Below are 56,994 nucleotides of genomic sequence, written 5' to 3' on the forward strand. Positions count from 1 at the left end.
TACATGCATTATTACAACCATGATCGAATTAAATTAAAACTGGCTGGTCATAGTCCGGTCCAATACCGAACTTTAACCAGCCAATCCGCTTCATAATAAAAACTTTAACTTTTGGGGGTCACTACCTGACCGCCGATGTTGAACTTGTGCTCTGGAGTATAAAGAAAACACGGTGGACGTCTTTTGGCCACCGATGTTGCCCTTATAGTCTGGACTGCAAGCATCCGCCTAAAGTGGAAAGCAACAACAAACTGCGCAATTGGGAAAATGTTACGTTCATCCTATATAGATCGTTTATATAATTCTAAAGAGGGTATGGCGTAGTGCAAAGCTTGGCCCCGTCGCTCGAGAAGCGCATTCATTTAGCCGGCTTCTGTGTCTGCAATTGAAATTGATACTCCAGCGTTTTTCATTGGGGCCAAGTGGTCGTCAAGGGTATCGCTGTCTGTGATTACCTCATGAATACGTGCGAGCGGACAAATGGAAGAAAACATCGTCGTGTCGAATTTATGATGCTCCACAAGAGCAATCACTTTTGCGGATGCCGCATAGATGTGTTCATGAAAAACAGCGACTTCTGGAGTGGCGGTGCTTAACCCTTTTGCTGATATACCTCCAGCAGAAGCAAAGCAAAGGTCGACAGAGAATCGCCGACTGTTCTCAAGCGCTAAACTGTCGGTCATATTCCCTGAGGATTTAACTTCTCCTCCAATTAAATAGGTGGTCACGTGCGTATAATCACGCAAGTGATAGGCAATCTCAACAGAGTTTGTCACGACTGTATACGCAAAGTCTACAGGCAAATACTGAAGAAGAGCGTAATGAATGGATGCACCACCGATAAAAACGGTTTGCTCAGGTTCAATGCGTGCTACCGCTTCCTTTGCGATTTGTTGTTGTTGGGTGTTAGCTTTGCCATATCTTTCTTGATTTGACCTTGGGCTTTGCCTGCTCATTGGCATTGGAATAGCCCCGCCGTGGGTCCGCTTGAGAAGGTTTAGTTCCTCCATCATTGACAAATCACGACGTAATGAATCGATCGAAATTCCGAATTTTTCTTATAGTTATTTTGTTGATACGCGGCCTTTTGCTTTTAACATTTGCACGATCGTGTCTCTTCGTTCCTCCAAATACATGTGATCACCCTTTCGGTTTAGTTAATGGTAGTACACAGCATTAATTCTGTTTTGTTTATTTTATTTCATTTTATTTCATTTCATGTTGACTCTAACGCTACGTGACAGTTTAACGTATTTATTGTGGGAGGTGACGGATTGCTTAAAGTTAAACAAGTAAGCCAGATTGTAGGGATTAGTGTGCGGACGTTGCACCATTATGATGAGATTGGGTTACTCGTTCCCGATACAACGACAGAGGCGGGGTATCGATTGTATTCGGAAGAAAACCTAAAAGATTTGCAACAAATTCTGTTTTTCAAAGAACTTGGGCTCTCATTAAAGTCAATAAAGGAAATTATAACTAATCCTGGATTTGACCATCGAGATGCATTAATGCTTCATCGCAAAAGTTTGGAAGAAAAAAAGCGAGCGATTGTGCAAATGATTGAAACGATCGATCGAACATTAGACGCTAAAGAAGGAGAGATTGATATGACAGATAAAAAACATTTTGCAGGGTTTGATTTTTCAGAAGGCGAGCAATATGAGAAGGAAGCGAGAGACAAATGGGGGGATAAAGCTGTGGACGAAGCAAAAGGTCACGTGCACAAGCAGGAGACGAAGATGGCTGAGCGTATGAACGACATTTATCGAGATCTTGCTACAATGCGTGATACTGAACCAACTTCACAAGAAGCTCAGCAAGCAATCGCAACGTGGTATGTGTATTTAAATGAGCTGGGTACGTACTCACTGGATGCATTCGCGGGCTTAGGGAAGATGTACGTTGCAGATGAGCGGTTCAAGAACAACATCGATCAGTTTGGTGAAGGATTGGCTGCTTGGATGCAACAAGCGATGCGAGCATATGCTGAACAAAACAAATGATTGGCGAACCTCGACGAGGGGATCGGGATCGATTAGAATGAAAGAAATTAAAAATTGGAGAGGGAGAAATGAATCGATCTCACGTACACCTTTGCATTGGTCTCGTATTCATCTTCATTTCAGCGCTTTTATACGGAGCAAGAGTCATTTCTGTTGCGATTTTTGCGATTCCCTTTGCCGACGTTTTAGACAGTTTAAGTACGAATCTTGCGAACTACGCTAGCAGTCAATTGCCTGTAATGTTTCTTCCATTCACGATCTTGTCGTTTGTTATCGGACTCGCATCTTTCGTTTTATCGTTCAGATCAAAGTAGATGATGGAGCGTTTGAGCAGCTCCAATCCATTACAATTGCCCGCCTGTGCATCGGCACTGGGCGGGCTTTGTGTGTCGGAAGGCGCTATTGTTAAGCAGAAGTCTTAGACCAAGAAAATACACGAATGGCGATCGTAAATAAAATGACGATGGTGATCATAATCACGGTTAGGCTTAGCCATAACGGGTACTCTGCAGAATAATTTACGATTAAAAGGTCACGTTTTACATCACCCAAATAGGTGAATGGGAAAAATAAAGCGATCGTGTCCATTACTTGACTGGAATAAATACTTAACGGCATAAGTACGCCACTAAGCATAAGCACGGGTGCAGATAATCCACCGAGCAATGCACCAGCCGTTTCTGCAGATTGTAAAATTGAACCAAAAATGAATCCGAGTGTAACCATCATGGCGAGCGTGAGCATCGAGATGGCTATTCCAGGGAGAAACTGGCTGATTGATATGATTCCAAGTAACACGCCAAGTAGCAAAAATAATACCATTTGAAACACGCCAATGAGGAAACGGACAGAAATTTGTGACAGGACATACGTGCTTTTTTTTAGGGGTGAGATTTCTAACAGTCGAAGAACACCACTCTTTCGTTGCTCAATGAGAGGGATGGCTGTTCCAAGAAGACCAGATGATAACAAGGCGAACACGATCAGTCCAGGGAATAGATACTCCATGAACGAGAGGCCATCGGCCTGGGCTGGAGTGAGCATATCAATCCCCCAAAACATAAGCAAAAATAATAAAGGGAATATCATGATTAAAAAGAATGTTCTTGGAACTCTTTTTATTTCTAACCATTGAACTTTGGACAGTTCAACTAGCGTTTGTTTTTGCATATCAATCTACTCCTGTCCGCATTGTAGAACCTGTGAGACTCTTGAACGCTTCATTAAGTGTTTGTTTGTTTTTATTTGCGTATTTTCGAATGAGTTGCTCCGATGTATCGATGTCGAGAATAGCTCCTTCGTGCAAGACAGCAACTTGATCACTAAATTGTTCGGCTTCTTCCATATAGTGGGTCGTAAACACGATCGTTTTTCCTTTAGCTTTCATATCGGCGAGTACTTCCCAAATCAATTCTCTCACTTGGACGTCTAAGCCGGCAGTCGGTTCATCAAGCAAAATCACTTTTGGGTCGCCAATGAGGGCTAACCCAATCGCTGTTCGTTGTTTTTGACCTGTGGAAAGCTTGTGGATGCGCTTATGCTTCAAAGCATCCAAGTGTAAAAGATCTAGTAAGTGATCAGGAGATATCGGTTTTGAATAAAAGCTAGCAAACAATGAGTATAATTCTTGAACCGTGGTGCGTTCGAACATCGCGTGGTTTTGCAATTGGACGCCGACAGAATTTCGTATTGAAGAAACCTGCTTGCCATTAATGGACAGAGACCCGGAGTCGTAAGATGTGAGTCCGATGAGGCATTCCATGAGCGTCGTTTTCCCTGCACCATTCCTTCCTAAAATCGCAAAGGTCTGATTTTCTAGAATTGTGAGGGTCACGTCGTTTAGGGCGCGCCGGTCGTCGTATATTTTGACAAGGTCTTGAATATGGATATTCATCATTTCTCTTTATCCTTTCTGTTCGTTGTGACGGTGGACTAGATAAAGAACAATACCAAAGAAGACGGTCCATCCACTTAATACGATGAGGGGCAGATAATAATCGGATACATTCCCTCCAGCGATGCTTAAGCCTAGTCCTTCGTAAGCGTATTTGATCGGGAAGAGTGCATTGATGGATGACACCCACCTTTGATCGATGAGTGGTTCGAATGTAGCCAAAAAGAAAAGGCCTAGTGCAACCGGCAAATGAATGCTCGTTGATTGAACTTGAGATGTTGACCACAGTCCGATTGACGTTGAAAGTAGCAGATAAAAAGTACAAGACAGCAGGAAGAACAGAGCGAAAGGAAGGGGCTGAACGCTGAGCCCTTGAATAAATAAGCAGATGGCACAAATGATTACGGTGAGACTAAAAAACAAGATGCTTTTTGCCATGAGCACCTCCTTTACATTCGTTGGAGATGCGAGAAGCATTTGAAATGTCCCTTTTTCTTTTTCTTCGGCAATCGACGTGGCCGGCATCATACCGCAAAGAAACAATACCGCCATTAATATCGGCATCGATACGAGTTCAAAGCTCTCACTCGGTTGACTCGGGTCAGACATTAACGTATACAGCACCGCAACAAAAACAGGCATGATTAACAACATGACGATGAGTGGATGTTTAAGGTGATCCTTCACATCTTTTAAAAATAAATATCGTATTCTTTTAATGGATAAGTCCATGTTCGAATTCTCTCCGATCAATGTGGGAGTGTACACGCCGGCAAATGAACGAAGAGCGGATCCCCCTTCCATGTTTCAAGTGTATGGAATGTCAGAGCCGATCGCATCATTTGAGCGATGAGTGGTGACGTTGATCTTGCCAGTGATGCAAATAGACAGGTGAATGGTTCACGTTTGGATGCCCAGCTTCTCATACAAAGGAAGGACATTTGCTCGTGATAACGGCACGCTCGTATTTTCGACAGAAAGAATCAAGCTGTAACTGTTTCTCGTCCACTTCATCACTTCCCGTACCCGCTGCAAATTCACGAGATACGACCGATGTGTTCGGAAAAAGCCAAAGGGGAGTAGTTGCAGCTCCAATTCTTGCAGCGTTAACGTCGAGCGAAATGTTTCAGTTTGGACGTGCAACATTGATGTCCCGTCAATACTTTCTATGTAATCAATTTCCTCAGGATCAAACAAAATGAGCTTCTCCTCAGATCGAGCAGGGATCTTTTTGAATGAAGGAGGAGTAACATGACTTCGTTCAGGGATTTCTGATGGCGTATATTCACCGTCGGTTTCAAGAAACGTAAGCGCACGGTGTGTGAGCCGGTACACGGCCGCGCCCATTGACAGTGCATCCTCTAAAAATGTACTCGTCACGAGCGTTGTGATCCCTTTTTGCTGCCAGCTTTCGAGGTTTGCTCGCAAAATTAGTTTCGTTTCGTCATCAACACCAGATTCAGGATCTTCAAGAATAATCGTCTTTGGCTCATGAATTATTGCCCGGGCAATGAGCACCCGCCGTTTTATAGAATGTGGCAATTTTCGGTAAGGTTCATTCACATAATCAGATAGTCCCCAATCTCCGACAACTGCTTTTATATCTATAGAAGAGTTGTGCATTTGCGCGAATATCATGAGGTTGTCGCGAACGGAAAGTCGTTCATAAAGTGTATCGTTTTGTGTGAACACACCGATTGGGAAATCACCTACGGATATAGAACCATCCGAAGGTTGGTCTTGTTTTGTGACGAGTGTAATGAGATGCTTCCCTTGCTTTTGGCTACAATGAATGACCGTTGCCGATCCTTCTGGAAGCTCAAGGCTTATTGAAGGAATAATCGAGCGACCGTTTTCAATTTTTGTCAAATTTGTAAATGTAATCATAGTATTCTCCTTACGATATGTTCATCTCTTTAGTATACAAAAAATACAGACAATGAAGGAGAGAGATTTCTCTGATTAACGAGTGAATTGCTTCTGTAATTTACGGGTTTAAACGAAAAACGCTCATCATACGTGAACGTATGATGAGCGTTTGGTGATCCCTATTGAAGAATGGCAAGGTAGCCGAAGTAACCAGCAGCAACGCCTAGCACGCCCCATACAACGATGCTTACCGTGTGCCAAAGAATAACTTTTCCACGGCTTGCACCTGCAGCAAGTGAAATGAATGCGGCGATGTGCCCAGAGGCGATGAGTGGTGCGATGAGTGCCAATCCAGGCACACCGTACTTGTCGTAGTATCCTTGCGCTTTTTTCGCGCGTTTCCCGAAAAAGCCTTCTTTTCCTTTCGCTTCACGTCGTTCTCTGAGCATACGGAACAATGCATTAAACGGAAGGATGATCGCCATAACGGACAACCAGTTGCCAATCATACTGCTAATGGCGGCGGTAACGATCGGTACGCCGATAAAGGCACCGACGAAGCTTCCAAAGAATGTCTCTAAAAATGGAATCATAGCAAGAACAAGTATACCGAGGTGTTGAACGAGTGGATTCACTTCAAGTAAATAGACTAAGAAATCGTTTATCATGGTCATGCACTCCTTGTTTTGTTGGTACGTTAACCATACACTGGATTTTGCAAATTGACGGTAGTTCAGATTGGAGACGTTCGTTTCATGTCATGAAACAGACGGTGATGTGCTGAAACGACGTTAAAATGACGCCAACCGTACGGGAGGTTACGAAACGTCCAAACGGTGTCGCGAAACGGGCAATTTGACAATAACTTTCATGTGTAATAAATTATTTACATATGAAAAAAATAAATAATCAGGAGGGATCAAACGATGGAATCTTTTAATATTTTCGGTATAGTCGTACAGGTTCTTTTCGTATTGCCAATTATTGGCTTGTTCGTTTACCTCATCGTTGTGCTTAGACGAATGAGAAAGCAAACAAACAATGAAGGCAACGACCAAAGTGCAGTAGCTCGGTCGATCGAAGAACTAGACGAACGAGAGATTGTATTGAAGACAGAAATTGGCGAAGAGAGAAAGAAACTACAGCAAGCGATCGGAGATTTGGATCATCTTCTGCATGAGGTGCGAGAATGAGCGAAGAGAGAACCGGGTATGAACTGCTCGCTTTCTTTGAGGCATTAGCGAACCGTCACCGATTACGAATGGTCGCCATGCTCTATGAAGACCGCAAGTACGTAAGCCAATTGGCAAGGGAATTAGGAATGAGCCGTCCCCTCGTCTACATGCACCTCAATCGTCTTGAGGAAGCGAAGATTGTAACAAGTGAACGGGAAATATCCGAAAGTGGCAAAGCGATGAATTATTACGCGCTCGAACCATTTTATGAAGAGATAACAGCAGCTTACATTGCTCGCGCAACAAAGACGCTATCGAACGAAAAAAAGAAAGGATGACGAGCGTTGGAAATTATGGAAGAAGGAATTATTTGGGGAACCGTCATTTATTCTATTGCGGCATTACTCATGATGTTTATCATACTCGCGATTGTTGTCATGCTCGTCGTGTTGTTTGTGCAGTTGGTAAAGAGAAGGAATATGCCAGATCGTTATGCGGCGTATGAAAAGATGGCGACAAACGAAGTAGAGAAGCAAAAGCAACGAATTCAAGATCAAGAAGCGCTTCTTGATGACTTGAAAAAGGCAAACGAAAAAGTTCATGCAGTCAATCGTCGCTTAAGAGATGTATAATAGAAACAACTCTACAAAGTAGAAAGCGGTGTTCGGATGGACGCATCGATTGATAAACTAGTCATTCCAGTCGTGAGAGTAAAAGATAAACGTATTAATTCGTGGAATGATGCTGCCGAGGAGCTAATGGCACATCGTGACCGTTTGGAGGAAGTGCTCAGTCGAAAGGAAGAACGAGCGATTTTTGAAGGCTGGGAAATGGTTAAGGTAAACGAAACGGAAGCCGACGGTCACAACGGCCAACTGTATTTCTTTTTCCCGATTACGTATTCTGATGTTCACGCATTGCGACGTGAAATGGACAGTGTATTAGAAAGCGCATATGATGGCATTTATATTACCGATACAAACGGTTTAACATTGTCGGTGAACAGTGCTGTTGAACGGATCACGAAGATTCCGAAACATTATTTTATCGGAAAAAATGTAACAGAACTCAAAGATAGAGGCATTCTTTCGAGGCCGGTTACATTTCGTGTCGTTGAGGAGAAACGTCCAGTGACGGTTCATGAACGTGGCAGAGGGAATCGAGAAATTATGATGACGGGTAGTCCGGTCATGAACCAAAACGGTGAAGTGGAGAAGGTTATTACGATCATTCGAGATATGAGTGATTTGCGGAGAATTAGTGATGAAATGCGGGAAGTAAGAGAATTGAATACGCTTTACCGGGCTGAATTGGAGCGTGTTAGGCAAGGAGAAAAGAAAGGTATGGTTTGTAAGAACGAAGCGATGCAAAGCATTTATGAAACCGGAGCGCGCTTGGCGAGGGTTGATGCATCCATACTCATTCTCGGTGAAACAGGGGTTGGCAAAGATGTATTTGCAAGTTTCGTTCATCAAGAGAGCCCGAGGAATGATACAGGATCGTTTATTAAAGTGAATTGTGGCGCCATACCGGAAACGCTATTAGAATCGGAACTGTTTGGGTACGAAGCGGGGGCGTTCTCAGGGGCGAATAAAAATGGCAAAGCAGGTATGTTTGAACTTGCGGACGGGGGGACGTTGTTCCTTGATGAAATAGGAGAAATGCCACTCGACCTTCAAGTGAAACTTTTACAAGTTTTGCAAGACAAACAACTAAGAAGGGTCGGCAGTGAGCAAACAAAAGCGATTGATGTCCGCGTCATTTGTGCGACGAATCAAGATTTGCAAGCGCTCGTCAGAGAAGGGCGGTTTCGAGAGGATCTATACTACCGAATCCATGTCATTCCCATTCGAATTCCACCAATCCGCGAAAGAAAAGACGAAATCTTTGCTCTAGCTCAACTCTTTCTTGATCGATTTAATGAAAAATATGACGTCGCAAAACAACTTTCAAGTGAAGTTTTGGATTTCTTTTATAAGCATGACTGGAGGGGAAATGTGCGTGAACTTTCCAACGTCGTCGAGCGGCTTGTCGTAACGACCCACGATTCGTTCGTTACGATTGACGATTTGCCAGATGATTTAATTGCAGGGATGAAAAAACGACATTTGCCTGCAACGTTAGAAGAAGCGAGAGACGGTGCAGAGCGAGAATTACTCGTAGCAGCTTCGATGGAAACCCAGAATACGTATCGATTGGCAGAGCGCCTCGGCACGAGCCAAGCGACAGTCGTTCGCAAGTTGCAGAAATACAACATTCAATTCAAAAACGAATCAATAATGCAAGAGTGAATCGGTTCATTGTTCCAAACGAGCGTGTTCCTCGCGTTTCATTGGCACAATGTTTGCATTTAATTACTCGAGAGAGGAGTGTTGTTACATGAAAAGCGAAAACGATGTGGTGATTGTAAGCGCAGTCAGAACAGCCGTTGGACGAGCGGGCGGAAGTCTTAAACATATGAACAGCGGTGTATTAGCGTCAAAAGTTATTGAAAGCGTCATCAAACGTTCAGGTATTGAACAGTCGAGTGTAGATGAAGTCATATTAGGAGAAGTTCGCTCCACAACAGAATCTTCAAACGTGGCTCGTGTTGCATCGCTGCGCGCAGGGTTACCTGAAGAAACCTCTGCATTTACGGTCAATCGTCTCTGTGCGTCAGGCATTCAAGCGATTACGTCAGGTGTTCAACAGATCCAATCCGAAACAGCACAAGTCGTCATTGCCGGTGGGACTGAAAACTTAAGCCAAGCGCCGATCTACCTGCGGAATTCGCGTTACGGTGAAGGGAACCCGAAACTCGTCGATTCCAACCTAGAAGCCGGGCAGCAGCCTCAAGAAATCTACGGGGAGAACTTAGGAATGGGAATGACAGCAGAAAACGTCGCTGAACGATATGCAATTTCTCGTGAAGATCAAGATGCGTTTGCGCTAGAAAGTCAACGACGTGCACGAGCGGCAATTGACGCTGGAAATTTTAAGGATGAGATTGTGCCGGTGGAAGTGAAAGAACGTAAGAAAACATTCATGTTTGCTGTAGATGAGCATCCTCGAGACACAACGTTGGAGAAGCTGTCGAGCCTCTCACCTGCGTTTAAAAAAGGTGGGTCTGTCACCGCTGGCAATGCTTGCGGACGTAATGACGGGGCAGCGGTTGTCATGCTCATGAAACGAAGTAAAGCCGCACAACTCGGTCTGCAGCCACTTGCGACAATTAGACGTTGGTCAACCGCTGGCGTCTCCCCTGAAGTGATGGGCATAGGTCCTGTTCCTGCTGTGCAGAAACTATTAGCGAGCACGCAAATGAGCGTAGAGGACATTGGTGTATGGGAATTAAATGAAGCTTTTGCATCGCAAGCACTTGCGGTCATTCGTGAGCTGAACTTGCCTATGGATCGCGTGAATCCAAACGGCGGGGCAATCGCCCTCGGTCACCCGCTCGGGGCAACAGGTGCACGTATTACCATCTCATTGCTCTTTGAAATGATGAGAAAGAAACAACAGTACGGGGTAGCAACGCTCTGTGTAGGTGGTGGTCAAGGCATGGCGCTCTTGCTCGAGAGGGAGGAAGCGTAATGAACCAGATTGCTGTCATCGGTGCGGGCACGATGGGAAGAAGCATTGGCTATACTGCAGCGATTCACGGGTTTTCTGTGCGTATTTATGATGTGCATGAAGTTGCCCTAACTCGTGCAAAAACAGCAAATATTGAGCTTGCTGAAAAGAGCGCTACTCGTGAATTTATAACAGACGAACAAAAAGTATACGTCGAGCAGAATATCGTCTATGAACCGAACTTAGAGCGAGCAGTAAAAGGGGCTGATATCGTTATTGAAGCGGTGTTGGAAGAGATGGAGCTAAAAGTCAACGTATTCAAGCAGCTTGACGAGTTGACCGATGAGCAAACCATCCTTGCCACGAACACGTCCACGCTCAGCCCGACAGAAATTGGTGCGGCCACAACTCGTTCAGATCGTGTCGTAGCGATGCATTTCTTTAATCCAGTCCATCGTATGAAACTAATCGAAATTGTACGTGGCCTAGATACATCGGATGAGACCGTCGAACGGGTACAAAAGCTGGGACGACAACTCGGCAAAGAGACGGTTGAGGTACGTGAATTTCCTGGTTTTGTCACTAGCCGAATGAACTGCCTCATCGGAAATGAAGCGATGAACATGTATATGGAAGGCGTCGCCTCTGCCGAGGATATCGATAAAGCAATAAAACTCGGCTTAAATCATCCGATGGGCCCATTGGAGCTTGCTGATCTTGTCGGTCTGGATAGCCGTCTTCGCAACATGAATTATTTGTATGAGACACTCGGAGAAAAGTACCGACCGTGCCCGATCTTAGCCCAATACGTTAAAGCTGGCCGGCTAGGCCGGAAATCAGGTAAAGGGTTTTATGAATATTCATAGCCCAATCTGCACTAGGCTACCGTTTATAAAGTTGTGTATCTATATTTCATAAAAACCTTCCAAAATGTTATTGGGAGGTTTTTTAATTAACGTGCCATGAATCACACCCGTGAAGACCTGGACATGATTGTCCTTCCCTTCGCACTTTCCGCTAGAAACGCACACTGGAAATCTATGATAAGATGAAATTATTCAGAGTAGATTTGAGTGGATGTTATGTGGGAATTTGTTGTGGTTTTCGCCATTTTCCTATTAGGGGCGATTGTTCAAGGGGTTAGTGGTTTTGGATTAGGGCTTGTCGCAATGGGCGTTTTACCCTTATTTTTAACAATTAAGGAAAGCACGTTGCTCGTCATATCTTTATTAGTCGTTGCTGCGGCGACGGTTGTTATTAAAAACGCGAAGCATATTGAGTGGAAAAAAGTACGATCGATTTTAATTTTCGCACTTTTAGGCCGGATTGCTGCGTTCTTCATTCTGTCGAGATACGGTGATTTAAATATTTTGAAGACGTGGCTGGGAATTTTCCTCATTCTCATGGTCGGCTATCTTTTGTTTCAATCTGTCATGAAGCCAGAAAAGAAAGAGCCGACGTTGTGGATTGCGCTTATGCTTGGATTATTGGGCGGATTTATTGGTGGGCTCTTCGGTGTTGGCGGTCCGTTTTTCGTCTTCTATTTTCTCATGGTATTTGCGACAGATAAATACAAATACTTAGTAAACGTTCAGTTTGTCACCCTCATCGTTTGTCTGTTTTCGATCGTATTGCATGCGGTAAACGGGGACTTTGAACCTTCGTTCATTGGCTTATTTATTGCGGGTACGTTGGCGGTCATGATTGGGACATTTATTGGCTTAAGGTTATTTGCAAAGGTGAATAACGAAGTGATTCGCAAATTGGCGATGTTTTTAGTTTTCATATCAGCGCTAAATTTAATTTTATTTTCTTAAAAAAGGTCGGCACATACCGACCTTTTTTTGTTACTACGATTTAAAATATAATTTTAAATTGACATCACTTTATTAAAATATTAAAATGATTAAAAGTTTCAGAATTTAATAGTTGGAGGCATATGCCATGGGAGAATCTTTTGAAAGCGTGACAGAGTCAAGGAATCAGCGGTCCGCTCACATCGATCGACAAACGACTGGAGATATACTTCGTGCGATTAATGCAGAAGATCAACAAGTGGCAACGATCATATCCAAACACATTGATGTGATTGAGGGGATTGTACAAGATGCTGTGCGCGCTTTGCAAAAAGGCGGGCGCTTGTTTTACGTCGGTGCTGGAACGAGCGGGAGAATTGGTGTATTGGATGCGTCAGAGATTCCCCCAACGTATGGCACGGAACCAGAGCTTGTCCAAGCCATTATTGCTGGTGGAGATCAAGCGATATTTGAAGCTGTTGAAGGAACGGAAGATAATGAAGAACTCGGCAGAGACGATCTTCTCGAACGAGGTGTTAAAGAAACAGATGTGGTGATCGCTATTACAGCAAGTGGCAAAGCCCCTTATGTCATAGGAGCACTTAAAGCGGCAGAAGAGCTAGGTGCGGTTACGGTATCATTTACGTGCAATCACCACGCACCGCTTCATGCTTTTGCCAAACACGAGCTCAGCATTGAAGTAGGTCCAGAAATCGTCATGGGCTCGACACGCATGAAAGCAGGAACCGCCCAGAAGCTTGTGTTGAATATGATTACGACGACGACGATGATTCAGCTCGGAAAAGTGTATCGAAATCTAATGGTCGATGTTAAACCGTTAAATAAGAAACTCGTGAGCCGTTCCAAACGGATGATACAATACGCAACCGACTGTAGCGAAGAGCGGGCAGAGCAATTGTTTCATCTTTCCGGACAAAGGCCGAAAATTGCCATCGTCATGGAGCTACTGAATGTATCAGAAACAGAAGCGGAGCAACATTTAGACCGAGAGGAAGGCTTTGTGTATCGGGTGTTAGAAGAGGAATGATTCAGTATTTATGGAAAATGACAATGAACGATAAAATGTTTTAATACGGCCTAGTTAAGGGTATATTTCATCAAGAAGATTGCATAGAAAAGAGGAACAAGATGAAATGGCTCATAACTAGACCGAAGATTACCGTATTGTTTTTTATTATGTTGACGATCATTGGGGCAATTAGTTTTTCACAAATGCCGCAACGTGAAATTCCGGAGTTCTCGCCTCCAATTGCGCAAGTGACGACAGTATATCCGGGGTCTTCAGCAGAAGAAATTGAACAACAAGTGACCAACCCTATTGAGGATGCTTTAACTCAATATGAAGAAATAGAATCATATGAATCGGTATCTGCTCCAGGGTTATCACTCATTACGATTGAACTGGATGAATCCATTGACGATTCAGCCGTCGTTTGGAATGAAATTAACCAAGATGTAAATGGTCTCGCCTCATCATTTCCAGACGATAGTAATACGCCTGAATTTACAACCACATCCGGTGATCAAGGGCTTGCTACATACCATGTTAAATACAACGATGATGACGCACTTCCTGCCATCCAAGAAGTACTCGATGACTATGCAGAAGAAGTGGGAAATACCCCCGACTTATTAGAACTCGATGTGCAAGGTGGTCTAGAACGAGAGGTGCTCGTTAGCCTTGATGCTGCTTTAATGGAAGACAATGATCTTACTTATGAGCAGATCATTGGCGTATTGAACGGAGAAGAAGACCTCGCGCCTGTTGGAGAGTGGGAAGACGACAATTATATTTACCCAGTAGACGTGAGCAATTATTCATCTATAGAAGAGTTTAACCAATTGCCCGTCGGCGTGAATGAAGATGGGGACACGATTCTACTAGAAGATGTGGCGACGATGGACGTCACTTTCCAAGCGCGTGAACAAGCAGTGACTTATGACGGCGATCAATCATTAGCACTGACGTTTACGTTCGGCCCTGGGAGCAGTGTGCCAACGGCGCAATCACAGCTCGATGACATTGTTGCAGAACTTAATGAATCATTGCCAGGGTCCACAGAAGCAGAATTGCTATACACACAAGATGATCTCGTATCTGACTTATTTGCAGATTTGGCCTTGTCTTTTGCAATTGCGGTTGTTGCCGTTCTGATCGTTTGTTCATTAGGCTTACGGATTGGTTCAGCAATTAGTGTTGCGATTGCCATCCCGGTATCGCTCAGCATTGGGTCGATCGCCATCCCATTTTTTGACGTTGGGTTGAACCAAATTTCATTAATTGCTTATATCATCGTGCTGGCCATACTTGTCGATGACGGGATTGTAGTGAACGACAACATCGAACGCCAGCTTCGAAACGGTAAGAACCCGAAAGAAGCTGCGTACAAAGGAACGAAAGAAGTGTTCTGGTCGGTAGTTACTTCGACAATTGTCGTCGTATTTACATTTTTCCCGATCTTGTTGTTGCCAGGCGGCGCAGGAGAGTTCATTCGACCGCTCCCTGTCGTGCTCATTAGTGCGATCATCGCTTCTACAGTCGTTAGCTTGTTTCTCATTCCAATTTACCGAACTTGGAAAGAGAAACGCAGAAAGTCGTCCGTTAACGAAAAGCCTCCTGGACTTTTAGGGTCATTGTTCGAGCGTTCAGGGAAAGTATACAGTGAGAAGTTTATGCGGCGCATCGTCAGACGCCCGTTTGTCGTCTCCTTTATCGGGTTAGGGTTAGGAACCGCGGCATTTGCGCTCATTCCATTTATCCCGTTGGAATTCTTCCCTGATTCTGACCGCGAAGAAGTGTTCATTGAAGCTACGCTCCCGGATGGGACACCGCTGCAAGAAACAGAAGCCTATTCAGAGGAAATTGCTGACTGGGTTAATGAGGAGCCGTTTGTGCGCTCGGTATCTACATTTACTGGTACAGCCATCCCTGATCTATTTTCATCAGATGGTGGAAGTGAGGAAAGTGAGAATCTCGCAAACTTCCTCATCTATATTGATAAAGACATGATTGATGCGCGAGATGCGATGAATCAATGGAGCGAAGAGCTACCAGAAGCTTTTGGCGGTCTTGAGTCGTATGAAGTGTCGATCATTGAATCAGGTCCTCCAGTAGGCGCGCCAATTGCTATTGAAATTCAAGGAGAATCCATTGATGCACTACTTGATAAGAGTGGAGAAGCGCAAGAAGTTCTCGCAAACACCGAAGGTGTGCTGAATGTAGATGATGATATTGGAACAGCTGTTGAATCGTATCAAATGCAGCTCGACCGAGATGTAATGGAGGAAAACAACTTCTCAAGTAGTGAAATAAGTGACACCCTTGCTGCAATTGGAGAAGGTGTTCCTCTAGGCGAGTTTGACGTTGACGGGGAATTACTCGATTGGCGTGTCGCTTATGATGGCAATGAAGTGGATTTGCTTGATGAAGTTACCTTAGAAGGTATAGAAGAGTCTGTTGTTCTTTCAGATATCGTCACGATTGAAGAAGCAGAAGTTACGCCACGCATTCCGCACTCAGATGGCAATCGTATCGTAACGGTACGGGCTTTCCCTGGTGAACGGAGCGCTGATGATATTATCGCTGAAGTCGAAGATGATCTGTTAGCGTTAGAAGATGAAGAGACATCTATCACGATTGGAGGGGAGACAGCGGAGAGAACCGATGTGTTCATCCAAATCGGTCAAATCTTTATCGTTGTTGTGTTCCTCATCTTAATTGTGATGGCGATTCAATTCTATTCGCTTTCCATTCCGTTTATCATATTAAGTGCTGTGTATTTAGCGTTTGCCGGCGCAATGATTGGTTTATTTATCACTCAAACAGGACTCGGCTTCATGTCACTTATGGGTGGTGTGAGCTTGGCCGGTATCGTCGTCCGAAACGGAATTGTGCTTATCGAATTCATTGAACAGAGACGAAAAGAAGGGCTCGGTGCCAAAGAAGCCGTTACGCTCGCTGCAGAGCAGCGTTTCCGCCCGGTCGTGCTCACGTCCCTTACAACAATTGCCGGTCTAATGCCCGTTGCCCTTGGTAACAGCACATTATTCCAACCGTTAGGGATTACCATCGTTTCAGGCGCGCTATTCTCCGCCGTATTAACGTTGTTTGTTGTACCTGCACTCTATCTAGTACGTGAACGCTGGAAACGAGGAGAAATTTCGTAAACGAGCAAAGGTTGATGAGAAGATCACTTCTCATCAACCTTTTTTTAGGATGCGCGAGTTCGATTTATATGGATCTTTTAGATGTGGACGATCGGTGCTTGCGCTCCGCCGTCATACTTAGGCGGGGGAACCTCTTGTTTAATTGATGGATCATGGCATCTTTGTGCAGGTTGATGAAGGGTGGTTGTACCGTCTGAACGACGGTCATGTTTATTTGACTCCTTTTGGCTTCCAATCGGTGAGCATGTGACTTCAAACTGGCAAATCTGGGGATGTACGAACGAACCAATCTGAAGAGGCTGCATACTAGACTAGGCGTGCTAATTCGATGAGTATTCCACTACGATGTGCAGGGTGCGGATTTCTATCATAAAAAGACCGATGGTGAGTTTTCCGTCTTATACCCAATCAAACCGGAGAAAAACTTCCCTCGCAAATTTCGCTCCCGCTCACCCATGTGAACAGGAAAAGAATTTTCTCTTTTTAAGTATTGTTCCTGCCGACATTGCTAGAAGTCATTGCTTATTTGGTGTGTGCATACAGTAATAGAAATGCATGTCCTGGGGGAGATTTTGTGAGGACCTGGTACTGGGTATTGTTCACGCTTTATATGAGTGCGTTGGTATACGTGACGTTTTTTGCTTGGAATCACGGGGCGTCCCTCGGGCCTGAAGGTCCTGGGGGAAGAAATTATAATCTCACCCCAGTGAGGAGCATTTACCGGATTGCTGTTTTTAGTCCTGAATGGGTAGCACCTGTCCGTATTCTCATTGGAAATATTATTATGTTTATGCCGCTTGGTTTTTTTCTGCCGTTATTATTCAGACAGGTGCGTACGATCCTGCGCATTGTCCTCGTAGGTTTGTTTGTATCCTTATGGATCGAAGTGATGCAGTTTTTGCTCACGTATCGAGTTGCTGACGTCGATGATCTTATTTTGAATGTGATCGGCGCTTTTAGCGGAGGTGTACTCTATTTCGCAATGCGCTCAGTCAAACGTCGTGTTTATTTGTTTAACGTATAGCGGACCCATAAGCGATAGCAACTGTACACGACGAGTAAAAACAAACCGTAAAAAACGGCAACATAAACTAAGCCGAGCGGGTTATGTACGATCGTACTACCGACCGTCGCAAATAAAATCATTGATGGAATTTTGCCGAGTGAAGAGGCAATCGCGTAACCCCAAAACCCAACGCGGCTAAGCGCGCTATATATGTTCACAATAATTGATGGCACGATCGGAATTAACCGTGTCAAAAAGATCGTCATAAAGGCATTCCGTTCAAATAAACCATTAATACGCGCCAGTGTAGCGTACCGATTGAGCACGCGCTCTCCCCAATCTTGATAGCCGTACCTGACGAACATAAACATAATAATTGAAGCGGCTGCAGAGCCGACCCATGTAACGAAACTTCCGAGAACAGAGCCGTAAATCGCACCTAAAATACCCCCGATAATCGGATAAGGAATAATCGGGAAAAGCGAGAGCAATGTAGCAATTGCTGCGGTGATCAAAATTGACTCGGTACCTTCTTGGTCAATCCAAAGAGCAAGTTCTTCTCCATATAATAATGCCACAAGCGCTAATGATACGAGTATCATTAGCACGAATAATTTTCGTAACATCTGGTCACCTCCCGTCTATTTTAGCAGAATTCTGCTAGAATAGAATGGTCGAACGTTTAATAGATGAGGGTGAAAATACAGATGAAAAGAATTGGTTTGTTGTTAGGTTTAACTGTACTTCTCGTTGGGTGTAGCACAGAAGGGGAAGTTTCTGAAGACGGGGTTGACCGTAATGATGCGGTAGAAGTGACGATGACGATGGAAACGGGCGGGGAAGTCGAGATGCACTTGTATCCGAACAATGCGCCTGAAACTGTAGACAATTTCGTCTCTCTTGTTGAAGATGGCTTTTATGATGGACTTACGTTTCACCGTATTGTTCCAGGGTTTATGGTCCAAGGCGGTGACCCTGACGGCACTGGAATGGGGGGATCCCCTGAAACCATTACCGGTGAGTTCGCAAGTAATGAAATTGAAAATCCGTTAGATCATCAAGAAGGTGTGCTCTCCATGGCTAGAGTTCAAGGAGATCATAATTCAGCATCATCCCAATTCTTCATTATGCTCGGGGAGCATGCATCTTTAGACGGGGATTACGCCGCCTTTGGAGAAGTCGTTGACGGAATGGACGTTGTCGAAGAAATCGCTCAATCGGAAACAACAGGGGAGATGGCAGTTGACCCGCCCGTCATTGCTTCCATGGAAGTGAACTAAAGTACAGTTAAAACGATACTAAATCGCTTGTGTGGTGCCCGAAATCAAAACCTCAATAAAAAACTAGCCTGCTCCGGCTAGTTTTTTATTATGAGAGTCCATCTAGGAAAATTTCCGCGGATTTTACGTAGCGTCGTTTTCGTTCCTCAATTGGATAATCACCATACAGCATGACCATGCCGACAGAAAGGGCGCTTGCAATTTCACTCACTTCCCACGGATCGCCTACGTTCCACTCTTCTTGACGATTCCCTTCTTGAATAATGTCCATAAAGCATTCGGTGTAGCGGTCGTCGATTTCTTTAATTTTGGCTTTAATCTCTGATGAGTAATGACTTTCCAAAGCATAAAATTCAGCAACAGCACTTCTCATCGGATGATACGTTTGCCGGGTCGCACTATATGTGGCAAGTCCGATGAATTTCTCTCTTGCGTTGTTGAATTCATGGCTTTTAAGAGACCATTCATGTAACCAGTGATCATCGTCTTTTTCAATAATCTTTAGGAATAAAGCTTCTTTGTTTTTGAAATGATGATAAAGATTCCCTTTGCTGCTTCCTGATGCTCGAACAATATCAGCAACCGATGTTTCTCGGTATCCTTTTTCAATAAACAGCTGTTTTGCGGCTTCAATGATGGATTGCTCTTTCAAGTGAAATTCCTCCTTGACGAGAGTTCTTTTATCGATTATATTATAGACCGACCGCTCGGTCTGTGTAAAGGAGGAATCATGATGGAGACAGAAGTTAAACTATCAAGGAACCGCACATTTATCCTCATGTTTATTGCTGGCGTCTTTGCAGTAGTAGGGTTTAGTATGTTTCTTACGACGGTATCATGGTATGCCGTTACAGAAATGGACTCGGCTGCAGCCGTGGGTTTAGTGCTGATGGCAGCGACCATTCCTCGACTGCTAATGATGGTATTTGGCGGTGTTCTTGCCGATAAATATAAGAAAACAACAATCATGTTTATTACGAACCTGACGCAAGGGTTTTTATTGCTTCTTTTGTATCTGTTTGTTGCAAGTGACAACCTGACATTAACGATTCTTTTAGTGTTGGCGGGTATCTTTGGCATGCTTGATGCCTTTTTTGGTCCGGCAAGCTCTTCGCTCATTCCAAAAATTGTTGCTAAAGCACAATTGCAACGGGCGAATGCCGTGTTTCAAGGGGCTGACCAAATTTCATTTATCATCGGTCCAATTCTTGCTGGGGTGTTGATGGAAGCCTACTCGGTGGCCGGAAGCTTTCTCATTGCCACTATTCTCGTGTTCTTTTCAGCGATATTCATCTTTCCACCACTCATTAAAGAAGCAGCTGTGGAAGAGCGCACACAGCAAAGCCCGATGCAAGATCTTAAAGACGGTTTGCAATACGTACGCAGGTCGCAATTTTTGCTCGTCGGTTTGCTCGTATTAATTACGCTTAACTTCTTTGTCTTTGGCGCACTTCATATTGCCATTCCACTCTTAGTCGATGTTCACGGAGGCTCTCCATTAAACCTCAGCTTCATGGAGGCAAGTCTTGGGATCGGCATGTTACTCGGAAGCATGATTCTAGGTGTGTATACAATTAAAAGGCGAAGAGGCGCGATGACCCTATACGGGTTGCTTGCCGCTCTTGTGCTCTTTATTATCTTTAGCCTCATTCCGAACTTAACGGGGTTAACGATCTTAATCTTTTTTATTGGGTTTTCAATGGTGTTTGTCTATATTCCATTCTTTACCGTCGCTCAGGAAAATACGGATCAACACATTATGGGAAGAGTCATGAGTATCATCTTTTTAGCCATGAATGGGTTTGACCCGGTATCTTACGGGATTGTAACCGGGATGGTGGCTTTCGAGATTCCAATTCAACTCGTGTTATTTGGTCTTGGAGTCGTGGGGCTCGTCATTTGGTTCTTTATCTTTTTCAAAGCGAAACAATTTCGTGAGGTTTAAAATGACAAAAGAACAGGAATGTCATGAACAGAGACTTTAGAAAGCTAGGTGAAACTGTGAACGAGTTATTTGCAAAAGGATCTATAGGAAATCATATACTAAAAAACCGATATATCGTTGGGCCGATGACGCGTGTAAGCTCTGAGGAAGATGGAACGCCGAATGAACGTGTCCGACAATATTATGAGCGCTTTGCTAAGGGTGGCTTTGCTGCGGTCATAACTGAGGGTGTTTATCCGGATACAAAGCATAGTCAAGCGTATCGCTACCAAGGTGGTTTAGCGACGGAGAAACATGCAAGTGCTTGGGCACCGATTGTAGAAGGTGTGAAAAGTCACGGCGCGCTCATGATTGCGCAGTTAATGCACGGAGGGGCGCAAACGCAAGGAAATCATTATACAGACGTCACGGTTGCTCCTTCTGAGTTTTCACCACCTGCAGATAAAGTGGAAGTGTATTACGGAAGCGGAGCGTTCCCGACAGCAAAAGAATTGTCTAAACAAGAGATTGAAGAAGTCAAACAAGGATTTGTACAGTCAGCGAAGCTTGCCAGTCAGGCTGGGTTTAGCGGCGTTGAATTACATGGGGCGAATGGGTATTTACTTGATGAGTTTCTTTCTGAAGTGAGCAACAAACGTACCGATGAATATGGCGGTAGTGTGGAGAATCGTGTCCGTCTGCTCGTTGAATTAATTGAAGAAGTACGAGCGGCTGTTGGCACTGAGATGATGCTAGGCATCCGCATTTCACAGTTGAAAGCGACGAACGGGTCGTATGTTTGGCCAGGAGGGGAAAGTGATGCCCGTATCATTTTCTCTGCACTCGGGAAGACGAGCGCTGACTACATCCACATCTCGGATATCGATGCGGCTGCTCCCGGTTTTGGTGAAGGAACGAAAACGATGGCGCAAGCGGCGAAACAATATGCGAACAAGCCAATCATCACGTGCGGAGATTTAGGCGATCCAGAAAAAGCCGCACGAGTGCTTCAGCAAGGAGAAGCTGATTATATTGCCGTTGCTCGCCAAGCATTAGCGAATCCAGATACGCCAAATCGAGTGAAAGAAGGGAAGCCATTGGGTAACTTCGATGGCAAAGCGGTCATGACCCCGCAAGCGTATGTAAAGGATTTTGAATTAGAATACTAGAGTATTAGGGAGCTAACCGTAGGTTAGCTCCTTTTTATCGTGACCAGTAAATATTGGACAGCGCACTGCCTCGATAGAGCGACGGTTACTCGTTTGCTACATAACCCGTTCTCTCAACGATCGTTTGGCCTTCGGGTCCGATCATCCATTCGAGCAGTGTCGCCACCTTCTCGTCATCTTCCCCAGCGCGAGTAATGGCATAGAATTCGGATGAGAGGGGGTACGAATCGTTTGCGATATTTTCTCGTGTTGGCCGAGCGCCATCAATGGCTAAAAGCCGAACTTCATCAGTGTCATTCATTTCTGTAGCAAAGAATCGAAAGGAATACCCAATTGCATGAGGATGGTTTCTGTAATCCGCCGTTTCGGTTATGATTCCACCCATACCCGCTACCCGATCCTCAGCAGGAGGGTCCATAAGTTCATCTTCCCCTATGAATTGTTGTAAAGCAGTTTGGCTACCACTTCCTTCTGGTCTTTGGAAAGCCTGAATCGTTCCAGATTCCCCGCCTACCTCAGCCCAGTTGGTCACCTCACCCGTATAAATCGATCGTAACTGTTCATAAGTGAGAGACTCGATAGGGTTCGTTTCGTTTACAAAGAAAACGAAAGCTTCTCTACCTAGTGGTGTAAGCTCAAATTCTACATTAAGCTCTTCGGCTTCAGCTCGTTGATTGCTAGAAGGTGCTGGTGCAAAGATGATATCCACCTCTTCGTGTAGGAGTGCTGTAAAGGCGTTGTCAGTTTGCGTTCTTCGAACGGCACTCCGGTCAGGGTTATACGTACCTTCTGGGTAAACAGCTTCTGCAAAAGCTGCATAGATGGGATAAAGAGCCGTCGCACCGTCTAGTACAGGAAGATCATCGTCAAACTGGATTGATGCTTCTTTATCGAGGGTGGCTAACGTATTGTCATTCGCATAAGGGATGTAGTCATCAATCTCAACATCCGCCTCGGTGATCGTATCTAGCTGAGCTTCTTGGTATGACTGGAACTGTACGACTCCGAGTGTGAGGACGACCAAACTCAACCCTATGCCAAGGCCGACCCCGCGTATTTTTCTAGTAGAGATATCAAAAACAGCAAAGAACGTCCAAATAATAATCAATATGTACGCTCCGAAGTATAAATAAGCATGCATAGTATTAGTCATGACGAACAATAAAAAGAGATAACCAATGCCAGCAAAAAAAGTAATACCTAAAGCTGCAAAAATAAATCGAATGATTTTTTGGAAAAGTTGCGCCAAGATAAGCCCTCCTTTCTACTTAGTTTGCAGGGGTGGGTAGCACGCGTCAATGGCTTTTCTTGAAGTCTGTGTATGAGTTGGATATGCTGTAATGAGGAGGGACGAAAATGGAAAGAAAACACACTTCAATTCCCATTGATCCAGCACGTTTGAAAATGATGAAGAATCAACTGACGAGGTTTTTGATGACGTACAAGTTTGCGTTAGATGAAATGAATACGAAGGTGGGCATCTTACAAGAAGAATTTCAATACGTCCATGAATACAATCCGATCGAACACGTTTCATCAAGATTGAAGTCTCCTGAAAGTATTCTTCAAAAAGTCCAGCGAAAAAGAATTCCAATGAACATGGAAGACATTCGAGAACATATTAAAGATATTGCAGGAATTCGCATCAGTTGTTCTTTTCAAAAGGATATATATGCGATTCAAGATATGCTAGAAAAGCATGAGGATATTCGTATTCTGGAAGTGAAAGATTACTTGCAAACGCCAAAGCCGAATGGCTACCGGAGCTTGCATCTGATTGTGGAAGTGCCTGTATACATGTCTGACCGAATTGAACACGTCGCTGTCGAAATTCAAATTCGTACGGTTGCAATGGATTTTTGGGCAAGCTTGGAGCACAAGATCTTTTACAAATTCGGTGAGGTCGTTCCATCAGAGCTGTCCTCAGAACTTAAAGACGTTGCAGAAGCAGCGGCGAAGTTAGATCAAAGAATGGAAAGCTTACATCAGCAAGCAAACGAGTATAAGAAAGAGGCGGTCGATGCCGAGTCACTGCAATCGGTCAACGTACAAGATACGCAATACGCCATTCCTGCACAGTTAATTCGTGCACTAACCGATGACGACAAAAAAAACCAGTGATGAAGATCACTGGTTTTCTACTGGTATTTTTTGACCCCAAAGCTTTGTGAGCAAGAAGGCGACGACAGTCATAAGCACAAGCCCTGTTAAAAGAGCAATCCACCATGAATTGGTGATGCCGGCAATGAAGAAGCAGATCATCCCGACAATTCCTGCAGTAATCGCATAGGGAAGTTGCGTGTTGACGTGGTCGATATGGTCACTCGCAGCACCTGCAGAAGAAAGCACAGACGTATCAGAGATGGGAGAACAATGATCTCCGAAAATCCCTCCACTTAAAACAGCGGCGATTGCTAACGGTAAACTAATGTCCATCGATACCGCTAACGGAATCGCAATCGGAATCATGATGGCAAAGGTACCGTAAGATGTGCCCGTTGTAAAAGCGATAATGCCCCCAGCAATGAAAATAAGGATTGGAATTAACGCCGGTGATATGAGGGACTGTTCAGCTACATTTACGAGAAACTGATCGGTACCGACTTCGGATGACACAGAGCCGATCGACCAGGCAAGAATTAAGATAACGAAAACGAGCATCATGCCTTTGATGCCTTTCATGATCAGCCCAACAGCTTCCATGAAGCTAAACATTTTTTGAGATACACCCATAATAAGTGCAACGAAAATGGCAGCAACAGCGGCAAGTAGGATTGAGATGCCTCCGTCCGCTTCGCCGATCGCAACGACAAAGCTGTTTTCTGGGTAGTTTCCGGTCCACAAGAAAAGTGGTGGAATGAGCGCTAGCAACACGAGCATCGGAACGAGCAAGTTTCGAATTTTTGGTGTGCCAGTCACGGGTTCCGCTTGTGTAATCTCGTCAGCGGCAGGCGGTTGACCTCCGTCACGAATGAGTTTCCCAGTTGTTACTGCACGGAGCTCGGCTTTTGCCATCGGTCCGTAGTCAAATCGTAAAAAGATGACGATAAACACGGTGAAGATCGCCAAAATCGCGTAATAGTTAAACGGAATTGTGGCTAAGTACATGAGATACTCGCTTTGGTCAATATCCATTCGCACAAACTCAGTGCCAATTAACCCCATCACATAAACGACCCACGTCGAAACCGGCACTAAAAGACATGTCGGTGCTGACGTTGAGTCAACGATGTAAGCAAGTTTTTCTCGAGATACTCTCAATTTATCTGTGATTGAACGCATGACGCTACCAACAGTTAATGCGTTAAAATAATCATCAATAAACAACGTTAATCCTAAAAATCCTGTTGAAGCTTGAGCACCTTTGCGTGAGCGGATGCGGTTTGCAAAAGCATTCGCTAGCGCCTGGGCGCCTCCGGTCGTCTGGAATACGACGATGAGAACACCGAATAAGCCGCAATACAATAAGACCGTTGCATTCCATTCATCGCCTAAAGAAGGTATGATAAAGTCATTAAACGTTGCGTATAGGCCGAGAAATGGGTTCCAACCACTAAGCATCGTTGCACCAATCCAAACACCTACAAATAAGGCAGGTACAACATTACGCGTTAAGATGGCTAGAATAATGGCTACCACGGGGGGCAAAAGGGCCAATAATCCAAAGTCCATAGGGTACGCTCCTTTACTGTTTCTTATGATCCATTAGTGCATTATAAAGGACAGGTGGTCATTATGCACGATAATCTTGTCGAAAGGATAACCTTTCCTTATTTTCTACAAAACTTGCACTTTTACGACAAGGAGGCAGGTCGATGATTGACCTTAGAAGCGATACGGTTACGAAGCCGACAGAAGCGATGCGAGCAGCAATGGTAGATGCGGTTGTTGGTGATGATGTGTATGAAGATGATCCGACGGTCAATGACTTGGAAGAATACGCAGCCGAGCTACTTGGAAAAGAAGCGGCGTTATTTGTGACGAGTGGAACACAAGGAAATCAAATTGCGGTTCTTGCACATTGCCAACCTGGCAACGAAGTCATAATGGAAGCAGAAAGCCATATTTTTCACTATGAAGGAGCTGCTATCGCAGCATTTGCTGGTGTGCAACCTCGTACGGTATATGGGGTGCGAGGAGTGATGGACGTCGCGGATGTTGAAGAAGCGATTCGTCCAGATGATATTCATGCTCCTGAGACTGGGCTCATTTGCATGGAGAACACCCATAATCGACACGGAGGTACCATTATAACCCCTGAGGAGATGAGAAATGTTACTGACTTAGGAAGCCGTTATCAAATCCCTACGCATCTTGACGGTGCGCGGTTGTTTCATGCAAGTGTGGCATTGGGAGAACTGATTAAGAATTTTACTGAGTCATTCACGACGGTACAAGTGTGTCTCTCAAAAGGATTAGGGGCGCCCGTTGGATCCATCATTGCCGGGGACCAAGCTTTCATAAAGAGTGCAAGAAAGTGGCGAAAAAGATTAGGTGGTGGAATGCGGCAAGCAGGTGTGATCGCAGCGCCGGGAAAGATTGCACTCACCGATATGATTGATCGCTTAGAGAACGATCACACGAACGCAAAACGCCTTGCTGAAGGGATTGGAAATATCCCCGGGATGGGCATTCACACACCGGTTGAAACGAATATTATTCTTGTCGAAACAGATGGACTCCAATGCACAGAAAAAGAGTTCTCACACCGACTCTATTCTGAAGGCGTTCTCGCAAACCCTTACGGAAAGAACATCATCCGTCTTGTCACCCATAAAGACGTGACCTCCACTCAAATTGAAGCGACGATTACAGCCGTGCAGCGCGTAGTTAAAGACACTATACATGATGAAAGGAAGGGATGAGCATCGAAACAGACGGGCTGTTACATGCAACATCGCTGAACAATCAACTAGCAGATGTCATTCCAGAAGAACGATGGGGGGAGTCTGTTCATGAACAATTAGGCACACCGTCCCAGTTGTTTGCCCATCTTATTCGAGTGCGCCTCGTGTATCGATCAGCGCTATTCTCGGGCAAAGTGCAATTTCCAGGTGAGAAGGTGCCCGATGATGCCCCTGTTCGTTCACTACTTCTGTCTAGTGCGGAGCGACTTGCGGAGGCGTTTTTGTATACCGAAAAGAACCATATTACTTTTGACGATCGTGCGATTACACCGGTAGAATTAATGCAGATTGCCGTTCAACACGAAGGAATTCATACGGGACAATATTATGTTGCGCTCAAGCAATCAGGCTACCCGGTTCCGACACAATGGCAAACAGATTGGGCATTAACGTGAGGAGTTAGACAATGAAACGAATATTAATTATGACTGCAGTTGATGCGGAAAAAGAAGCTGTGGAAAAAGGCATTGGTACAAATCCGAACATTCAAGTGGAAACGGCAGGTGTTGGTCCCGCAAGTGCTGCAGCGAGAACGGCAATATGTTTGGCGAAAGATGATTACGATCTCGTGATCAATGCCGGAATCGGTGGGGGCTTTAAAGAAAGAGCAGAAATATTAGAAGTTGTCATTTCTTCGGACATCGTTTGTGCAGATTTAGGGGCAGAGACAGCCGATTCTTTTATCCCAGTAGAAGAACTCGGGTTTGGCTCCTCCCGTATTGAATCCCCCCAAATTATGCAAACAATGAAATCAGGAGTTATTATCACGAAATCTACTGTGACAGGCACAGACGACACCGCGCTAGATTTACTAGAGCGATTTCCTGAGGCGGTTGCTGAGGGCATGGAAGGATTTGGCGTCGCTTCAGCTGCAAAGGAGTACGGCGTACCTGTCGTCGAAATACGGGCAATATCCAACTTTGTCGGCAAACGGGATAGAGGTGCCTGGAAAATTCCTGAGGCGTTGGAACAACTTGCGAAAGCAATGGAGGTTTTACGATGAAAATCGCATTTTCACCATGTCCGAACGACACTTACGTCTTTCACGCACTCACGCACGGTAAGATTGAAGGTGCCCCTGACTTTCAAGTGACGTATGCAGATATTGATGTGACGAATACACTTGCTATTGACGGAGACCCCGATGATCATGACGTGATGAAGATATCGTTTGCTGCACTTCCTTGGGCGTTAGAAGACTATCACCTTATCCCTTGTGGTGGTGCACTTGGGAGAGGATGTGGTCCACTAGTGCTCACAAACGGGGAGAAACAAGCTCAAGATATGATTGGAAAGCGAGTCGCTGTCCCTAGCGAAAGGTCAACCGCCTATATGCTGTTTCGGTTATGGGCAAAGCAACAAGTGGAAGGTCAATTTGGAGAAATTGTCGTCATGCCATTCCACCAAATCATGCCCGCGGTAAAAGAAGGCGAGGTGGATGCTGGCCTCGTCATCCATGAAGCGCGATTTACGTACGAAAAATTTGGGCTATCTAAACTTGTTGACTTAGGCGATTGGTGGGAGACTGACACAGGCTCACCGATTCCACTTGGCGCCATTATTGCCAAGCGAGAGCTTGATGTGTCCACAATTACAGACTGGATCCGCCAATCAATTGAATACGCATGGGCGCATCCTGAAGCCTCAAAGTCTTACGTGATGGAACATGCGCAAGAGATGGACGAACACGTCGCAGCGTCACACATTGATCTATATGTAAATGAGTTTACGAGAGATCTAGGCACCGAAGGGTATAGGGCGATACACGAACTACTAGGCCGGGCAGCTGAAGAAGGCATTGTCCCTCCCGTACCGAAAGAACGTTTATATGATGCTGTAAAATAAGCAGCCAGGCACATAAAAAAGTGGATGTCCCTATATAGGACATCCACTTTTTTATGGTTGAAAGTAGCGTTTTTTCGATGTGAGCTGGATGTAGGTTGAGAGGGGAGTCCCGTTTTCGAAAATGGAATAAATTCGGGCTGAGATACGTTCGGCTTGGGGGGAGTGCCCGTTTTCGACATTAGAGTGCACGCATTCGACACCGAAGTGCCCGTTTTCGACATTGAAGTGCACACATTCGACAACGAGAGTGCCCGTAATCACCCCCCAAGCCCCCGCCCCACATTGACGTGTGTCAAATATATGCCCAGTAAGAGTCTACGCCATGGATGCAATGCGGAGTGCCCGTTTTCGACATTAGAGTGCACACTTTCGACACGGGATTGCGCGTAATCGACATTGAAGTGCACACATTCGACAACGAGAGTGCCCGTAATCACCCCCCAAGCCCCCGCCCCCACATTGACGTGTGTCAAATATATGCCCAGTAAGAGTCTACGCCATGGATGCAATGCGGAGTGCCCGTTTTCGACATTAGAGTGCACGCATTCGACACCGAAGTGCCCGTTTTCGACATAGGAGTGCCCGTAATCGACAACGAAGTGCACGCATTCGACACCAAAGTGCACACTTTCGACACCGAAAACAAAGCCCCCCCCCCCGCTCCCCCAGATCCATTTCCCTACGCTTATGAGCCGTTAGTTTCGGACTCTTGTCATGGACTGCTGGTACATGCCAATTTTTTCGATGAAGCGAAGTTCGTCATCATTTTCGATCTTTATTTCGTGCTTGCGACCTCGGTTTCCATCTTCACCTTTGCTCGTAAGCCCGAATACGGTCCGCTCGATTTCCATAAGTGTTGCATGCTCAGTCGTTATTGTGGAAGACGTAGAAAGTCGGGGGCTGACGACTTGATACTTTTGGCCATGCGTATGATAGTTAAATAGCATTTCTTTTTGGACTTGTTTAATGGACATGCGAGCGACTTCAAAAAAGCCATGCTTTTCCCCATTCAAATATACGTCCCATTTCGGGCGAAAGAAGTTTTTGTAGAGAGGTCTCGCCTGGAATAAAAGAACGTCCCCAGTATCGGTATCTTTGATTTCGATGTCGCGAAAGTCCATAAATCCAGAAAGTGAACTCCACTTCTCAAATGCTGTTCGGAATGTGTACTTGTAAGTAGCTACTCGCTCACCACTCGCATTATAAATCTGCACTGGATGGTCATGCATCATATCAATCGGTTCTTGGTACCGTAAGTCACCGGAATTGTCTGCGGGTGGAGGCATCCCATCGAGTTCCTCATTACGCTCCCTTGCCCGGTTACGTCTAACGGCTTGAATGATAAAACGTATGATAACGATCGCAAGTAGAAACCCAAACCCGAGTAGAATGTACCAATAACTTTCATTAATTGGATCCCCAGTAATCCAAACACGCACAGGTTCAATAAAAATAATAATGACAAAGGCAAGCATAATGCCAAATCCTCTTGGGCTGTTCAATACAATCTTCTCCTTGTTGTAGGCATACAGCAAATTCATGCATTGCGTGATGAACTTTATGAGCTGACCAAAACTTACGCTAACACAATCTAAGCCATAATACATGGAAAAGCCCTCATAATTATGTATTTTCACCCAATATATTCTATATTTCTAGAGACGAAGGGCATGATGAATCGTAGAAATGAAACACAACGTAAAAAGTTGTTCTGCTGTGATATGATATGAGAAGTTTAAAACGATAGGAGTTATCATTGTGAAAAAGATAGAGATTGCGACTGAATTGTTTCGGGAACATGGGCACTTGATCGTTTGTCCTGCGTGCCACAGAAACTTGACGCTCCTTGATAAACAGCTCCAATGTGCTGGAGGGCACGTATATGACCTCGCAAAAAAAGGCTACGTACACCTACTCCAAAAAGTGGTGAATAGTGATTACACAAAAGAGATGTTCACGGCAAGACGGGACATCTACAACCAAGGGTTATATGAACCGATGATTGAACACATTGGCGCCTTGATTCAGCGGCATAAAGAAGATGTGCGAGAGCTGTTAGATGTGGGGTGCGGAGAAGGAAGTCACTTGGCATCTGTTCAACGTCGGCTTGGAAGTTCTGTAGGAATCGGGTTGGATTTATCTAAAGATGCAATCCAAAAGGCGACGGATTTCACAGGAAACCTGATGTGGGTTGTCGCTAATCTTGAACAACTGCCCGTTCAAGATGATTCTGTTGATGTGATATTGAACCTTTTTTCTCCGGTAAATAGCCGCGAATTTTCTCGAGTGTTACGTTCAGATGGCTTTGTTATTAAAGCAATGCCGGGACCGGATTATCTACAGGAATTGCGCGTCCGGCTGTATGGAGATCATATTGATCCTCTCGATCCTACTGATGTAATCGAGAACTTTGAAAGACGGTTTCATATTTTAGAAAAAGAACAAGTCCACAAAGTAAAAACCGTCGCTCGTCAACACATCCCCGCACTTATACACATGACGCCGGTGAGTTGGGATGCAAGTGTGGATCGTAAAGAGCAGATGTTACATCTTACTGAATTGGACGTAACGGTTGATGTGACCTTGCTTGTCGGTAAGCCGAGATCGTAATGAGTGAGAATGGCTCATAAGTTGTATTTCTAGTACAATTAGAATGATGGGGGTGAAAATATGAGAAAAAGAATTGCATTTGACATGGATGAAGTGATGGCCGATCTCGTGTCCGAGTTACTCGAGCGATACAATGAGCGTTTTGAAGACAGCATCCAGCCTAACCAATTGGTCACACAAAAGCTTCAAGATTTGCGACCGCATCACACAAAAGAAATCTATGAAATTTTGCAAGAGCCTGGATTTTTTAGAGGGCTAGCAGTTATGGAAGATGCGGTAGAAGTCATGAAAGAGTTAGACGAACACTATGAACTATTTATTGCAACCGCAGCGATGGAAGTGCCCACTTGTTTCAATGAAAAGTACGAATGGTTGCGTGAACATTTCCCGTTTCTCACACCACAAAACTTCGTTTTCTGTGGAGATAAAAGTATTATTCATGCCGATTACCTCGTGGATGATCACGTATCAAAGCTAGAAGGATTTACGGGCGAAGGCATTCTCTACACTGCATTTCACAATCACGGAGAAGATCGATTCACTCGAGTCGATCATTGGAAAGATATTCGTAATTTCTTTTTGCCCGTTCATGCAAACACATAAAAAAGCAGACGAAGGATCGTTCCTTGTCTGCTTTTTTGCGTTTAGATGATTTGTAATGTTTTCGGATAGCGTGTGAGTACGAGTGGTCCATTCACGGTTACGATTATGTCATCTTCGATGCGCACGCCGATGTCCCCAGACTGGTAAATCCCTGGTTCAACGGTTAGTGCCATCCCGTTTTCTAGACGCTCTTCATTGTTCCCATGCATCGACGGCGCTTCATGAACTTCGATGCCTAAACCGTGACCGAGGCGGTGCGTGAAGTACTCACCAAAACCGGCACGCTCAATGACGTTTCGGGCCGCGATGTCGGCCTGTTTAATTTGATCACCTGCCACACAAGCTGAAATTCCGGCTTCATTTGCCTCAAGAACGGTTTCATATACGTGACGGTGAGCGCTCGTCGGTTCACCGAAAAAGACCGTTCGGGTAATGTCCGAGGCATACCCTTTCCACATGACACCTAAATCCATCAATACGGCATCTCCACGCTTCAACGTTGATGTCCCTGGTTTACCATGAGGATTTGCGGCATTTGGTCCGAACAATACAACTGGATCAAAGCTCATTTTCGTAATGCCTTTTGCTTTCAATTCAGATTCAATATGGGCAATCACTTCAAGCTCACTAACTCCCTCGCGAAGGACAGATACACCAAGTTCAACAGCGATATCAGCAAACTCTGCAGCTTCTTGTAGACGGACAATTTCTTCATCATCCTTAGCTGCACGAAGTGCGAGCAGTGCGCCATCGATGGAAGAAAGCGATAAACTTGGTTGAAGTCGCTTTAGCTCGTTGTATCTTGCGACAATAAGGTGATCTTCCTCAATCGCCAACGATGATACGAAAGGAATTTTCTCTAATGGATTCTCAGTATCTTCGTAGCCGATAATGTCGTGCGTCCAGCCAGCATCAATCGCTAGGCTTGTCTCCATTTTAGGGCAGATAATGGCAGGCTCACGTTCATCTGTATATAAAAGCAGGCCGAGAAATCGCTCTTTCGGGTTGCAATAAAAATCACTTAAGTAATATACGTTGGCTGTTGAAGTAATGAGCACCGCTTCTTGACCTTGTGATTTTGCCGTTTGTTTAAGTTGGTCTAATCGTTTCTTCAAGGAAACACATCCTTCTCTCTATTTCTTAAAGATTACTATAATAATGAACATTTGTTAATTCATTTATGTTGACAAAATCATGAGAACAGTTTGATAATATAGAGGGGTGCAATGATGAAAACAGGTCATCGATTGTATACGCTAGGTATTGGAATTGGAACGATTGCGATAGGCTGGGCGTTTTTCCCAATGTTATTCACACCAGGTACACAAGCGCATTGGAGCTTTCTTGTCCTACTAGCCACCGCTGTATTGTTTGTATCTTTAGGTGCTGTCTTACAAAAACGAACATTTTCGACGTAAATCCTTTCCTAACGATTGCTAGTACTCGAGTATTGGGCGATTAAGGAATGTTAATTGAAAACACCACGGTCCCATCATAGCGTGTCTATGTTGGGATTTTGATCTTCTATAAGAAGATCAGGGCGCGCGGCAATTTTTAAAGAGGTGATACGAATGAACACAACATGTACTGTATCAAAGGAATGGCTCTTTGAGCATATGAATGATTCCGATGTCATTATTGCTGATTGTAGATTTGACTTGAAAGACGCGAAAGCCGGTCGTGAAGCCTATCGTAAATCTCATATTCCAGGTGCATTGTTCTTTGATTTAAAAAATGATTTGTCTGGAAATGTAGGTACACACGGGGGCAGACATCCGCTTCCAGATCCAGAAGTGTTCGCTCAGCAGCTTCGTGAAAAAGGCATAAACAAAGAGAAGCACGTCGTCATTTATGATGACGATCATGGGCAGATGGCGGGTCGGCTATGGTGGTTGCTCCATTATGTCGGTCAAAAAAACGCATCGATTATGGACGAGAATTTTTCAGAGTGGATGAAGCAAGGGTATCCCGTTACAACGGAAGTACCTAAACTTATACCGGTTTCTTTTGAATCCGATGTGAATGAGAACATGGTCATTTCTATGGATGAACTGAAACAAAGAAAGGATCGAAATGGTGTGTCGCTCGTTGATGCAAGGGCACCTGAACGGTACAACGGTACAAGTGAACCATTGGATCATAAGGCGGGACATATCCCTGGAGCGATCAATATGTTTTGGAAAGATAATCTTGCGGCACGAGGTGTATGGAAGCCAGAGGAAGATTTGCGGGCAATGTATGATCATTTACGAAACGAAGAAGAAGTGATCGTTTACTGTGGTTCTGGGGTTTCCGCAAATGCGAACATTATTGCCATGCAAAAAGCAGGATTAAAAAATATAAAACTTTATCCAGGAAGTTGGAGTGACTGGATCTCTTATGAAGACAATGAGGTCGAAAAGGACTAAGTTAAAGCCTAATTTTGATTTCATGTTGATGATTGGCATGCTTATCGTCTTTATGTAACGAAAGGAGATGATAAGCATGGTAAGAATCTTTTTAGATCCAGGACACGGTGGTAACGATCCAGGTGCTGTTGGCAATGGTCTTCAAGAGAAGGATTTAGTACTTGATATTGGCCTTCGGGTGAGAGACTTGCTCGAAGAGTACGCTGGGGTAGAGGTTGAAATGTCAAGGACAACGGACGTGTTTGTTGATTTAAGTCAACGAGCAATACTCGCAAACAATTGGGGTGCTGATTATTTCGTATCCATTCACGTAAACGCAGGTGGGGGAACAGGTTTTGAATCGTTCATTCATTCTTCTCCAAGCCAAGATGAGGTGAACTTTCAGCCGTTAATTCACAATGCGATTATGAGCCAGATTAGTGTGAGCGATCGTGGCCAAAAGTCACAAAATTTCGCTGTATTACGTGAAACATCAATGCCAGCGATCTTAACAGAAAACCTGTTCATCGATAATGCAAGCGATGCAGCGCTTCTTTCAGATTCTAGCTTTTTGCAATCGGTCGCTGTTGGACACGCAAACGGGATTGCTGACATCTTTGATTTAGAAGATGGCGGTGGTGGTGAACCACCATCATCAACGTATCGTGTCATCGTTGATGGGACTCAAGAAGGAGCTTATGGGGACACAGACAATATTACGAACAGTGTGTCGTCAGCTTTAGGAACCGCTGGAGAAATTACGGTCCAGCGTGTTGGAAGCAGCAACAACTATCAGTATCCGTCTCCAGGGTCAGGAGATGTGTACCAAGTGTATGTAAATGGAAGCGCAGAAGGTGCATATGGTGAACACCAGAACGTGCTAAACGCGTTAACGACTGCACTTAACGCAAATGCAGACGAAATTCACATCGTAAGAGTATAAACTAGTAAAACCGGGAGGTGCACAAGCACCTCCTGGTTTTATTATGGTCAGGGAATAGTAGAAAGGCGTCCGCAACTAGGACTAGAGGCAGGCGGTTGTACTCCGCGGTAGCACAAGTGCGACATCGACTCGCGCTACTGCGTTTACTGTGTATTCCAGACCCAAAGTACAGCATGAACTCGTTCCTCTGTCCACTGTTCTATACAATACAGTGGAGGCCATTCATTAAGCAATATCCGTCATTCTCAACCTAGGTTTTCACAAAAGCTTTGTCAACTGTCACAAATCGTAATATATGAGGCAGTTAGTGTCCTAAAGTAACTCGTTTGAAGGGCGGATTGCCACATAAAAGAGTCAGAGGAAGTAACTGCTCTTTTTCATCGATCACACCTGTTCATATGTGGAAAAAGCTAAGTTTTTACCCACATAAACCTTGAGGGCTAATATCTATTGAAACCGGAGGTGTCGAAACAAGACGTTGTCGATAGCGTGCACATTTAAGTAAGAACTAATTATAGTTGTAGTTCGCCATATTCATATATAATATTTGGCTTGTATACACTAAATTAACAAAGGGTTACTTCACCTCTTATAGTCTCTGCGGTATGTCCATCAACGGTATTTGTACCTCTTTCGCAGTTTTCTTCATTCTCCCATTCTATAATATAATTTCCCCATCGCTTACTTATAGACAATATATCGACTTTTCCGGTGTCATGACTATTTTCAACTATGACAGATGACAGTGCTTCTTCTTCTGATATTTCAGGTTCGGCATTAAACTGCAAAAATACAATGACTAAAATTGCACAAATGAAAACGATAGTGAGTGTTTTTTTCATATCATTTTTCTCCTCTGCCTGTTTACTTATTCCTCGTCTTTGAAGGCATGATTTATATTAAAAAATAGATAATTACAATTTTTGATAATTTATTTTCTTATCTATACAATTGTAGATAGAATATAAAATCTTGGCAAGGACATTGGATGGTTTGTAGCGAATCAAGTAATACATCCATTTACGAAACAGGAGGCGGTTATTGAAATGGTAGAAATGATCCATGATACATTAGGTCACCTTCTTGAAAACACAGCAAAAAAACAGCCAGAGCGGGAAGCGCTCGTCTATCGAGACCGTGGGTTGCGGCTCACTTATGCACAGTTTGAAGAGTTATGTCGGCAAACGGCTCGGGGATTTATGCAGCTAGGAATCGAAAAAGGAGACCATGTAGCGATCTGGGCAACGAATAAACCGGAGTGGGTGACCACGCAATTTGCTTCTGCCAAGTTGGGCGCTGTTTTAGTTACAGTCAATACGAATTATCAAAAGAAAGAGTTAGAGTATTTACTGAAACAATCTGATTCTTCGACATTAATCTTGATGGATAAATATAAAGAAACGTCTTATATCAACATGTTATATGATATTATTCCGGAACTAAAAGATGCCACCCCCGGTGCGTTGCAATTGAGCAAGCTTCCGCACCTTAAGCGCGTTATCTTTATGGGGGATGAACGGCATCCAGGTATGTACAATTGGCCAGACGTTATCGCTGCTGCGGACAGTGTAACGGAAGGGGAATTAGACGCTCGAATGGCTGACCTCGATGCGGATGAGGTCATCAACATGCAGTATACATCAGGGACGACCGGGTTTCCTAAAGGTGTGATGCTGACTCATAGAAACATCGTGAATAACGCCCGTAACGTTGCCGCTTGTATGGAGTTAACAAGTACAGATCGGTTATGCATCCCTGTCCCGTTTTTTCATTGCTTCGGATGTGTAATGGGGACGATCGCTTCTGTTTCTGTTGGTGCAACGATGGTGCCGGTTCAAGAATTTCAACCGCTTGAAGTGTTGCAAACGGTCCAAGATGAAGAGTGCACAGCTTTACACGGGGTCCCTACGATGTTTATTGCAGAAATGAATGAAAAGCGGTTTGATTCGTTTGATCTATCTTCGCTTCGTACGGGTATTATGGCAGGATCGAACTGTCCTGTAGAGGTCATGCGAGGGGTAGTTGAGCGCATGGGCTTAACGGAAATTACGATTGCTTACGGGCAAACAGAATCATCACCTGTTTCAACACAAACGAGAGTCGATGATCCTTTGCAAGTACGAGTGGAAACGGTAGGGAAAGCGCTACCGAATGTTGAAGTGAAGATTGTTACCCCTGGAACAGATGAAGAGGTTCCAACAAATGTTCAAGGAGAGTTATGCACACGTGGCTACCATGTCATGAGAGGGTATTACAAAAATGAAGAAGCAACTGCGGCTGTTCTACAAGCAGATGGTTGGCTACGTACAGGTGATTTGGCAGTCATGGATGAAAGCGGTTACTGCAGAATTACAGGGCGATTAAAAGATATGATCATTCGGGGTGGAGAGAACGTATATCCACGTGAAATTGAAGAGTTCATGTATACACATCCAGACATTTTGGACGTACAAGTAGTGGGTGTCCCTGATGCGAGACTAGGTGAAGCTGTAACAGCTTGGGTGATTCTAAAAGAAGAAGCGAGTTTAACGACCGAAGATGTAAAGGCGTATTGTAAAGACCAGATCTCGCACTTCAAAATTCCAAGAGACATATTCTTCGTGAGCGAATACCCGATGACAGCATCGGGAAAAATCCAAAAATATAAGTTGCGGGAACAGGCAGCATCGTATACGACAGCTCGCCCGTAGAATCGTCTCATTTTTTCGTTAATTTTGATGATTTTTCTCTTTAATCTTCTCTAGCCTTTAGGTACAATGAAAGGGTACGTAACGCTTGGAATGAGAGGGAGAAATTGTATGTCAACTGAAGAGAAGATTCAAAAACTAGCCGATCAAATGAACAACAATCCTGAACATATCCAACATTTGGAGAGAACCTACCATTTTGAATTAAAGACCGAAGGATTGCACGGTATTGCTTTTACCGGAGGGTCCGTTCAGGTGCAATCAAACCCGGTTCCTGGGGAAGCAGACTGTGTTTTGAAGATGAGCGACAAGAACTTCGAAAAGTTACTTGATGGGGACTGGAATCCTACAACCGCTTACATGACAGGCCAGCTAAAAATTGACGGTGAAATTAGCCATGCGCTAAAGCTTCATCATGTCGTCAAGCAATATCAGTCATAAAGAAAACATCTAATCTTCGGATTAGATGTTTTCTTCTTGCTTTGATTCGAATAGACGGTTGGAACAGTACTTAATAATATCTCTTCTGCGAACAATACCAATGAAGTAGCCAGAATCATCCATAACGGGGATGAAGTTTTGGTCAGATGATAGTGCGACGAGATCTTCCATCTCTTCATGAATGTAGATGGGAATATTCTTCACGCGCTGCGGAATATCTTTTAATCGCAAGTTCATAATATCTTCCATCGCTTGATCTCTATTATCCATAATGACCCAAAGTAAGTCACCTTCGGTTATTGTGCCGGCATATTTTCCGTCCTGATTCACAAGTGGGGCAGCTGTATACCGATGGTGGCGCATTTTTTCGATCGCTTGTCTAATTGTCGCATCCGGGCTTAAGTACTTGACCTCTTGTTTTGGCAGTAGGAAAAACCCAATATTCATGTGCGTAACACTTCCTTTTATCTAGGAACTCATATATATTGTAAGCGAAGTTGATCTCGCTGTTAAGTCGAAAAAGCACTCCTATTGATTATACGACAAGATAACATAAAGGTTTCAAAATTTCTCATGGATCTTAGATGATTGACGAAAGATACGTGTATGACATGAAAAAGAGGTGCCAAAACGGTCATGAATGTACAACAAGATGCCCACGAGTTTCTAATGGGCTATTATCAAGAAACAAATCAACAAGACATTTGTCATAGCAGGTGGAACGATGTCCAATTAGAGATTGAACGTACAGGCACGTACGTTCAGACGACAGAAGAACTGACGTACGGTGCACGAGTTGCATGGCGCAATAGCAACCGCTGTATTGGGCGGTTGTTTTGGAATAGCCTGGAGGTCGTGGACGCTCGACACGTTGAATCGGCCGAAGACATTTTCTTGTATTTAGAGAACCATATTGTTAAGGCAACGAATAACGGCCGAATTCGCTCGCTAATTACAGTGTTCCCAGCAGCTGGCAGTAACAATGAATGTCGAATATGGAACCATCAGCTCATACGTTACGCCGGTTATGAACGTGATGGAGGGATTATTGGCGATGCCGCCTCCATTCCTTTTACACAGGTATGTGAACAGTTAGGGTGGCAAGGGAAAGGCACAGAATATGATGTGTTACCATTCGTCGTTCAATTTGGCGATGCGGAGCCTCAACTAAAAGAAGTACCCGAAGAAATCGTGCGAGAGGTAGCCATTACGCATCCGAAAGACGAGCGATTCGACGACTTGCACTTACAATGGTATGCCGTGCCAATTATTTCTGATATGAGTCTTTCAATCGGTGGCGTAACGTATCCTGCCTCACCGTTTAACGGTTGGTATATGGGGACCGAGGTTGGCGCGAGAAATTTGGCGGATGAATTTCGATATCATAAACTTCCAGAAGTGGCCGATGCGCTAAATATCCCAAGAGGTCACCCGTCAACGTTATGGAAAGACGAAGCCCTCGTTGAATTAAATCGAGCAGTACTACATTCCTATCAAGAAAACGGTGTGACGATTGTTGATCACCATACGGCAGCCAAACAATTTGAGTACTTTCAGCAATTAGAAAAAGACGCGGGAAGGGAAGTAACAGGAGATTGGACTTGGCTGATTCCTCCCATGTCTCCGGCGACAACTGCCATTTTTCATCAAGAAATAGACAATAAGCTAAAGTTGCCCAACTACTTGTACCAGCGGGCACCGTACAAAGAAGACTGAGCCCTAGGCTCAGTCTTCTCCAATAATTTTCACTTCGGTATGCAAGTCGACATTGAATTTCGTGCTCACCGTTTTTTGGATGTGCTGAATGAGCGAAACATAATCTGTAGCGGTAGCATTTCCACGGTTCACAATAAAACCGGCATGTTTCTCAGAAACCTCGGCGTCTCCGATTCGTGTTTGTTGAAGTCCGCTGTCTTGAATGAGTTTTCCTGCGAAATGGTTTGGAGGACGCTTAAATACACTGCCGCAAGAAGGATACTCAAGTGGCTGTTTGAGTTCGCGCAAATGCGTAAGCTCATCCATCTTCGCTCGAATTGCTGTCACATCGCCAACCTCTAGTTCAAAAACAGCTTCTAACACAATGTAATGCTTTTTCGAGATCACACTGCTCCGATAGGAAAGCTCAAGTTCCTCGTTCGTAAGTGTAATAATAACGCCTTCAAGCGTTAGCAGTTTGGCGTGCTTCAATACGTTAGACACTTCGCCTCCGTAAGCGCCTGCGTTCATCACGAGTGCTCCGCCGACAGAGCCAGGAATTCCACAAGCAAACTCCAACCCTGTTAAGTGCTCGCTTAAAGCTCGTTGTGACACATCAATAATCGGCGCACCACTTTGGGCCATGAGCAAATTTCCATCTTGTTCAATTGCATCCAAATGGAGAAAGTGTAGAACAATTCCCCGAATTCCACCGTCCCGAACGATGAGATTGGAACCATTTCCGAGCATCGTCAGTGGAATGTTTTCATTGTGTGCGAGTGCAGCTACATGCTGAGCTTCTTCGTACGTTGCAGGAAGAACAAGGTAATCTGCGATTCCGCCTGTGCGTGTATGTGTATAATGTTTAAGCGGTTCATTTATAAGAATTTTATCTTCAGGTATCGTTTTCGTTAGTGCATCATAAATCCAATCAGTCATGTCATTCACCCTTTTTGTTCAATCCAGCGTGAAAATACAACGCTCTGTCTTTGTTGTTGAGCGTTAGCCTATCTTTCATCATATCAAGGCTTTTATGTTTTTAAAAGAGAAAACTCATTCTGTTATACAGTGTATGACGTGGATTGAGAAGCTGTGAAATCAAGTAAGCGCTTTCGACATTAGTGTTGACACGAATTGTATTTTTCAACCCGGATTGATCGTGTAGAATATAAAATAAAAAATAAGCAAAATGGAGGACATGTATGAGGACCATTATTGTTGGCGGTGGCATTGCAGGAAGCAGTGTCGCTTACCATTTAGCAGCACAAGGTGAGAACGTAACGGTCATTGATGCAAATCACGAAGGAAGGGCAACAGATGCGGGGGCAGGCATTATCTGTCCATGGATTACGAAGCGTAACAAAAACACAATGGCATATCAGTTATCAACATATGGTGCGAGCTACTACAAAAAATTGCAGCAATCATTAGAAGCTACAGGCTTTTCGGAGACGAGCTATCGACAAGTGGGGTCACTTGGTGTATTTACTGAGGAACAGGCAGTGGATGACGCCGTGATGAAATTAAAAGAAGAGCGGCGAACATCACCTGAAATTGGTGAAGTAAATAAAATATCCAACGAAGAGGCGAGACGCTTGTTTCCACCGTTATCAGACGCGCTTCATGCGCTACATATTACCGGTGGAGCACGGGTTGATGGAAAGAAGTTGCAACTTGCTCTTCAAAAAGCAGCGGTGCATCATGGTGCAACATGGATAAATGGTCAAGCATCAATCGTCATCGAAGGTGACGAAGTGACGGGTATTAAGCTCGAAAGCGGTGAACAGATTGAAGCCGAGCGATTCGTTCTTGCTACCGGCGCTTGGGAAAATGAACTAAATATGCCCGTTCAACCACGCCACGCGATTCGCGCGCAACGAGGGCAAATTGTACATTTACGGCCGAACGGAATGGATACGAGTGAGTGGCCGATCGTACAACCAGAATCGAGTTATTATATGCTCACATTTGATGATGAGCGGCTCGTCGTCGGAGCGACGAGAGAAGACGATACAGGCTTTGATTACCGATTAACCGCAGGCGGACTACATGAAGTGCTCAGTGAAGCGAAACGCGTCATACCAGGTGCTTACGAATATGAGTTACTAGAGACGAGAATAGGGTTTCGACCTATACCTGCCGATAACAAGCCTTTAATCGGTCCAATGCGCGCCTATGACAATGTCTATCACTGCAATGGATTTGGGGCAACAGGTCTCACGATGGCACCAGGAGCTGGGAAATTACTTGCCGACCTTATACTCGGTATCGAGCTTGAATTGGATTTGCGTCATTTCTACCCTGAGACTTAAAACAGGTTTATTTTTTTCCACTGGCGTGGTCAGCTAAGCCGTGTTTTACCGCGAGGCGTATTGTCCAATACAGTAGATAAAATCCAATAATAGAGAATACGATGAGTGTGAGTAAATTTGAAATATGGAACATAGGAAACCCTCCTTTAGGTGGTAGCATATCGCAATGATAACAGAATTTACAGTTTGCGTGTCGCTAGTGAAGGGTACGTATACGTATACCTTCTAAGGAGAGTGATGATGAATGGATTTTAAGTACGAGCTGATGAAGTTTACGCGAGAGGGCAATGAACTCAAGCACGCATGGGAGAAGCTTTCAGACAATGAGCGACACATCATTCTGAAAGAGTATCCTTTTGAGCAGTCTGTGGAAGAATTGCTCAACGGCATCAATGAGTGGAACGAGTCATTGGATAAAAAAGCGACGTAAACGAAACAGCTGATAAGCAGATCGCTCTCCCCCCAGAAGTTTCCGTTCGTTGTGAACTTTTGGTGTGTTTTGCTTAGAAAAGTACTATAATCCGATAAAAAGCCGACCTAAAGAAATTTCTTTAGGTCGGCTTTCGTTAATTCAATTTTTCAGTTCCAATATTCAACCAGTTCTTGTCCTTGTATACGCAATGTGTCGTAGGCTTGTTCAGAGATCAAATCGTTTTCAAGGTGGTGAGTGAGTAGATGTTGAAACCCATCCATGTGACGTACAATCTTTTCACTGCTTTGTTGACTTTCATAACGACTAATTGCGATTAAATGTAATTGCAAAGCACGAACGGTTTCTTCGTTTTCAAAAGCACCCTCGTCAGCAAATTGCTGAATGTGTGATTGTAAGCTATCTGAAGAGATGGTCCAAGAATTTTCATCTCCGACAAGGGGCAGCGTGATGTTGCTGGCGCCAGGTATGACGGTTAATCCTGTACCTGCAAGGGGACGAAGTGTATACTCATGATCGCTCGCTATAATGATGACTCCAATTTGATGCCCGGCTTCAAATACGTGATCTTTCGGTTCCATTTCCCATTCAAATGTGTACGTTACTCCGGGAACAATGGCCTCGGATTGTTGTACAGAGTTGCGGTTTTGAGGGTCCATCCAACCTCGTGAGATAATTTCAGCATTGGAGCCACTGTAATTAACGAGCAGTGCGGTGAGGTTCGCAACCGGTTGGTCAATACTTGCTTCTAGACTTATTTTTGGTGTTCCGCTTAAACGTACATCTTCACTAAGTGCAGGAGATAGATAAGATAAGCGATGGGGATTGCTCAACTGAGGATCTTTGACAAGTTGATTCGCCCGGATCGCTGGGTTATCCGTGAACATTTCATTCACCGCGTCAGCATTTGCGTCAACACGCAACGTCCCTCCATCACCTTCATTTAGAGAATTAAAGTGAAGCGTCTTTTCTTCCATCTCGACGGCTGGCCAATCCGCTTCTTGATTCCAACTACCGTCTTCACGTTGAACGTCTACTAGCGGTTCATCCACAATGCCATTCTCAATTCCATATAACCAGTAGTCAAACCACCTGTGCTCAGTTTCTTGCCAAATAGAACTAGGAGCACCGCTATGTCCGCCTTGGTGAAGCCACATCTTCCGAGTGACATCATGTTCTTTCAGTGCTTCCCACCACTGCGCAAACTGTGTTGTTTTCACATTCCAATCTGCAAGACCATGAACAACAAAGACACTCGCTTGAATTTGGTCAGCGTCTTTCACGTAGTCACGTTCAGCCCAGAACTCGTTATAATCGCCAGACGCCCGGTCTTGTCCTTCAAATAAAGAAGAAATCATCCCATCACAAACTTCTCGGTTGTCGCGGGTGAGCACTCCTTCAGCAAGGTTGTCTGTATCTTCTCCTTGAAACCCTCCAGGTGCGACAACGGCGCCGTTTGCTCGGAAGTAATCATACCAGCTGCTAATGGCAACGACGGGAATGATTGTTTTTAGTCCTTCTACACCGGTTGTAGCCACTCCGTTCGGGAGGGTACCGTTATACGATGCACCGGTCATACCGACATTGCCCGTTGACCAATCGGCACCGACTTCCTCACCCTCTTCATTAAAAGCTCTCGCTTCACCGTTTAGCCAATCAATAACGGCTTTTGTACCTAAGATTTCATTCATGTCACCGGTCGTTGGACACCCTGTAGAAAGACCGGTTCCGATACTCTCTCCTAAGATGACCCCATACCCTCGGGGGACATAGTAGTTTCCTAGCCTGCCAAAGTTTTGGGTAGCTGCTTCATTTGCAAAAGGCACACCGGCAAGTGCTTCAACTGGAGTGAGATCAACGTCAACATCGTGGAAGTTAATCGGATTAATTCCAGAACGGTATGGACTCATTTCGTAAATGACTGGAATTTCTACATCTGGAGCAGTATTCGGACGCATTACTTGAATTGATACACGATCTAATTCACCGTCACCATCGGTATCAACTTCGGTTTCCACGTAGAGGTGCTCAATAATCACATCATCTGTAGAATAAATCGGGGCTGTCTTTTCGTTTTCTAGTTCAATTTTGGCTGAGTCCACAGTTTCTGGAATTGTCCCATTAAGGGGCAACGTCTGTTTCGTTTGTCCTTCGGCTGGTAGAATAGATGCACTGGCGATGAACGTCGTGATAAATAAGAGAGAGTTGATGTTGAATTTCAATGTGCAGTCCTCCTTTTTAGTGTTTAATAAATGATTAAATATTTTGAATTATATAAAGCGGGTACATGCAAAAGCCTTTATGTAATCATACAGCGGACAATTAGATGATCAATAGGTCTATACCACTTATTGAGAGTAGGAGGGGGTAAATGAGTTTCAGCATGAGTGAGTTGAAACAAGGCGTAGGTGTGAGTATTTGGCAATTGAAAAGCTAGATATTCAGTAAGAAAAGTCGTAGGGTGACGATGGAGGAAGGAAAAGAAATTGCTTCTATATAAGTTGAACTAAAGAACTTCCTCAAGAACCAATGGGAAGCTTGGTAAAGTGGAAGCTGTGCTCGAGTTACGACTGAACGGTTCTCAAGCTGAGGAAAATCACAGGAAAAGTGGTATATTCTCCTAAACTCGGTAACAGATTACCGGGTCACGTGTACATTCCCGGCCTGATGTACCCACAAGACGTCGGTGCAGTTCGCGCCGAACCGAGTCAGATTTGGCTTCAGCCCTGCTGGGGCCGACAGGGTGCTCCCTTATGAGTGAGCATTGAATGTGCGCTCTAGTTGGAACAAACTTGCGCGCAAAATGGCACCTAGCACCGCACTCCCCTCCAACCCACCACCTAACAGCGCAAATCAGGAATATCTTACGTTCATTCTATATACGTACGTATGAATTTACGCTAAAACATAAAACGCAGAGCCGAATCGCTCTGCGTTTTATGTTTTAGGTTCATTTAGGAACTTCTCAGATGGTTTCACGTTATCATCAGTGACGTGAACTTCAATCATTTTATTATCTTTCATAAACTTAAATACGCCGTTGTTAAAATCGGTACCGACTTCTTTAAAGAAGATGCCTTCATAAGCACAAGCCATCGTGTGGTTAAAGCTTAGTTGGTAGCCGTTACCAGATGTATCTTTAACGAGATACGCACGAACACCTTTTTCGAAGTGCTCTTCTGTATAGTTTTTCAAGCCCCGTGTAACAGCAATGATGTGAAGGTCAACGAAAGGTAGCTCTTTTAATAAGACATTAATGAGCGATCCTTTTGTAATTTCCTCCCATCGGCTTTTAGCGGTTTGCCCGATTAGCACTTGCGTAATATCTTTTTGTTTGGCGACTTCTGAAATTACCTTTGCAGCAGGCCGCTTTTCATTGTCTTTAATAATAAATTCTGTGGCATCGACTTCTTTAGATAATTCTTTCCAATAATCAAGATATTGGCTCTTTTCATGGTCAAGCTCATCTACAGGAGCCGCGTCAACTGTGAGAATGTAAAGCGGACATTGTAGTTTCGATGCAATTCTAGCCCCTCTTCGAATCAATCGTTCGCCGTTAGGGCCATGGTAAACACACACAAGCAGGCTTTCTTCCATCTTCGCTTGAATTTGTTGTTCCATAAGTTCTTCACCTCTATACGAAATGGGGGGCTTTCAAAGGCCGCACCATGAATTCATGCAACTAATAGCTTACTCCTGTTTGTTTTATGCTGTCAATTGTAGTTTCGTTCTTTTTTATATTTTTTTATTTGACCGGTGTAAACCAAGGATAAAAACATGAGTGTACATAAAGTTTGGCATGAGTGAATGGGAATTATACATTCGAACATAAATGTTACAATTCATCAACAACCTTTTAAATAGGATGCTTCTGTCGTGCATTGAATATCAATCTGTTATATACTCAGTGAAGAATTGAATAGAACAGCAAGCCTTTTGTGCACTTCTTGAAGCGTATCTTTTGCATCGAAAAGTACTGTATGAGTATAATATGATCGTAAAAGAAAGCAGTATGAGGAACGATACTCCGGTATCGCTCTTTTAATGAGACAGATGAATTACCCTGTTGTCCCGAACACTCATGTGAGAAAATTCAGTCTTTTTACGAGCGTAAACTCCCCATGTTTCACACCCCGTTTGATGAACCGTTCTTCGGTTCGATTTCCAACTTGTACAATGAACAATAAAGCATATTCGGTCAGCGAGCGGAAGCTTCGTAATAACTATACACACAATCGGGGAAGTTATAATGACTGTGTATGATGACCTGATTCGATATAAGCAAGAGGAGGCCATAATCTATTGTCCTGGGTACATATAATGATCGTTTTACCACTATTGTTTGCTGTATTCATTCCGTTTTTATATAAGGCATTCCCGAAGATACATACAGGCTGGTTTGTATTGGCGGTACCTGTCGTTATCTTTGGCTATTTAGCCAGTTTTCTACCGATGGTAGCAAGTGGGCAAACGGCAATGTTGGAAGTGCCGTGGATCCCTTATTTTGATATTAACTTTGATGTTTACGTTGATGGTCTTGGATTAATTTTCGCATTAATTATTTCTGGAATTGGTGCTCTTGTCGTCGTTTATTCGATCTTTTACTTATCGAAAGCGAGAGAAGCGCTTCATAATTTCTATGTGTATTTAATGATGTTCATGGGTGCGATGCTCGGTGTCGTACTTTCAGATAACATGATTGTGTTGTATTTGTTCTGGGAGTTAACAAGCGTTTCGTCATTCTTACTTATTGCCTATTGGTACCAGCGTAAGCAATCCCGTTTTGGTGCACAAAAGGCGATGCTCATTACAGTGTTTGGTGGCTTCTCGATGCTTGCAGCGATATTAATGCTGCATAACATTGGGGGTACATTTAGCATTCAAGAACTCATCGCACAAGGCGATGTGGTAATGCAACATGAGTTGTTTATACCAGCAATGCTGTTACTGCTCTTAGGTGCATTTACGAAGTCCGCACAATTTCCGTTTCACATCTGGTTACCAGATGCGATGGAAGCGCCGACGCCAATTAGTGCTTACTTGCACTCGGCTACGATGGTGAAAGCAGGCATTTATCTTGTTGCTCGTTACACACCGATTTTCGGTGGTACACCTGAATGGTTCTGGATTGTGACAGGTGTCGGGCTATTCACCTTATTCTGGGGTTCAATTAATGCTGTGAAGCAAAGAGATTTAAAAGCATTGCTTGCGTTTTCGACGATTAGTCAATTAGGGCTTATTATGTCTCTTCTTGGAATGGGTTCTGCAGCGTTGTACTTCGGTTCGGGAGATGACGCAGCTCAAATTCATCTCATCGCGATTTTAGCAGCCGTATTCCACCTCATTAACCACTCCACCTTTAAGGGAAGCTTGTTCATGGTTGTCGGGATTGTTGACCATGAAACAGGAACGCGTGATATGCGAAAACTTGGCGGCTTAATGTCGATTATGCCGGTGTCGTTTACGCTCGCACTGATCGGAAGTTTAGCGATGGCTGGTTTGCCACCATTTAACGGGTTCTTAAGTAAAGAAATGTTCTTTACTGGAACATTAAATGCTGCTCAACTAGACATCTTTAACGTTGGAACGTATGGGGTAATGATACCGATTGTCGCATGGATTGCGAGTATCTTTACATTCGTGTACAGCATTGTCCTTGTCGCTAAGACGTTTTTCGGAAAGTACCAGCCAGAACGACTTGAAAAAGAAGCGCATGAAGCGCCTCTCGGCATGTTAATTCCTCCGTCAATTCTTGGGTTCTTTGTGATTGCGATCTTTTTCTTCCCGAATGTGTTGTACGATTACGTGCTTCATCCAATGGTCAATTCAATTGCACCTTCAATTGGCCCGTCACTTGATTATACGATTGAAGCATGGCATGGGTGGGACGCGATTGAACTGTGGATGACAGTAGCGGTCGTAGCCTTAGGTCTTATCCTGTTCTCAACGCTTAAGAAATGGATGTGGATGTACAACAATATCCCGCAAAGCATGCACCTGAACAACTGGTTCAGTGGGGGTATTCGACGTATGGAGCGCGTGTCTCATAAGATTATTGATTTCCATATGACTGGATACATTCGCGATTATCTCGTCTACATCTTGATTACGTTCTTAATTATCGTTGGTGGAAGTTTCTTTTTGACAAACAGTTTCTCGATGCAATCAGATATTGGGGAAGTGAACTTGTTTGAATATGCGCTTGCATTTGGTCTTATCGGTGCTGCAGCGCTCGTCGTGATTACACGTTCAAGGCTAACAGCCGTTGTATCAGTAGGCGTGCTAGGGTACGTAATCGCGTTATTCTTTATTATATTACGTGCACCCGATTTGGCGCTTACACAGTTAGCAATTGAGACCGTGTCTGTGGCGTTATACTTGCTTTGTTTCTATCATCTACCGAAACTTCGATCTCGAGAAGAAGAGCAAGGAGAGAAGTTCCAGCCGTTTAACTTTATCGTGGCGTTAGCAACAGGAACACTCATTACACTCATTATGCTAAGTGTGAATGATCATCGATTGTTCGAATCCATCTCGTGGTATTACGAAGATGCTTACGAACTCGCGGGTGCCGCGAACATGGTGAACGCTATCCTTGCAGATTTCCGAGCATTTGATACGTATCTAGAGATTTTCGTATTAGCGATCGCCGCGCTTGGTGTGTTTGCGCTCATACGATTACGCTTGAATAGGAGGGGTCGCGATGAAAGCCAATGATGTGATATTGCAGACGGTCACGAAAGTCGTATCGTTTATCATCTTGTCATTTGCAGCCTATTTGTTTTTTGCCGGTCATCACGATCCAGGTGGTGGGTTTATTGGCGGTCTTGTGACCGCCTCAGCCCTCGTCTTGCTATTTTTAGCTTTTGACATTCGTACGATAAGTAACGGCATCCCGATTAACTATAGACTGTTAGTCGGTATCGGACTGGCTGTTTCAACCGTTACTGCGGTAGGGTCGATCGTATTAGGATTCCCGTTTTTGAGCCATACATTTGAGTATGTTGATTTCCCGCTATTCGGTGAGATTGAATTAGCGACCTCCGTCCTATTTGAATTAGGCGTTGTGCTGACGGTAGTTGGGGGAACTCTGACAATCATTCTAAGTATTAGTGAGGATGTTTAATTATGGAAATACTTGTATCCATTCTAGTCGGCATTCTCTTTACTGCAGGTCTTTATTTGGTCATGGCAAGAAGCTTACTAAGAATTGTTTTAGGTACAGCAATTATTGGTCATGGCGCATTGCTGTTAATGTTAACAACACCTGGGCTGCAGCAAGGAGAACCGCCAATCACAGGTGGGGACGCCGTCAGTTTTAGTGACCCGCTACCTCAGGCACTAATACTCACCGCAATCGTCATTAATTTTGCGACGATGGGTTTCTTCCTCGTTCTTGCATACCGGTCATATAAAGAACTTGGCACGGACGATATGGATAAATTAAGGGGTACTGAAGATGACTAACATCATAATCTTATTATTAATCATTCCTCTTATAACCGGTCTGGTTTTAATCTTCTTTAGAAAACATTTACGATTGCAGCGATGGACCAGTCTGATCAGTCTTATTATTAACGGGATTGTCGCCGTTGTTGTCATACAACACGTTCATAATCAAGGCACACAAACGTTAAACCTCGGTGGTTGGGAACCGCCATTTGGAATTGTCATTGTGGCTGATATGTTGGCGATGTTGCTCGTGTTAGCGACGATTATCGTGGCCATCACTTGTTTATTGTACGCGTTTAAAACCATTGGGGAAGAGAGGGAACGCTTTTACTTTTATACGTTCTTTCATTTTATGCTCGTCGGTGTTATGGGATCATTCTTAACCGGCGACCTGTTCAACTTGTTCGTATTCTTCGAAGTGATGCTCCTATCTTCTTATGTGTTGATCTCTCTAGGGGGAGGGAAAAGGCAGCTTCGAGAATCGATTAAATATGTACTCGTTAACATCGTGTCTTCAATGTTCTTCCTTGTAGCCATCGGTTACTTATACGGCATTACCGGAACGTTGAACTTTGCACATATGTCAATGCGGATTGCAGAGGCCGGACAAGATGGTCTCATTACAACGGTGGCAATCTTCTTAATGCTCGTCTTTGCACTTAAGGCAGCATTGCTCATGTACTTCTGGTTACCTGGACCTTACGGAGCACCACCGATGGCAATTTCGGCACTGTTTGCCGCGTTGTTAACGAAAGTAGGAATCTATGCGATCTTCAGGATGTTTTCCCTTGTGTTTTATCATCAAGAGGGAATGACACATCAGATTCTCGCGTGGCTCGGAATTATTACAATGATTCTCGGTGCAATAGGTGCCGTTGCACATTGGAGCTTACGAAAGATTCTCGCGTATAACGTCGTTGTTGCGGTTGGTTTTATGGTCGCTGGTTTTGCCATCTTTACAACAACATCTATGGCAGGATCTGTTTTCTATATTGTGCATGACATGCTCGTTAAAGCGCTGCTCTTTATTCTCGGTGGAATCATGATTGGATTGACGGGAACAGACAAGTTAAGAGAAATGAGCGGGATGATTCGAAATCACGCTGCGTTAGGGTGGATGTTCTTTATTGCCGCGCTTGCACTTGCTGGAGTTCCACCGCTCAGTGGTTTTATGGGCAAACTGTTAGTATTGCATGAGGCTATAGGTGAAGGTTTTTATGTCATTGCGGCCGTCGGTTTGATTACGAGTTTGATGGTTCTCTACTCTGTCGTGAAGATATTCATTAACGGCTTCTGGGGTGAAAACCAACTAAGTGTTGAAGATGAGAAGATGTCAACAAAAGGAGCGCTTTTGCCTTGTGCGATTTTGACCGTCTTAGTTATTGGTATGGGTGTAGGTGCAGAGTTTGTCAGCCCATATATTATGCAAGCAGCAGAAGTGATGAGCAATCCTTCACTATATATTGATGCAGTGATGCAGATTACGGAGTAAAAGAGGTGAGAGAATGCCGATTCAGTTATTAGTTAACATTTTTATTGCTGTTCTATGGATGTTTTTGCAAAATGATTGGAGCATCAGCGCGTTTACGTTAGGGTATATTCTCGGCCTCTTGTTAATCTTCCTCATGCGAAGGTTTTTCAACGCTCCTTTCTATCTGAAACGTGTCGGTGCACTAGTGTCCTTGTTAATCTTATTTGTACGAGAGTTGATCTCTTCGAGCATTCTCATTACAAAACAGATTATGAGTCCGAAACTAACAATTAAACCAGGGATATTCACGATGGAAACATCACTGGAGACAGATTTTGAAATTACGCTTTTAGCATTGCTATTAATGCTCACACCGGGCTCTGTTGTCGTTGAGCTTTCTGAAGATGGTAAGACATTCTACATGCATGCAATGGACATTCCGGATTCAAGTGACATGGTACTGCGCTCAAAAGATCAATTTGAAAAAGCGATTAAGGGGGTAACAAGAGATGTTTGATGTTGTACTTCTCATTTCGCTATTGCTTCTTACCCTTTCTATACTCGTTGGGTTGTACCGAGTCATTAAAGGTCCATCAATGCCAGACCGCGTCTATGCTCTGGACTTAATCGGGATTAATATGATCGCTTTGATTGCCGTCTTTTCCATTTATATGAGGTCGACCGCTTATCTCGAAGCGGTTCTCTTACTAGGGATCTTAGCATTTATTGGTACAGTCGCCTTTGCCAAATACATTGAGAGAGGTGTCGCCATTGAACGTAACGACGATTGAAGTGATTGTTAGTGTGTTGGTATTGTTCGGTGTCATCCTCGCCTTGATTAGTGCATTTGGTCTCATACGATTGCCAGACGTCTATACGAGGTCCCACGCTGCGACCAAAAGTGCTACGCTCGGCGTACTCGTCACGTTGACAGGTGCCTTTATGTTTTTCGGTCTTGAAGAAGGATTCTTTAGCATTCGTCTCGTGCTTGGAATTGTATTCGTCTTCTTGACTGCACCTGTTGCAGGTCATCTTGTGTGCCGAGCAGCTTATCGAAGTGGTGTCCCACTAGATAAGAGGACGGTTCAAGACGATCTAGAGCCAATTCTCGGGACGCAAGAAGAGCGACAAGCTGAGAACAAAGAACGACATCGTCGTCCGCATTCATAAACACGAAGACCTGCGCCTTAGACGAAAGGTGCAGGTCTTTGTTATTGATTTGTAAACAATTCCTTCTTTTGTGTAAAAGTTCCTTCTCGTGTCTTGTCGATATATGAGATTTTGCTACGATAGAAGTAATCTTATGGGAGGTGGGAGAACGAATGAAAAAGAATATTGTAGCCTTCGGTCTAGGGGCTTCATTGCTTTGTCTACCCGCAGTGACAGATGCAGCAGATGTTTCTCGAGGGGAATTCTTGAAGAGTATGATGACGAGTTTAGATGTTGAGGTTCATCATTATGATACAGAGTCTCTTCCGTTTGAAGATGTGAATGATGAGTATAAACCTTATGTAGCGGCTGCTTTAGAGCTAGGAATCACAACCGGGAGAACGGAAACAACATTTGGGACAGATGACCCCGTTACCCGAGCACATGCGTCATTATTTCTCACACGAGCGATGAATTTGCAAACAGATAATTTAGATGCAATTGAACGACTTACTGACATTGATGAGAACAGTTGGGGTGTTGAGGCAATAGCGGCGACCGCAGCGTATGGCATTATGACGGGATATTCAGACGGCTCCATACGACCGGCACAAACGATTTATCCTCACCAAGTCGAGTCCATTCTAAATCGGGTTGACGAGCGGTTTGATCGTTATTCGATTGTCCATACGAATGATATACACGGACGTGTCGTAGAGGAGCTTGACGAAGATGTGATGGGTTTACCACGTGTTCACACGATCTACAATCACATTAAAGAGACGAGTGAAGATACGCTCCTCTTAGATGCAGGAGACACGTTCCACGGGACGAATAATGTCCATTTCACCGAAGGACAAGCAATGGTTGATCTGATGAATCACATTGGTTTTGATGCGATGGCTGCAGGCAACCATGAGTTTAACTACGGATATGAGCGGTTAGTTGAATTAAGTGAGCAAGCGAATTTTGACGTGTTAGCAAGCAACGTCATTGTTGAGGAAACGGGCGATCCACTGCTTGAGCGAAACACGATCCTAGAGCTAGGGGATAAAACAGTAGGTGTTATCGGGATTGTGACAGAAGATACACCGATTCGAACGCACCCGAGTAATGTTGAAGGTTTAGCATTTTATGATGATGTTGAAATTGCCCAACGTGAAGTTGAAGCCATGCAAGATGATGTGGACCACGTCATACTACTTACACACTCCGGTCACGCTGTTGAACAAACGATGGCTGAAGAGATTGAAGGCGTAGACCTAGTCATTGGTGGCCATAGTCACACAGCGGTAGAACGCCCGTTTTATGAATCGGGAACGTTCGTCGCCCAAGCACATGAGCATACGAAAGCCGTAGGCGTTGTGAATATGTTTTATTACGAGGATGAGTTAGCGTCAATGAACGGTCAGCTCATCCGTGATGACGGCACTCGGTTCGAAAACCATCCTGACACAGAAGAAAAAGTTCGAGGTGTCGTCTCTGAAGTCGAGGAAGCGCTCGGTGAAGTCGTTGGGGAGTCGAGTGAGCGTCTCATTGGTGACCGTGAAGTTGTCCGCTCGAGTGAATCCAATCTTGGTAACTTAATAACGGATGCGATGCGTGAGCGCACAGGTGCTGACATTGCTTTTATGAACGGTGGAGGAATTCGTGACAGCATTGATGCAGGCGAAGTGACGATGCATGACGTTGTGAATGCTTTCCCATTTATTAATCTCGTTGAAGCCCAAAAGATGACAGGCGATGTCGTTGTTCAGGCACTTGAAGAATCTGTCAGCTTATATCCTGAGAGCAATGGTGGCTTCTTACATGTCTCAGGAATGAGTTTTACGTATGACCCGAATGCAGAACCTTACAACCGCGTACAAGACGTAATGATCGGTGATGAACCATTGGACACCGAAGCCGAGTATGTCGTCGGTACGAATGATTTTCTAGCAGCTGGAGGCGACGGTTATTCTATGTTTAGCGATCAAGAAATCGTTTTGTCCACAGGAGAGCTGTTAAGTGAAATCTTAATTGACTACTTTCAGTCTGGTGCAACAATTCCAAGCGTTGAAGATCGCATCACACAAGTAGAATCATAAACGTACAACCTAGTCACCACACCAAAATCTATTGAGGTTTTGGTGTGGCTTTTCAGTACATATGTGGTTCGTACGATAAGGGGGGAATGTGTTGTCGCGTTGGCATCGGCATCTAGGGATCTATGGGGTTTGCCACGATCACAATGAACTACTCGTCATTCACAAAACTAAAGGTCCTTATAAAGGCATGTTTGATTTGCCAGGTGGGTCTATAAATGAGTGCGAAACGTTGAGGCAAGCGTTGAAAAGGGAATTTCTTGAAGAAACAGGTCAAAAGATTTTGATCAATCATCAGATTGGCACATTTGATTTTTTAATTAATTATCGTTATAAACAGACAGACGTGACGCATCATATTGCCATTTTCGTCGATGTCTCAATTGAACATTGGACTCAGTCTGAAATAGAAGCTCAGCTTCAAGATCAAGCGGTGATGACAAATGATTCGGGTGGCGTTGAATGGATCGCGTTAGAGGAGATCACTGAGCTGAACTGTTCACCGCTCGTAAGAAAAGCTGCTGGATACATCTTAGATAGAGACGTGCAATGATAACAATTATAAAAGGGATGCCTCTGTATTGAAGAGGCATCCCAATGCATGGATGTGTATTAGAAATTCTTTTTGAACCATGTAGAAGCTTCGTTTACTTCAGTTTGAGTTAATTGGTGACCGCCTGGTTCCCAATGAAGGTGTACATCAGCATCTGCACCTTTGAGCAAGTTTGTTAGTTCTTCCGTTTCTTCAGGTCGACAAATTGGATCTTGTTCTCCAGCACCAATAAAGATTGGAGTGTTCGCTAAGTTTGGAAGATCAATGCCACGCCTTGGGACCATCGGGTGATGAAGCACTGCCCCTTTAAGTGAGTGTTCAAAATGGAAAAGCAAGCTAGCGGCAATGTTTGCCCCGTTAGAATATCCAACAGCAACGATGTTGTTGCGATCAAATCCGTACTGTTCTGCACTTTGGTCGAGAAATTCTGCTAACTCTTTCGTGCGAAAAATCAAGTCCTCTTCATCAAAAACACCTTCTCTTAAGCGACGGAAGAAACGTGGCATGCCATTTTCAGAAACGTTTCCTCTTACACTGAGTACAGAAGATCCAGGTGAAATTAATTGACTGAGCGGAAGTAAGTCTTGCTCATCTCCACCCGTCCCGTGCAAAAGTAGCAGAACAGGTTTTTGGCTGTCAGTACCTTTTTGAAAAATGTGTTTCATAATTTTTCACTCCTTATGCCAAGTTGTATTCAATGGCAGTAGTTTGGCTTCGATTTGTGTTCGTTTATTCTCCAGAAATGGAGGTAATGAAAGGGATTCACCCAATTGATGTTCCGCTTCGTCTATCAGAAACCCAGGTTCATCGGTGGCAAGTTCAAACAAAATGCCATTTGGGTCTCTTACATACAATGATTGAAAGTAATAGCGGTCAACAAAACCAGAATTAGGGATACCTAACTCATTCACGTAGTCGACCCAGCTTTGGAGCTCTTCGCGGTTTTGCACACGAAAAGCAACGTGGTGAACACCACCTCGACCGGGACGTTGGAAATGAAGTGCCGGGTCACGTATGACGTGTACCTCGTCGGTCGTCTGTTCGCTAGACATAGAGAGTCGATACAATGTTTTCTTTTCTTCTACTGTTTCTTCGTGTACGACATGCATGCCAAATACCGTTGTGAGTAACTTTAAGGTTGGCTTTTCATTTCGCACACTAATCTCAATAGGGCCCAACCTGTGAATCGCATTTGATTCAGGGACGGGAGAATGTTCCCAAGGTGATCCGTTCGGCGACGCGTTGTCCGGATCATCCGAGACGATTCGCAATCGTTGGCCTTCGAAGTCTTGAAAAGGGAGGACGAGCTTTCCGGCCCAGCGACTGATTTCTCCGTGTTCAATGTTTTTGTCGAGGAAGCGTTCTTTCCAATATTGCAACGCCTGTTCATTGGCCACTCGAAAGGACGTACTTGAAATGCTACCTGACCCGTGTTTGTTCACTTCAGCATCTGGCATTTCAAAGAACGTAATCTTCGTTCCTGGAGCTCCAGTTTGATCACCATAAAACAAATGATATACGCCTAGGTCGTCTTGATTAACAGATTTTTTCACGAGTCGTAAGCCT

The 56,994-nt window shown here is 44.2% G+C and carries 60 protein-coding genes and 1 pseudogene (1 of these 61 only partly in view); 40 read left to right on the plus strand and 21 right to left on the minus strand.

Annotated features, from left to right (window positions below):
* On the plus strand, positions 1-96 hold a 96-nt coding region (locus ACE1TF_RS19235), incomplete at its 5' end, for an IS3 family transposase (RefSeq protein ID WP_375016308.1).
* A gap of 266 nt (positions 97-362) precedes the next feature.
* On the opposite strand, the gene ACE1TF_RS19240 is transcribed toward ACE1TF_RS19235, so the two are convergent.
* Positions 363-1,046 (minus strand): DeoR/GlpR family DNA-binding transcription regulator, encoded by a 684-nt coding sequence (locus ACE1TF_RS19240; RefSeq protein ID WP_375019244.1) that lies wholly within the window; start codon positions 1,044-1,046, stop codon positions 363-365.
* Between the two features lie 228 nt (positions 1,047-1,274).
* Between ACE1TF_RS19240 and ACE1TF_RS19245 the strand changes: the two genes are divergently transcribed.
* Together ACE1TF_RS19245 and ACE1TF_RS19250 are read left to right on the plus strand one after the other, a co-directional pair.
* Positions 1,275-2,006: a MerR family transcriptional regulator gene (locus ACE1TF_RS19245; RefSeq protein ID WP_375019146.1), complete on the plus strand. Its 732-nt coding sequence runs from the start codon at positions 1,275-1,277 to the stop codon at positions 2,004-2,006.
* A gap of 68 nt (positions 2,007-2,074) precedes the next feature.
* Complete coding sequence (locus ACE1TF_RS19250) at positions 2,075-2,320, plus strand: hypothetical protein (protein ID WP_375019148.1); 246 nt, start codon at positions 2,075-2,077, stop codon at positions 2,318-2,320.
* A 91-nt stretch (positions 2,321-2,411) separates the two neighbouring features.
* Here ACE1TF_RS19250 and ACE1TF_RS19255 read toward each other — a convergent pair whose 3' ends face one another.
* The 5 genes from ACE1TF_RS19255 to ACE1TF_RS19275 form a co-directional block, all read right to left on the minus strand.
* Positions 2,412-3,176: an ABC transporter permease gene (locus ACE1TF_RS19255; protein ID WP_375019150.1), complete on the minus strand. Its 765-nt coding sequence runs from the start codon at positions 3,174-3,176 to the stop codon at positions 2,412-2,414.
* A gap of 1 nt (position 3,177) precedes the next feature.
* Complete coding sequence (locus ACE1TF_RS19260) at positions 3,178-3,903, minus strand: ABC transporter ATP-binding protein (protein WP_375019152.1); 726 nt, start codon at positions 3,901-3,903, stop codon at positions 3,178-3,180.
* A gap of 6 nt (positions 3,904-3,909) precedes the next feature.
* On the minus strand, positions 3,910-4,632 hold the full coding sequence (locus ACE1TF_RS19265) for an ABC transporter permease (protein WP_375019154.1): 723 nt from the start codon (positions 4,630-4,632) through the stop codon (positions 3,910-3,912).
* 168 nt (positions 4,633-4,800) lie between these two features.
* Positions 4,801-5,787 carry a LytTR family transcriptional regulator DNA-binding domain-containing protein gene (locus ACE1TF_RS19270; RefSeq protein ID WP_375019156.1) on the minus strand — a complete coding sequence of 329 codons (987 nt, stop codon included), beginning with the start codon at positions 5,785-5,787 and terminating at the stop codon, positions 4,801-4,803.
* A gap of 161 nt (positions 5,788-5,948) precedes the next feature.
* Entirely contained in the window at positions 5,949-6,437 is a 489-nt protein-coding gene (locus ACE1TF_RS19275) for a small multi-drug export protein (protein WP_375019158.1), read from the minus strand.
* A gap of 258 nt (positions 6,438-6,695) precedes the next feature.
* Here ACE1TF_RS19275 and ACE1TF_RS19280 point away from each other — a divergent pair, with 258 nt between their 5' ends.
* The 10 genes from ACE1TF_RS19280 to ACE1TF_RS19325 all read left to right on the plus strand — a co-directional run bounded on the left by ACE1TF_RS19280 (position 6,696) and on the right by ACE1TF_RS19325 (position 17,504).
* Positions 6,696-6,962: a hypothetical protein gene (locus ACE1TF_RS19280; protein ID WP_375019160.1), complete on the plus strand. Its 267-nt coding sequence runs from the start codon at positions 6,696-6,698 to the stop codon at positions 6,960-6,962.
* Positions 6,959-7,282 carry an ArsR/SmtB family transcription factor gene (locus ACE1TF_RS19285; RefSeq protein ID WP_375019162.1) on the plus strand — a complete coding sequence of 108 codons (324 nt, stop codon included), beginning with the start codon at positions 6,959-6,961 and terminating at the stop codon, positions 7,280-7,282. The genes ACE1TF_RS19280 and ACE1TF_RS19285 overlap by 4 nt, the downstream gene beginning before the upstream one ends.
* Before the next feature lie 6 nt (positions 7,283-7,288).
* Complete coding sequence (locus tag ACE1TF_RS19290) at positions 7,289-7,576, plus strand: hypothetical protein (RefSeq protein ID WP_375019164.1); 288 nt, start codon at positions 7,289-7,291, stop codon at positions 7,574-7,576.
* A gap of 36 nt (positions 7,577-7,612) precedes the next feature.
* On the plus strand, positions 7,613-9,235 hold the full coding sequence (locus tag ACE1TF_RS19295; RefSeq protein ID WP_375019166.1) for a sigma-54 interaction domain-containing protein: 1,623 nt from the start codon (positions 7,613-7,615) through the stop codon (positions 9,233-9,235).
* Between the two features lie 88 nt (positions 9,236-9,323).
* Positions 9,324-10,517, plus strand: a complete 1,194-nt coding sequence (locus ACE1TF_RS19300) for a thiolase family protein (RefSeq protein WP_375019168.1) — start codon at positions 9,324-9,326, stop codon at positions 10,515-10,517.
* The gene (locus ACE1TF_RS19305) at positions 10,517-11,362 is read left to right on the plus strand and encodes a 3-hydroxyacyl-CoA dehydrogenase family protein (protein WP_375019170.1); all 846 of its coding nucleotides are present in this window, start codon (positions 10,517-10,519) and stop codon (positions 11,360-11,362) included. Before ACE1TF_RS19300 ends, ACE1TF_RS19305 begins: the two co-directional genes overlap by 1 nt.
* Positions 11,363-11,578: 216 nt before the next feature.
* Entirely contained in the window at positions 11,579-12,313 is a 735-nt protein-coding gene (locus tag ACE1TF_RS19310; protein WP_375019172.1) for a sulfite exporter TauE/SafE family protein, read from the plus strand.
* Positions 12,314-12,440: 127 nt separating this feature from the next.
* Positions 12,441-13,340, plus strand: a complete 900-nt coding sequence (gene murQ / locus ACE1TF_RS19315) for an N-acetylmuramic acid 6-phosphate etherase (RefSeq protein WP_375019174.1) — start codon at positions 12,441-12,443, stop codon at positions 13,338-13,340.
* Positions 13,341-13,441: 101 nt separating this feature from the next.
* On the plus strand, positions 13,442-16,480 hold the full coding sequence (locus tag ACE1TF_RS19320) for an efflux RND transporter permease subunit (protein ID WP_375019176.1): 3,039 nt from the start codon (positions 13,442-13,444) through the stop codon (positions 16,478-16,480).
* Positions 16,481-17,054: 574 nt separating this feature from the next.
* Positions 17,055-17,504: a VanZ family protein gene (locus ACE1TF_RS19325; RefSeq protein WP_238544541.1), complete on the plus strand. Its 450-nt coding sequence runs from the start codon at positions 17,055-17,057 to the stop codon at positions 17,502-17,504.
* On the opposite strand, the gene ACE1TF_RS19330 is transcribed toward ACE1TF_RS19325, so the two are convergent.
* A complete protein-coding gene (locus tag ACE1TF_RS19330) occupies positions 17,486-18,112 on the minus strand; it encodes a TVP38/TMEM64 family protein (RefSeq protein ID WP_375019178.1) in 627 nt (208 codons plus the stop codon). The genes ACE1TF_RS19325 and ACE1TF_RS19330 overlap by 19 nt on opposite strands.
* Before the next feature lie 81 nt (positions 18,113-18,193).
* Between ACE1TF_RS19330 and ACE1TF_RS19335 the strand changes: the two genes are divergently transcribed.
* Positions 18,194-18,766 carry a peptidylprolyl isomerase gene (locus tag ACE1TF_RS19335; protein ID WP_375019180.1) on the plus strand — a complete coding sequence of 191 codons (573 nt, stop codon included), beginning with the start codon at positions 18,194-18,196 and terminating at the stop codon, positions 18,764-18,766.
* Positions 18,767-18,854: 88 nt separating this feature from the next.
* Here ACE1TF_RS19335 and ACE1TF_RS19340 read toward each other — a convergent pair whose 3' ends face one another.
* Positions 18,855-19,418 (minus strand): TetR/AcrR family transcriptional regulator, encoded by a 564-nt coding sequence (locus ACE1TF_RS19340; protein ID WP_375019182.1) that lies wholly within the window; start codon positions 19,416-19,418, stop codon positions 18,855-18,857.
* A gap of 81 nt (positions 19,419-19,499) precedes the next feature.
* Between ACE1TF_RS19340 and ACE1TF_RS19345 the strand changes: the two genes are divergently transcribed.
* The gene (locus ACE1TF_RS19345; RefSeq protein ID WP_375019184.1) at positions 19,500-20,711 is read left to right on the plus strand and encodes an MFS transporter; all 1,212 of its coding nucleotides are present in this window, start codon (positions 19,500-19,502) and stop codon (positions 20,709-20,711) included.
* A gap of 23 nt (positions 20,712-20,734) precedes the next feature.
* The gene (locus ACE1TF_RS19350) at positions 20,735-21,859 is read left to right on the plus strand and encodes an NADH:flavin oxidoreductase (protein ID WP_375019186.1); all 1,125 of its coding nucleotides are present in this window, start codon (positions 20,735-20,737) and stop codon (positions 21,857-21,859) included.
* Positions 21,860-21,944: 85 nt separating this feature from the next.
* Here ACE1TF_RS19350 and ACE1TF_RS19355 read toward each other — a convergent pair whose 3' ends face one another.
* Positions 21,945-23,108: a PstS family phosphate ABC transporter substrate-binding protein gene (locus tag ACE1TF_RS19355; protein WP_375019188.1), complete on the minus strand. Its 1,164-nt coding sequence runs from the start codon at positions 23,106-23,108 to the stop codon at positions 21,945-21,947.
* Between the two features lie 107 nt (positions 23,109-23,215).
* Here ACE1TF_RS19355 and ACE1TF_RS19360 point away from each other — a divergent pair, with 107 nt between their 5' ends.
* A complete protein-coding gene (locus ACE1TF_RS19360) occupies positions 23,216-23,980 on the plus strand; it encodes a GTP pyrophosphokinase (RefSeq protein WP_375019190.1) in 765 nt (254 codons plus the stop codon).
* Positions 23,981-23,986: 6 nt separating this feature from the next.
* On the opposite strand, the gene ACE1TF_RS19365 is transcribed toward ACE1TF_RS19360, so the two are convergent.
* A complete protein-coding gene (locus ACE1TF_RS19365; RefSeq protein ID WP_375019192.1) occupies positions 23,987-25,531 on the minus strand; it encodes a Na+/H+ antiporter NhaC family protein in 1,545 nt (514 codons plus the stop codon).
* A gap of 143 nt (positions 25,532-25,674) precedes the next feature.
* Between ACE1TF_RS19365 and ACE1TF_RS19370 the strand changes: the two genes are divergently transcribed.
* From ACE1TF_RS19370 to ACE1TF_RS19385, 4 genes are read left to right on the plus strand one after another with little or no spacing between them, the layout of a single operon-like run.
* Complete coding sequence (locus ACE1TF_RS19370) at positions 25,675-26,724, plus strand: threonine aldolase family protein (protein ID WP_375019194.1); 1,050 nt, start codon at positions 25,675-25,677, stop codon at positions 26,722-26,724.
* On the plus strand, positions 26,721-27,161 hold the full coding sequence (locus ACE1TF_RS19375; RefSeq protein WP_375019196.1) for a DinB family protein: 441 nt from the start codon (positions 26,721-26,723) through the stop codon (positions 27,159-27,161). The genes ACE1TF_RS19370 and ACE1TF_RS19375 overlap by 4 nt, the downstream gene beginning before the upstream one ends.
* 11 nt (positions 27,162-27,172) lie before the next feature.
* Positions 27,173-27,769: a futalosine hydrolase gene (locus ACE1TF_RS19380; protein WP_375019198.1), complete on the plus strand. Its 597-nt coding sequence runs from the start codon at positions 27,173-27,175 to the stop codon at positions 27,767-27,769.
* Complete coding sequence (locus ACE1TF_RS19385; RefSeq protein ID WP_375019200.1) at positions 27,766-28,611, plus strand: 1,4-dihydroxy-6-naphtoate synthase; 846 nt, start codon at positions 27,766-27,768, stop codon at positions 28,609-28,611. The genes ACE1TF_RS19380 and ACE1TF_RS19385 overlap by 4 nt, the downstream gene beginning before the upstream one ends.
* A gap of 695 nt (positions 28,612-29,306) precedes the next feature.
* Here ACE1TF_RS19385 and ACE1TF_RS19390 read toward each other — a convergent pair.
* Positions 29,307-30,113, minus strand: a complete 807-nt coding sequence (locus ACE1TF_RS19390; protein ID WP_375019202.1) for a tubby C-terminal domain-like protein — start codon at positions 30,111-30,113, stop codon at positions 29,307-29,309.
* A 256-nt stretch (positions 30,114-30,369) separates the two neighbouring features.
* Here ACE1TF_RS19390 and ACE1TF_RS19395 point away from each other — a divergent pair, with 256 nt between their 5' ends.
* Positions 30,370-31,221, plus strand: coding sequence for a methyltransferase domain-containing protein (locus tag ACE1TF_RS19395; RefSeq protein WP_375019204.1), 852 nt, complete (start codon positions 30,370-30,372; stop codon positions 31,219-31,221).
* Positions 31,222-31,281: 60 nt separating this feature from the next.
* Entirely contained in the window at positions 31,282-31,824 is a 543-nt protein-coding gene (locus ACE1TF_RS19400; protein ID WP_375019206.1) for a 5' nucleotidase, NT5C type, read from the plus strand.
* 41 nt (positions 31,825-31,865) lie between these two features.
* Here the strand turns inward: ACE1TF_RS19400 and ACE1TF_RS19405 are convergent, their stop codons facing one another.
* A complete protein-coding gene (locus ACE1TF_RS19405) occupies positions 31,866-32,939 on the minus strand; it encodes a M24 family metallopeptidase (protein ID WP_375019208.1) in 1,074 nt (357 codons plus the stop codon).
* A gap of 114 nt (positions 32,940-33,053) precedes the next feature.
* Between ACE1TF_RS19405 and ACE1TF_RS19410 the strand changes: the two genes are divergently transcribed.
* From ACE1TF_RS19410 to ACE1TF_RS19420, 3 genes are all read left to right on the plus strand, one after another.
* Positions 33,054-33,242, plus strand: coding sequence for a hypothetical protein (locus ACE1TF_RS19410; RefSeq protein ID WP_042398270.1), 189 nt, complete (start codon positions 33,054-33,056; stop codon positions 33,240-33,242).
* 153 nt (positions 33,243-33,395) lie between these two features.
* Positions 33,396-34,232 carry a sulfurtransferase gene (locus ACE1TF_RS19415; protein WP_375019210.1) on the plus strand — a complete coding sequence of 279 codons (837 nt, stop codon included), beginning with the start codon at positions 33,396-33,398 and terminating at the stop codon, positions 34,230-34,232.
* A gap of 76 nt (positions 34,233-34,308) precedes the next feature.
* On the plus strand, positions 34,309-35,154 hold the full coding sequence (locus ACE1TF_RS19420; protein ID WP_375019212.1) for an N-acetylmuramoyl-L-alanine amidase family protein: 846 nt from the start codon (positions 34,309-34,311) through the stop codon (positions 35,152-35,154).
* 566 nt (positions 35,155-35,720) lie between these two features.
* On the opposite strand, the gene ACE1TF_RS19425 is transcribed toward ACE1TF_RS19420, so the two are convergent.
* Complete coding sequence (locus ACE1TF_RS19425; RefSeq protein WP_375019214.1) at positions 35,721-35,996, minus strand: hypothetical protein; 276 nt, start codon at positions 35,994-35,996, stop codon at positions 35,721-35,723.
* A 204-nt stretch (positions 35,997-36,200) separates the two neighbouring features.
* Here ACE1TF_RS19425 and ACE1TF_RS19430 point away from each other — a divergent pair, with 204 nt between their 5' ends.
* Positions 36,201-37,844: an AMP-binding protein gene (locus ACE1TF_RS19430; protein WP_375019216.1), complete on the plus strand. Its 1,644-nt coding sequence runs from the start codon at positions 36,201-36,203 to the stop codon at positions 37,842-37,844.
* A 108-nt stretch (positions 37,845-37,952) separates the two neighbouring features.
* Complete coding sequence (locus ACE1TF_RS19435; protein ID WP_375019218.1) at positions 37,953-38,282, plus strand: SCP2 sterol-binding domain-containing protein; 330 nt, start codon at positions 37,953-37,955, stop codon at positions 38,280-38,282.
* Between the two features lie 21 nt (positions 38,283-38,303).
* Here the strand turns inward: ACE1TF_RS19435 and ACE1TF_RS19440 are convergent, their stop codons facing one another.
* Positions 38,304-38,729, minus strand: a complete 426-nt coding sequence (locus tag ACE1TF_RS19440; RefSeq protein ID WP_042398280.1) for a CBS domain-containing protein — start codon at positions 38,727-38,729, stop codon at positions 38,304-38,306.
* Between the two features lie 189 nt (positions 38,730-38,918).
* Between ACE1TF_RS19440 and ACE1TF_RS19445 the strand changes: the two genes are divergently transcribed.
* Positions 38,919-39,998, plus strand: coding sequence for a nitric oxide synthase oxygenase (locus ACE1TF_RS19445; RefSeq protein WP_375019220.1), 1,080 nt, complete (start codon positions 38,919-38,921; stop codon positions 39,996-39,998).
* Positions 39,999-40,007: 9 nt separating this feature from the next.
* Here the strand turns inward: ACE1TF_RS19445 and murB are convergent, their stop codons facing one another.
* Positions 40,008-40,916 carry a UDP-N-acetylmuramate dehydrogenase gene (gene murB / locus ACE1TF_RS19450; RefSeq protein ID WP_375019222.1) on the minus strand — a complete coding sequence of 303 codons (909 nt, stop codon included), beginning with the start codon at positions 40,914-40,916 and terminating at the stop codon, positions 40,008-40,010.
* Between the two features lie 263 nt (positions 40,917-41,179).
* Between murB and ACE1TF_RS19455 the strand changes: the two genes are divergently transcribed.
* Entirely contained in the window at positions 41,180-42,289 is a 1,110-nt protein-coding gene (locus ACE1TF_RS19455) for an NAD(P)/FAD-dependent oxidoreductase (RefSeq protein WP_375019224.1), read from the plus strand.
* Positions 42,290-42,296: 7 nt separating this feature from the next.
* Here ACE1TF_RS19455 and ACE1TF_RS19460 read toward each other — a convergent pair whose 3' ends face one another.
* Positions 42,297-42,422 (minus strand): hypothetical protein, encoded by a 126-nt coding sequence (locus tag ACE1TF_RS19460; protein ID WP_255357843.1) that lies wholly within the window; start codon positions 42,420-42,422, stop codon positions 42,297-42,299.
* A 111-nt stretch (positions 42,423-42,533) separates the two neighbouring features.
* On the opposite strand from ACE1TF_RS19460, the gene ACE1TF_RS19465 reads away from it, so the two are divergent.
* The gene (locus ACE1TF_RS19465; protein ID WP_042423030.1) at positions 42,534-42,719 is read left to right on the plus strand and encodes a hypothetical protein; all 186 of its coding nucleotides are present in this window, start codon (positions 42,534-42,536) and stop codon (positions 42,717-42,719) included.
* 149 nt (positions 42,720-42,868) lie between these two features.
* On the opposite strand, the gene ACE1TF_RS19470 is transcribed toward ACE1TF_RS19465, so the two are convergent.
* The 3 genes and pseudogenes from ACE1TF_RS19470 to ACE1TF_RS19480 all read right to left on the minus strand — a co-directional run bounded on the left by ACE1TF_RS19470 (position 42,869) and on the right by ACE1TF_RS19480 (position 46,340).
* On the minus strand, positions 42,869-43,171 hold the full coding sequence (locus tag ACE1TF_RS19470) for an FIMAH domain-containing protein (protein WP_375019246.1): 303 nt from the start codon (positions 43,169-43,171) through the stop codon (positions 42,869-42,871).
* Positions 43,151-44,929 (minus strand): annotated as a pseudogene (locus ACE1TF_RS19475) (Xaa-Pro dipeptidyl-peptidase); the annotation flags it as partial. The pseudogene ACE1TF_RS19475 and the gene ACE1TF_RS19470, both read right to left, overlap by 21 nt.
* A gap of 727 nt (positions 44,930-45,656) precedes the next feature.
* Entirely contained in the window at positions 45,657-46,340 is a 684-nt protein-coding gene (locus ACE1TF_RS19480) for a universal stress protein (protein ID WP_042398289.1), read from the minus strand.
* Positions 46,341-47,021: 681 nt separating this feature from the next.
* Between ACE1TF_RS19480 and ACE1TF_RS19485 the strand changes: the two genes are divergently transcribed.
* The 9 genes from ACE1TF_RS19485 (at position 47,022) to ACE1TF_RS19525 (ending at position 55,428) form a co-directional block, all read left to right on the plus strand.
* Positions 47,022-49,436: a Na+/H+ antiporter subunit A gene (locus ACE1TF_RS19485; protein ID WP_375019227.1), complete on the plus strand. Its 2,415-nt coding sequence runs from the start codon at positions 47,022-47,024 to the stop codon at positions 49,434-49,436.
* Positions 49,423-49,845: a Na(+)/H(+) antiporter subunit B gene (locus ACE1TF_RS19490; protein ID WP_042423033.1), complete on the plus strand. Its 423-nt coding sequence runs from the start codon at positions 49,423-49,425 to the stop codon at positions 49,843-49,845. Before ACE1TF_RS19485 ends, ACE1TF_RS19490 begins: the two co-directional genes overlap by 14 nt.
* 2 nt (positions 49,846-49,847) lie before the next feature.
* The gene (locus ACE1TF_RS19495; RefSeq protein WP_042398291.1) at positions 49,848-50,186 is read left to right on the plus strand and encodes a Na(+)/H(+) antiporter subunit C; all 339 of its coding nucleotides are present in this window, start codon (positions 49,848-49,850) and stop codon (positions 50,184-50,186) included.
* Entirely contained in the window at positions 50,179-51,663 is a 1,485-nt protein-coding gene (locus ACE1TF_RS19500) for a Na+/H+ antiporter subunit D (RefSeq protein WP_375019230.1), read from the plus strand. Before ACE1TF_RS19495 ends, ACE1TF_RS19500 begins: the two co-directional genes overlap by 8 nt.
* 13 nt (positions 51,664-51,676) lie before the next feature.
* Positions 51,677-52,159, plus strand: a complete 483-nt coding sequence (locus ACE1TF_RS19505; RefSeq protein WP_375019232.1) for a Na+/H+ antiporter subunit E — start codon at positions 51,677-51,679, stop codon at positions 52,157-52,159.
* A complete protein-coding gene (locus ACE1TF_RS19510) occupies positions 52,152-52,433 on the plus strand; it encodes a Na(+)/H(+) antiporter subunit F1 (RefSeq protein WP_042398294.1) in 282 nt (93 codons plus the stop codon). The genes ACE1TF_RS19505 and ACE1TF_RS19510 overlap by 8 nt, the downstream gene beginning before the upstream one ends.
* Positions 52,414-52,812, plus strand: coding sequence for a Na+/H+ antiporter subunit G (locus tag ACE1TF_RS19515; RefSeq protein WP_042398297.1), 399 nt, complete (start codon positions 52,414-52,416; stop codon positions 52,810-52,812). Before ACE1TF_RS19510 ends, ACE1TF_RS19515 begins: the two co-directional genes overlap by 20 nt.
* Positions 52,813-52,964: 152 nt before the next feature.
* On the plus strand, positions 52,965-54,878 hold the full coding sequence (locus ACE1TF_RS19520; RefSeq protein ID WP_375019234.1) for a 5'-nucleotidase C-terminal domain-containing protein: 1,914 nt from the start codon (positions 52,965-52,967) through the stop codon (positions 54,876-54,878).
* Positions 54,879-54,969: 91 nt separating this feature from the next.
* A complete protein-coding gene (locus ACE1TF_RS19525; protein ID WP_375019236.1) occupies positions 54,970-55,428 on the plus strand; it encodes an NUDIX hydrolase in 459 nt (152 codons plus the stop codon).
* Between the two features lie 59 nt (positions 55,429-55,487).
* Here ACE1TF_RS19525 and ACE1TF_RS19530 read toward each other — a convergent pair whose 3' ends face one another.
* Together ACE1TF_RS19530 and ACE1TF_RS19535 are read right to left on the minus strand one after the other, a co-directional pair.
* Positions 55,488-56,093: an alpha/beta hydrolase gene (locus tag ACE1TF_RS19530; RefSeq protein WP_375019238.1), complete on the minus strand. Its 606-nt coding sequence runs from the start codon at positions 56,091-56,093 to the stop codon at positions 55,488-55,490.
* 6 nt (positions 56,094-56,099) lie between these two features.
* Positions 56,100-56,994, minus strand: partial view of a ring-cleaving dioxygenase gene (locus ACE1TF_RS19535; protein WP_375019240.1) — the 3' portion only. Its footprint extends 80 nt past the window's final position; 895 of the gene's 975 nt are visible here — the last part of the coding sequence; the start codon falls outside the window, past its right edge — the gene reads right to left on this strand; the stop codon is at positions 56,100-56,102.

Source organism: Geomicrobium sp. JSM 1781026, assembly GCF_041949955.1.
Taxonomy (GTDB): Bacteria; Bacillota; Bacilli; order Bacillales; family Marinococcaceae; genus Geomicrobium_A.

Bases quoted from the DNA above. Each gene is read 5' to 3' on its own strand.
- ACE1TF_RS19250 (WP_375019148.1), top strand. From the start codon at position 2,075: ATGAATCGATCTCACGTACACCTTTGCATTGGTCTCGTATTCATCTTC.
- ACE1TF_RS19255 (WP_375019150.1), bottom strand. From the start codon at position 3,176: ATGCAAAAACAAACGCTAGTTGAACTGTCCAAAGTTCAATGGTTAGAA.
- ACE1TF_RS19260 (WP_375019152.1), bottom strand. From the start codon at position 3,903: ATGATGAATATCCATATTCAAGACCTTGTCAAAATATACGACGACCGG.
- ACE1TF_RS19265 (WP_375019154.1), bottom strand. From the start codon at position 4,632: ATGGACTTATCCATTAAAAGAATACGATATTTATTTTTAAAAGATGTG.
- ACE1TF_RS19270 (WP_375019156.1), bottom strand. From the start codon at position 5,787: ATGATTACATTTACAAATTTGACAAAAATTGAAAACGGTCGCTCGATT.
- ACE1TF_RS19275 (WP_375019158.1), bottom strand. From the start codon at position 6,437: ATGATAAACGATTTCTTAGTCTATTTACTTGAAGTGAATCCACTCGTT.
- ACE1TF_RS19280 (WP_375019160.1), top strand. From the start codon at position 6,696: ATGGAATCTTTTAATATTTTCGGTATAGTCGTACAGGTTCTTTTCGTA.
- ACE1TF_RS19285 (WP_375019162.1), top strand. From the start codon at position 6,959: ATGAGCGAAGAGAGAACCGGGTATGAACTGCTCGCTTTCTTTGAGGCA.
- ACE1TF_RS19295 (WP_375019166.1), top strand. From the start codon at position 7,613: ATGGACGCATCGATTGATAAACTAGTCATTCCAGTCGTGAGAGTAAAA.
- ACE1TF_RS19300 (WP_375019168.1), top strand. From the start codon at position 9,324: ATGAAAAGCGAAAACGATGTGGTGATTGTAAGCGCAGTCAGAACAGCC.
- ACE1TF_RS19305 (WP_375019170.1), top strand. From the start codon at position 10,517: ATGAACCAGATTGCTGTCATCGGTGCGGGCACGATGGGAAGAAGCATT.
- ACE1TF_RS19310 (WP_375019172.1), top strand. From the start codon at position 11,579: ATGTGGGAATTTGTTGTGGTTTTCGCCATTTTCCTATTAGGGGCGATT.
- murQ (WP_375019174.1), top strand. From the start codon at position 12,441: ATGGGAGAATCTTTTGAAAGCGTGACAGAGTCAAGGAATCAGCGGTCC.
- ACE1TF_RS19320 (WP_375019176.1), top strand. From the start codon at position 13,442: ATGAAATGGCTCATAACTAGACCGAAGATTACCGTATTGTTTTTTATT.
- ACE1TF_RS19330 (WP_375019178.1), bottom strand. From the start codon at position 18,112: ATGTTACGAAAATTATTCGTGCTAATGATACTCGTATCATTAGCGCTT.
- ACE1TF_RS19335 (WP_375019180.1), top strand. From the start codon at position 18,194: ATGAAAAGAATTGGTTTGTTGTTAGGTTTAACTGTACTTCTCGTTGGG.
- ACE1TF_RS19345 (WP_375019184.1), top strand. From the start codon at position 19,500: ATGGAGACAGAAGTTAAACTATCAAGGAACCGCACATTTATCCTCATG.
- ACE1TF_RS19350 (WP_375019186.1), top strand. From the start codon at position 20,735: ATGAACAGAGACTTTAGAAAGCTAGGTGAAACTGTGAACGAGTTATTT.
- ACE1TF_RS19360 (WP_375019190.1), top strand. From the start codon at position 23,216: ATGGAAAGAAAACACACTTCAATTCCCATTGATCCAGCACGTTTGAAA.
- ACE1TF_RS19365 (WP_375019192.1), bottom strand. From the start codon at position 25,531: ATGGACTTTGGATTATTGGCCCTTTTGCCCCCCGTGGTAGCCATTATT.
- ACE1TF_RS19370 (WP_375019194.1), top strand. From the start codon at position 25,675: ATGATTGACCTTAGAAGCGATACGGTTACGAAGCCGACAGAAGCGATG.
- ACE1TF_RS19375 (WP_375019196.1), top strand. From the start codon at position 26,721: ATGAGCATCGAAACAGACGGGCTGTTACATGCAACATCGCTGAACAAT.
- ACE1TF_RS19380 (WP_375019198.1), top strand. From the start codon at position 27,173: ATGAAACGAATATTAATTATGACTGCAGTTGATGCGGAAAAAGAAGCT.
- ACE1TF_RS19385 (WP_375019200.1), top strand. From the start codon at position 27,766: ATGAAAATCGCATTTTCACCATGTCCGAACGACACTTACGTCTTTCAC.
- ACE1TF_RS19400 (WP_375019206.1), top strand. From the start codon at position 31,282: ATGAGAAAAAGAATTGCATTTGACATGGATGAAGTGATGGCCGATCTC.
- ACE1TF_RS19410 (WP_042398270.1), top strand. From the start codon at position 33,054: ATGAAAACAGGTCATCGATTGTATACGCTAGGTATTGGAATTGGAACG.
- ACE1TF_RS19415 (WP_375019210.1), top strand. From the start codon at position 33,396: ATGAACACAACATGTACTGTATCAAAGGAATGGCTCTTTGAGCATATG.
- ACE1TF_RS19420 (WP_375019212.1), top strand. From the start codon at position 34,309: ATGGTAAGAATCTTTTTAGATCCAGGACACGGTGGTAACGATCCAGGT.
- ACE1TF_RS19425 (WP_375019214.1), bottom strand. From the start codon at position 35,996: ATGAAAAAAACACTCACTATCGTTTTCATTTGTGCAATTTTAGTCATT.
- ACE1TF_RS19430 (WP_375019216.1), top strand. From the start codon at position 36,201: ATGGTAGAAATGATCCATGATACATTAGGTCACCTTCTTGAAAACACA.
- ACE1TF_RS19435 (WP_375019218.1), top strand. From the start codon at position 37,953: ATGTCAACTGAAGAGAAGATTCAAAAACTAGCCGATCAAATGAACAAC.
- ACE1TF_RS19440 (WP_042398280.1), bottom strand. From the start codon at position 38,729: ATGAATATTGGGTTTTTCCTACTGCCAAAACAAGAGGTCAAGTACTTA.
- ACE1TF_RS19445 (WP_375019220.1), top strand. From the start codon at position 38,919: ATGAATGTACAACAAGATGCCCACGAGTTTCTAATGGGCTATTATCAA.
- murB (WP_375019222.1), bottom strand. From the start codon at position 40,916: ATGACTGATTGGATTTATGATGCACTAACGAAAACGATACCTGAAGAT.
- ACE1TF_RS19455 (WP_375019224.1), top strand. From the start codon at position 41,180: ATGAGGACCATTATTGTTGGCGGTGGCATTGCAGGAAGCAGTGTCGCT.
- ACE1TF_RS19460 (WP_255357843.1), bottom strand. From the start codon at position 42,422: ATGTTCCATATTTCAAATTTACTCACACTCATCGTATTCTCTATTATT.
- ACE1TF_RS19465 (WP_042423030.1), top strand. From the start codon at position 42,534: ATGGATTTTAAGTACGAGCTGATGAAGTTTACGCGAGAGGGCAATGAA.
- ACE1TF_RS19480 (WP_042398289.1), bottom strand. From the start codon at position 46,340: ATGGAACAACAAATTCAAGCGAAGATGGAAGAAAGCCTGCTTGTGTGT.
- ACE1TF_RS19490 (WP_042423033.1), top strand. From the start codon at position 49,423: ATGAAAGCCAATGATGTGATATTGCAGACGGTCACGAAAGTCGTATCG.
- ACE1TF_RS19495 (WP_042398291.1), top strand. From the start codon at position 49,848: ATGGAAATACTTGTATCCATTCTAGTCGGCATTCTCTTTACTGCAGGT.
- ACE1TF_RS19500 (WP_375019230.1), top strand. From the start codon at position 50,179: ATGACTAACATCATAATCTTATTATTAATCATTCCTCTTATAACCGGT.
- ACE1TF_RS19505 (WP_375019232.1), top strand. From the start codon at position 51,677: ATGCCGATTCAGTTATTAGTTAACATTTTTATTGCTGTTCTATGGATG.
- ACE1TF_RS19510 (WP_042398294.1), top strand. From the start codon at position 52,152: ATGTTTGATGTTGTACTTCTCATTTCGCTATTGCTTCTTACCCTTTCT.
- ACE1TF_RS19520 (WP_375019234.1), top strand. From the start codon at position 52,965: ATGAAAAAGAATATTGTAGCCTTCGGTCTAGGGGCTTCATTGCTTTGT.
- ACE1TF_RS19530 (WP_375019238.1), bottom strand. From the start codon at position 56,093: ATGAAACACATTTTTCAAAAAGGTACTGACAGCCAAAAACCTGTTCTG.